Consider the following 57,671-nt stretch of genomic DNA (forward strand, 5'->3'; position numbering starts at 1 on the left):
AGCTTTAAAACTACTTGATAAACAAGAACAGGCAACAATTGAAAAAGTAGAAACAAAAATGATCAAAGAAGAGCCTCCTCTGCTTTTTGATTTGACTTCACTTCAGAAAAGAGCTAATGAGATTTTCGGGTTTTCAGCAGAGGAAACACTAAATATTGCTCAAAGCCTTTATGAGAAAAAGTTTATTACTTATCCCAGGACATCTAGTAAATACATCCCTAAGGATCTATGGACTGAGGTCCCGAATCTTTTAAAAGTTTTATCTGATAGCAGCAAATACAGAAACTATCTTTTAAAACTTAAACTAACAAGGCTAAAAAACACAATAGTTAATGATGTTAGAGTTACAGATCACCATGGATTATTAACTACAGACCGGTTACCATCAGCTTTACAGGTAAAAGAAGAAAGCATCTATCATCTTATTGCCCAAAGAGTAATTGAGTCAGTTTCTGAATCGTGTTTCAAAAAACAAACAGAAATTGAATTGACTATTTCAAATCTTGAGTTTACTTTCAAATCAAGTTCAATTATTGAACTTGGATGGAGAGAAGTACGAGCGGAACTATCCAATTTTGATCAAGAGATAATTATGGATTTGCCAGAGCTTAAAGAATCGGATACTATTACAATTTCAAAATCCAAAACTGTAGAAAAATCAACCAAACCAAAACCTCTTTACACAGAAAGTACACTTTTATCTGCGATGGAAAACTCATCTAGAGAACTTGATGATAAATCGCTTCAAAATGTATTAAAAGATATTGGAATAGGAACAGCAGCTACAAGAGCTTCTATAATTGAGACCCTACTTAAAAGAGGTTATATTGTAAGAAAACAGAAGTCTTTATGTCCCACAGAAAAAGGATTAAAAGTTTATGAAATAGTTAAAGACAAATTAATTTCAGATGTACTTCTAACAGCCAAGTGGGAATCTGCATTTAAGGATATTGAGGATGGACGCGTAGATATGGAGATTTTTCATAGGATGATAGAAGATTATACCACAGAGATTACCAGTGAACTCCTATCTATTAAAAGCAGTGATGAATCAAATGATTTATCGTGTCCAAAATGTAAAAGAAATACACTTCAAATAAGAGACAAAGTAGTGAAATGCCTAAACTCAGAATGCAATTGGCTTGTCTTTAGAAATGTTTGCGAGGTGACACTACAAATTAGAGATATTAATAATCTAATTGAAAACGGAAGAACTGAGCTTCTACAAGGACTCCAAAGTAAAACGGGGAAGAAGTTTGATGCTTACATCGTTCTAAAAGAAGATTTTACAACGCAATTTGAGTTTTAAAATATTAGCGATTAACAACTTAAGTAATCGCACAGCCTTTCTTTATATTTCAATTTCTGTTAATTATAAGAGCTTATTTACGTATCTATTAAAGAATATGTAAGTAAGCTCTTTTTCAGTAAAAGACTAAATTTGTATTGTTAGACAATTTAAACAATAATTGTGGACATATAAAAGTATTTTTATAAGTGTAAATGTTCTTTAATATGGGAGAACGAAACTAAATTTGTAATAGGAGGAAAATATTTTCCGATCATTATTTTGTTAAACTCAGCACATTGGAAAATTTCCTCACAGTAACTTCACATTGACAGATGGATCGCTTAATTGGACTATTATGACTTAGAATTAATATAAAATCTGGATAGGATTCTTTAATAGTAATTACTTATTCAAAATATTGAATATAATGTTTCAAGAAATAAACGGGGTAAAAAATTTATAGGTTTTTCTTAATTGTATTTATTCGTATAAATTTCCCAAATAATTTTAATAGTTGTTTATTTGGCTCTTGATTCAGTTGCCTTAAATAAAACTATTTTATTTAAGGCAACTGTTCTGAAAATTGTATAAGAAATTATTACATTTATATTCGTGCAATCTTTTAAATTAATAAAAATGGAGAGCAATAAATTAGATAATCCAACCTGGTATTCTTTGAATGAAACCCACAAAGATTTTGTGGTGGAATATGAGGGCATCAAGTTTTATCATCCCGATTATTGTCCTTTTGGAGGTTATCTATATTCAGACAAAATCGCAAAGGGTATTGAAACTTATGCTTCATTGACGAACAACTTTTTTGTAGTAGCCAACAAACCAAATAGTAACGATATAGTTCAGCTGAACAACGAATTGGTATGCAATCAGATGATACTTGATAAACAAATTAATTTGGAAATTAATGAGCACATCGTTGAACTTCAGACTGAAATTCACAAGGTTGAATTATTTAACTTGGTGAATTTGGTTCAACCCGGTTACTTCAAAAATAAAACGTCAGACTTGGGTAATTATTATGGTGTTTATAAAGATGGAAAGTTAGTTGCAGTAACTGGCGAACGAATGAAAATGAATGCATACACTGAGCTTAGTGCTATCGTTACACACCCAGATTTTACAGGTAAAGGCTACGCAAAACAGTTGATAAAGTTTGCAAGCGATAAAATTTTCAATGAACAAAAAATCCCCTATTTACATGTGGCTAACACTAATATTGGAGCCATAAAACTATATGAAAAACTAGGTTTTCAAACCAGAAGGGAAATCAGTTTTTGGAATTTAAGCATAAATGAGAAATGACACATCAAAACAATCATAACAATTAATACCAGGGTCTTAACCATTCAAAAGGCAACGCATTATCTATCGCCTTTTGTCCCAATCTGGCATTTTCCATCGTTGAGGAGGTTTTTTTTGGTGGTTTAACGAATTCAACAGCCATGATTGTTGACGCTTTGCAAGATTTAATGAATGCCGTATCGATCGGTCTTGCCTTACTCTTAGAAAAAGTGTCGGGTAAAAAGCGAAGTGCGAAATTTTCTAATGTCTATAAAAGATTTTAATTGTTATTCACATTGGGTCTGTACATTTTTTTGTTGGCAGATTAGTTAACAATGACTATTGCAGGTTATGTTTTTTTAAATATAAATCCCTGAAATTTGTAACACTTACTCTTTATTAAAGTAATGAAATTAGTTATTAGAAAAGTGCATAATAAAACATTAAAATTCCCTATGTTATTAGCCCTTTTTTTAGTTCGAGAATAAATGCAAAATATTATAGACTTCGTTATCCGTTGAGCAAATGAAAGTAATTTTCAAAGAAATTATAGCGTTTTATAAAAATCCAAAAGATCTACGCGCAGATGATTTATCGCTAAAAAATAATGTTCGTTATATTCTAGGAGTTATTCTAATTGACCTCATTTTTTTTGCTCTGATAGCTCCTATGTTACACTATATATTCACTTTAGAACTAATTGCTGAGGATATAAGTAATATAGTCTATAAGCAGAACACATTATTTTATAATATTATTATAAGTGCTGTTTTAGTTCCATTAATGGAAGAGCTAATATTTCGTTTTCCATTGAGATATAATAACTTTTATCGATACTTTGTATCTGAACAAAAATGGAATTATGTTTTTAAAATATTGGTTTATTTACTTCCACTAATTTTCGGGGTTGTTCATTTGTCTAATTATGAAAACATTAATATTTTTATATTAATTGCACTTTCGCCAGTGTTGATTGGCAGTCAATTAGTGGGTGGCTATCTATATACATTTCTTAGAGTGAAATTTAATTTCTTATCTGCAGTTTTTTGTCATATTTCGTGGAATTGTATTTTAATACTGATTTTTATTCCAATAAATTACTTAGAAAGTCCATACGAAGTTCAAAAAGGCAGTTATCAGTTATATATAAAACAGAGCGAATATAGTACGGGCGAAAAACAAGTATTTACAATTGATAGTAAAGATAATAAGATATATAATTTATCAATTAAAGAATATTCTATAAACCATGTTTTGGATTCTCTTTTTAATATTAAAAGAAATAAAGTGGATTATATTATCGATCTCAAATTCCAATGTAATGAGGGAATAAAAAAAGAAGAATTTATAAAAGTAATTGAAAGATATGAAAATTCTAAATAGGCAATTTTAAAATCTTTTTCATCAATATTTGAGTGGCTTTAGTCTATGAAATAACTAAGGAATAAAATATCAAAAAAATATAGTTTTTAAAACGCCAAATTCAGGAAAAACAATAAAATATTTTTCATGAGTAAATTGGGAAGCATATACTAACGTAGCAAGTAATTATAGCTTTTTTTGGAATGGAATATTTACAATTCGATTGGTTTTAATGATTATTATCTTATGTCAACTATTTTGTTAATGTATTATTTTAAGGTATTTAGAGAATATCTATTGTCTGCGATAAACTCTTTAAAGTAGTAACAATATAATTATTTAAATAAAGTAATTTAAGACGCCTACAAGGCGCCTTGATCTGCAAATGAATAATATCCTTCTAAGGTTATTATCAAGTGATCTAAAAGAGCTATATCAAGTATCTGACTAGCTTGTTTAATCTTTTGAGTAATTTGTTTATCAGCTTGGCTTGGGATAAGTTTTCCCGAAGGATGATTGTGCACTAATATAAATGCTGTGGCTTTTGCTTTTAAAAGAGCTGCAAATATCAATCTAATATCTACTACTGTTCCTGTAATACCACCTGATGATATCCCAAGTACACCAAGTGCTCTATTACTATTTGATAATATAAGAACTTTAAATTGTTCTAAGAGTTCAATTTTTCCCTGGTCCCATGCTTTTAAAGCTACTTCAAAAGCGGAGTAAGAAGATTCGATTTTAGGTCTTTCTGATGTTTTAACTTTAGATTTGTAGATTAGTTCTATCTCTGATGCCACTAACCAATTACTGTTTAAAATTACACTTTCCATAATATTATATTTTTAAATTAATTATGGAGCAGCGACTGGTAATGCTTAAGCAAGCGCAAAAAGCAACGCAATAAAGTGAAGACAAGGTCAAGCATTTATGGGGGAATTTTTTGAAAGCGAACCGCAGAGTGTTACCTAGCTTAGTGAGAAAATTAATAAAAAATAAACCCAAATTTTTTCGTTGTATTGATTAAATCAACCCAACCAAGACAGATGTTTATTTTGTTGTACTTTTGTGTATATACAATGTGTTAATTATGATTGCGTTAGAGAAAGGACAGTATTCAGGGAATAAGATACTAGAGATTATAGATGATCTATTTATGACTTCAGTGACTTCTTATTCTCCTACTGATTTTAATACTAAAAGACACAGTCATCCTAATACACATCTAAGTTTCGTTCTTAAAGGAGGTTGCGAGGAACAAAAGAAAGATAAGTATGACCGAAAACCATTGAGTACCACCTTTTATAATTCGTTCGAACCTCATCAAATTAATGCTTTGCCATGTAATGCATTACATTTAAATATTGATTTTAATCCTTTATTTTTAAAAGAGATAAATCAGGAATCTAATTTAGAATTAATCGTTAGAAAAGATTCTTCTTTACCTTTCGAAATGATTAAATTGTATAAAGAATTAAGCCATAATGATGATTTGAATGTCAGGGGAATCGAAGAAATTGTATTGGCTATGTTTAGTCAAGAAAAAAATATTCTTTTGTATAGCAAGACACCTCTTTGGGTAGAGCAGGTAAAAGACTATATTCAAGAATATTGGAATCGATCAGTTACTTTGGATGAGTTATCTATAGTGACGGGATTACATAAAATTAGTATCTCAAAACACTTTAGTAGATATACTGGGGATACAATTACCATCTATCAACGTAAGTTACGTCTATATAAAGCATTAGAGTTAATCAATTCAAAACAATATAATTTAACAGAAATAGCATTGAGTTGTGGATTTTCAGATCAAAGTCATTTTATTAGGTTGTTTAAGGAGTATACTGGTTTTTTACCTAAAAAGTTTCAGAAATTATAAGGATTAGATTCCGAGGCAAATTTCATTCTATTCCTTTACAAAGCCTTGTTTTAGTTTTGTCTATAAATCGTTAAGTTTTATGGAAATTATTAAGAGTCAAGAATTACCCCAATCTAATGGGCATTATAGTACTGCTATAATAAGTAATAATACCCTTTATTTATCAGGTCAATTGCCTATCGATAAAGAAGGTAATCACTATTATAAGCATTCATTCGAAGAACAGTTCAACATCATTTTTGAAAATATAGATCATATCCTTACAGTATCGGGTAGTTCTTTACAACAGGTAGTAAAGGTTACAGCATATATAACAGATGTAGCGTTGTGGTCTTTGTTTAATGAATTTTTTAAAAACTATTTTGGTACACATAAACCAGTAAGGACAGTAGTGCCTGTTGCTGCATTGCATTATGGATATAAATTAGAGGTAGAAGTAATCGCTGAAGTTAATTGATATGGATAAGTCAATTCAAAATGTGCAAAAACAAATAGCTCCGTTTATTCACCGTACACCAGTATTTACTTCCTCTAGTTTAGATGAAATGATTGGTTGTGAGCTGTATTTTAAATGTGAGAATTTTCAGCGTATGGGAGCCTTTAAATTTAGAGGAGCTATGCATGCACTTTTAAACCTTTCAGAGAAAGAGAAGCTAAAAGGTGTAATTACACATTCATCAGGCAATTTTGCACAAGCACTTTCCTTAGCTGCGAAATTATTAGGAATTCCTGCCTATATTGTGATGCCTGAAAATGCACCTAAAGTAAAGATTGAAGCAGTTAAAGGGTATGGAGGGATTATTACCTTTTGCCCTGCATCTAATAAAGCTAGAGAAGAATTTACCCTAGGTTTAGTTGCGGAAAAAGGACTGAGGTTTATTCATCCATCAAATGATTATAATGTAATTTTAGGGCAAGGAACTGTCGCATTTGAGTTAATCGAAGATGTTAAGGAATTGGATTATATCGTTGCACCAGTAGGGGGAGGTGGATTAATTGCAGGAACTATTTTAGCTAGTGAACCGGTAGATATAAAAGTAGTAGGAGCAGAGCCAATTGTGGTAAATGATGCTTATAGATCTTTACTATCAGGTCAAATAGAGTATCACACAAATGATTTTACCATTGCCGATGGGTTAAGAACACATTTAGGAGATGTAAATTTTCCAATTATAAAAAAGGGGATAGACTGTATTATTTGTGTGGAGGAAAGTGAGATTGTTAGTGCAATGAAGCTTATTTGGGAGCGAATGAATATAATTGTAGAGCCATCCAGCGCAGTTGCTTTGGCTGCTGTTATTAAAGAAAAAGATAAATTTAAAAACCATAGAGTAGGAATCATATTGTCAGGTGGAAATGTAGATTTAACAAAACTACCGTTTTAAGATAACACGCAAACTGGTTTTTCTAACCAGTTTGCGTGTCTTTTATATTACAAAGATTACTGATTCAACCATAATTTAAATAAAAAACTAAACCAACGATGAAACGATTTTATACTTTTGATTTTTCTTACACTTAGTATAATGATGGCAACTACTTTATTGCATGAAATTAAGTTTATTCAAGAGAGAATTATTAGACAAATAATAGTTCATCTCATCTCTATTTCTTCTTGTATCGTTTGAAACAATTCTTCCGGATCTAAAACAATCATCCCTCCTCCAAAAGTACCTGACTTCTTAGAATTATTAATTCTACTATCTAAATAAGTTATTATTAAATCTTTTACTTAATAATTCTTCATGTTTCTTTTTACTCAAATTTAAACTTCGGAAACAAAACTTCCACACTGACCTAAAATCCCTCAATAAGTTTGTTGGATAATCAAATAACAAGCAGATAAATATGTAAATCCTAGTTTAAATAAACTACTTTTAGAACGAATTAATTTAGGTGAAATACAAGTTCCGAACTTGCGGCTTTTCTCGTTTCATCAATTAGCTGGCGATATTATAACAGGCTAAATGTTAAAATTTTTGGACAATAAAGTTATTCGTCTATATTTGTAATTATGAATTACTTATTGTTTATTAAATAATACTAAGAAATGAATAAAATTAGAACTGCATTTTTAATATTTCCAATAATAACAACATTATTGATTTTCCTTAATTATGATGTCTTTAGTACTGATTCGCCTGCTCTTTTTGCTTTTGGACTGTTATCTATAATCATTAGTTTATACATCCTTTTTAGTTTGCTTAAAGAAGCTACTCTATTAAAGAAAAAGAAGCAATCTAAGAAGTTTTATTAAGTATTAAAGCCCCTACTTTGGGGCTTTTTTCGTTTCATAAATGTTAGTACACTAAGACAGAGTACCTATCAAGAACGGTAATTTTCTTTAAATAAATCCGCAATAGCTTTAGAGATGGCTTTTCATTTAAAACTCTACCAACTTTAAAACCTATACATCATACATTTTTTTAACAAAACATTAGTTAAAAACGCATTTAAATTACTTTTTAAATAAAAATAAATACATTTTTTTGTATGATATCACTAAAAAAACCTATTATTATTAACATAGTATTTATTATAAAATTAATTTATGAAAAAACTGACCCTCCCTACTTGCATGTTCATTACTGTTTTTTTCTTGTTCTTCAGAGGATAAAAATATTAAAGAAAGTAATCAAAAACAATCGACCTCAAATAATGAAAATAATATTTTGTTTGAGCAATACTATTATTCAAATGAAGTCGAAAAGAATGATTTCATAGAGGAAATAAGTATAAAATTCTTAGATAAAACATATGAAAGCGAATTTGATTCAAGATATCAAGTAGCAGGATATGTTATAGAAAATCATTTAGACCAAAGCAAACTAGTTATAAAGTCGAGTATAGTTAATATTGGTGGACTAAGTAATAGTGAACTTCCATATTTTGGGATGTTTAGTTCTATTGAGTATACTGAAGAAGCATTAGCTCCAAATTCAGAAAGAGCAATTCAAACTGAAAGATTAAAGTACAACTGTAACGGAGGCTCTAAAGGAGATTCTACAATTACTTTAAATCGCCTTAAAGGAGCTGCAAGTACTGCTAGGTATGGTAAACAAATTGCTCAATTTGCACAAGCTTGTTTAGACGGTAGGGGATGTGTAACCATTTGTAAAGCATTTGTCAGCGTAGGCCCGAACGATAAGTATATTAAATTTTCATCATCACAAGACCAATTAGAATACTTACACGCAATTGATAAATCTTATGAAATTCTACATGAACAGTTAAATAATTTAAATTAATAAAATTATCAACCTCTAAATTTTAGAGGTTGATATCATTTAATGAATTAACTATGGCTACTGTTAATATTCTAGCGAATTAAAAGTCATAATTAATTCTTCTTATTAAGCAAATGAACCAATTCAGGGTCGTTTTCAATACGTTTTAGCTCACATTCTATAATCAGTTCTATATCTTTTTTAACCTGCCTATAATTCGCTTGAATGGTTTGATTTAAAATATCATTTCCATCTGCGTCAATAAAAGAGGCTATCTGAGGTATTTGTTTATATCTTTTCATTTCTTGATTTACTTTATCATTATCCACGACTATTTCCGAGTGAAATATTTTTTGTTCAATACGCTGTTCGAAATTATCTGAGACAGCTCCCACAAACATTCCTTGTGTTAAAGTGGATATTTTAGATGCCGGAATCAAAGTATCGAGCTGGGTGGATATCGAGGTAGAACGATCATTTCTATTTATGGAGATACTTTGCCTTTTTTGCAGAATTTTGCCAAAACGCTCTGAGAGTGCTTTGGCTGTATCTCCGACTACTTGGCCTGAAAAGATATTGCCTACAGTGTTTTGAATTACCTTACTTTCTTTATCTCCATAATCCCGGTTTAGCTGAGAGAAATCCTGAAACCCTAAACAAACGGCTACTTTGTTGCTACGCGCTGTGGCTATAAGATTATCAAGGCCTCTAAAATAAATGGTAGGTAATTCATCAATGATTACCGAACTTTTAAGTTGTCCTTTTTTATTAATCAGTTTAACGATTCTAGAATTATAGAGACCCAGAGCAGCAGAGTAAATATTTTGCCTGTCCGGATTGTTTCCAACGCACAGTATTTTTGGCTCTTTTGGATTATTAATATCTAATGAAAAATCATCGCCTGTCATTACCCAATATAAAGAAGGAGATATCATACGAGAGAGTGGTATTTTTGCTGAGGCAATCTGTCCTTGCAATTGGTCTTGAGCACCTCCTTCCCAAGCATCCATAAAAGGGGATAGGTAGTTTTCAAGTTCAGAATAGGAGGTAAGTATTGTAAAAACATCTGAATACTTTTTATTTAAAAGTTCGACGGCATGAGGGAATGTGCAGTATTTACCATCTCGATAGATTTTTAAAAACCAGATAATTGCAGCTAGCAGTATAATAGGGGATTCGACAAAAAAATCTCCCTGCTTTTGGATCCAAGAGCGGTTTAAGTTGAGCATAATGGTGTAGGCCGATTCATAGGCATCGGATATATCAGTCATAAACATTGGATTAATGGGATTACAGCGATGACTGCGACGTGGGTCATCAAAGTTGATGACATAGAATTTAGGAGTTATTTGATACTTGTCACTATTTAAAAGTAAATGATTGTATGCGATAGTAGATAAATCATCAAACTTAAAGTCATAGATGTACATCGAAAACCCTTTTTCTATTTGCTGTTTGATAAAGTTATTAATTACCGCATATGATTTTCCAGAGCCTGGAGTACCAAGTACAATTGTGGCCCGAAAAGGATTAACAATATTAATCCAGCCTTTATTCCATTTACCATTATAGTAAAACTTTGAAGGCAAATTAACTGAGTATTCGTTTTCGATTAACTGAGTTTCTTGCATAAAACTCTCGTTTTCAAAATTGAACACATCCTGCATTAAGTTGACATTTAGTAATCTACTAATCCAAGCGCCAGATACTAATAGTAATATATAACCTAAGAAAGTACTTGCGATATACAAAACAGAACTCCAATAGGAAGTAAAATCAAGCAAAAAGTAGTTTAAAAAGAAAAGAACAAAGCCAATTAAAAATCCAGAAATTATTCTAGAGATTGTAATTTTTTCATGTTTTACTCCTTTGCTTCCCCATAGGCTTAAAGAGAGTAAAACTAAAGAAAACACTTTAGTATAAATCAAATGTGCGAACAGACCCGCTGTCTGATTAAAGTTAACAAGTATTTTATCTACTACAGCGTGGGTTATTCTAAAACTAAAGAAGAAAGAATAACAATACCAGTATAAATGCATAAGCATTATTATAATGCTTACAGCTCTTAAAAAGGCTAATATTTTCGCTAGAGCTCTTAGATCGTCTTCTGATTGCATAATAAGTATTTAAATTAAATACTTAAAATAGAGTAGTCTTAAAAAGAAATAATCCATTGGCAAACCATTTACCTTATTTGGCGTTGTTTTTAGTTTTAAAATATTTGTCGAATTTGTGTATATTTAATTCTTTGCTAACGATAGGATAAATAATAATTTAGTTTAGTGTCATGGTCTAAATTATTTTGAGTTTTATTTATCGGCTCATTAAAAACACAAGATTAGATATCCAGTTCTATTCTTATTATTTTTAGTCTTTAAAGACAAAAGAAATAATTAAATAGATAAAGGAAATGAAACATTTTTAATAAGGTTATTTGCTTCTTAAGTACATATTAATAAAATAGTAAAATGAAAAATAAAATACTAATTGTGCTGCTCTTAGCCCTCATATCTCTAAGTGGACAAGCCTCTATTAAATATAAGTTTACAAAACAAGAAAAGACTGTATGTGTAAAAAAAAGAAGCTTAGCCGATATTCCTAAGCAAGTCTATATCGCGAGTGATATTAGGAATCAGTCATTTTTTAGGTGTACTGATTTATTTTCTAAGCCTGTTGAAAACATCTATGAGAGTGAACTTTTTTTAAAAGAAAATAAAAAAAAGGAACAACGAGTACTTCAAGAAAAAAAGAAAGATAATAATTCATTTAAAGATCTTTGTGAAATAATTGATCAATATGCAGAGAACACCCTGAAAAAAGGAAATATTAATTCACTAGCAATCTCAGTGTATAGAGACGGGAAGATTTATCAGCAGTATTATGGGCAGATAGATAAAAAATCACAAAAGAAACCTGATGATAATACGCTTTATGAAATAGCTTCTATATCTAAAGTTTTTGCAGGTTCTTTGGCAGCCAAGGCAGTTATCGATAAAAAAATAGCCTTGAGTGACGATATTCGAATGTATCTAAAAGGAAACTATTCTAATCTAGAGTTTGAAGGAGTACCTATTACTATTGAAAATTTATTGACACATACCCTTGGATTTAAAGATAAAACTCCTAAAAAGCTAGAAAAAATAAATGAAAAAACCAAAGAAGGATACTACCAGAACAGACCTTTTAAGTATGATATGGCCGACCTTCTAAAGGAGTTAGAAACGGTTAAATTAGATAAAAAACCTGGAACAATATATAATTATAATTCTGTAGGTCCAGAGTTGGTTGCTTATATCTTAGAACAAGTGTATCATAAATCATATAAAGAATTATTGCAGAATTTTTTAAATGAGGTCGATTTAAAAAACACCTTCTTACAGGATTATGATAAGCATAAAAAGCAATTGTCCTTAAGTTTTGATCAAGAAGGGAAAGTAGCTCCATTAGACAAGAATCCTTTGTTAGGAGGTGCTTATGGTATGATTAGTAGCTTACCCGATTTAACTAAATTTATGGAGTATCAACTTAAAAACGATAATCCATCGATTAAGGAATCGACACGTTTACTGTTTAAAGATGAGCAAGACGATGATGACAAAGGATATTTATGGGATGTAGGGTACGGACAAAAAGAAGGGTTTTACTATGGGAAAACAGGCACGTCCAATGGTGTTCAAAGTGGCTTACTGATTTGTCCTGATTCTAACTATGGGATGATTTTAATTATGAACAATAAGTCTGATGCAGCATTAGAGGATTGGGCTAGTTTGTATAACAAAATAGAAACAGAGCTCATTATTTATCCCAAAATCAATTTAGTATCTTTATTATCAGCGGACTTTAAAAACAACTTCGATCATGCATCAAAGAAATATAAGGAATTACAGAAGGATACTGATAAGTATCTAGCAGGTTCTTTCTATTTAAATAATTTCGGTTATGAACTCATCAATGAAAATAAAATAGAGAAGGCAATTAAAATATTTGAATTAGCCATTTCGTATGATCTAAACAACGCCAATTTGTACGATAGCTTAGGAGAAGCTTATTTTATAAATAAAGATTATAAAAAAGCTCTAACTAATTACACTAAATCTTTAGAACTTAATACTCTTAATGAGAATGCTAAAAAAATGATAGAAAAGATTAATAATCTATAAATGTGGTTGGCTTTAGTTCCAATTGAAAATTTGTAAATCAATTGACTTTGTACTCTATTTAAATTTTGGCGCTTTGAATGCTATTAATTTTCTTTGAACAACATAGGAAGATGTTCCATCGTGTAAATCAATCTCAGTAAATACAATAATTGCAGTAGACTATTTAAGATAGGGGCGCCACAGGGTTACGTGACTTAAAGTGTATTTAATTAATATAATCAATAAACAATTATTTTGTCAATTATCTCCGATATGTTAATTACATAAATATTTACTGAATTATACTTGTCACGAATTTTGTAGTAATGTCATGTTTGCGTTTCGCAAGAATTTTTATCTTTAACAGAAATTAATAAGTTTTAAAAATTTGCAAATACGCGAAGAGACAGAACATTGTGAAAAATTTCAATCAATTATATATTATTAAAGTGATTAGAAATTTATTGAATAACTTAAAAACGACTTTTATTAAAAATTTGGATATGATAGTGATTCCAAAGTATGTTGTTTTCAATATTAATTCTTCTTCTATCTTCGAAGTAAGCGATTGGAATTTCTATAAAGACATCTATGAAATATTGGATAATATTATAGTAGAATATGATCTAACCTCAAATACTTATATCAGAACTTTCCAATCATTCAATTTTGATAATAAATGACTGAGTTTTGGACGAATGAAATGGAATTTAGAAAACAATAAAAAATGGACTCAAAAATACAAGACTGAAGAGTTTACTAATTTAAATCTTGAATTCTTTGGTACAGAAATTTGGAGTCCTGTTGTTTTGACTATGGCTTTAAACGATAAATAATCAATAAAAAAGGTTAAAAATCGTATCTTTATTGTATGGAACTAAGAGGAAAAAATAAAAACATTCCAAATCTTGACCCTGTCTTTTTTTGGGACTTCGACATTGATGCGATGGATTTTATCAAAGCGCATAAGACTATTATTGCCCGAATTATCGAACGTGGCGGTCAGGGAGAGATCGATGAAATTATCCGTTTTTATGGGTATAGTAAAGTAGTCACGGCTATTCGTGACGAAATCTACTTCCTGCCCAATTATGCTATTGACAAAGCGCTGAAATTCTTCCCCGAACTTAAAAAGGAAGAAATGTACTGCTACCTGAACCGTAAGGACAAGCCTTATCATTGGATATAAAAAGCGTTGTTCTTTTTACTTCTTTTTGTTGCTCTGCAAGTTTCTGCCAGAAAAAGAAGCTAGGAACCGTTGGATAATATCTTGTCGTTGTAGAAAATCATTAAATTTACCGTTCAAATAACAGTACAAATACGCAATCCTTGTATTTACTGGCTAGCATAGATCATATGAAAGTATTATTCACATTAATTTTTGTCATTATTACCAATTTGTGCCTATCACAATCCGTTTCAGAATACAAACGGTTTAAACATTTTGAAATATTAACAGGTAACGACACGATAAAATATCATATCTATTCACACAATGAAATTGCTGACAAAACAAAAATCTTATTGTATATTCAAGGTTCTGCTGCAATTCCGATGTTTGATGTCAGAAAGAAAAAGAATCCATTTCTGTTGTTTCAACTATTCCTTTTGATTTGAATAGCATCCCAAAAGACTACGCATTTATAATTGTATCAAAGAAATGTGTTCCTTTTGCAACAATAAATGAAACTTATAATCCTCCAAAATGCTATTACGAGAACGAATCTTTGGATTATAGAGTTTGGCAATACAATAATGTTATCAACCACATAACAAAAACAGTAATCAAAAATTCCGAAAAAATTGTTGCATTAGGACATTCAGAAGGAAGTGATGTTGTCGCGAAACTTGGTACAGTGAATAAAAAAATCACGCACATTGGATTTTGGTCCGGCAGTGGGAATACGCAGTACAATGACTTTGCACTATTGATTAGAAAAGAAACAAGTGAAGGTAAGACTGATGAGGCTACTTCATTAAAAAAATTAGACAGTCTACATACACAGATTGAAGATATTGAAAAAAATCCAACCTCGATCGATAAATTTTGGTTGGATAATACATATAAACGTTGGCACGAATTTTCAGAGCCGGCGGTTGAAAATTTGCTTAAAATAAACATTCCAATATTTGTAGCGATCGGAACTAAAGACCAGGCAGTTCCTCTCGAATCGTCTTTAATTATAAAAACAGAATTCATACGGCACCATAAAGACAACCTTACGTTTAGAATCTATCCGGATCTTGACCACGGATTTGAAACTGTACCAAATACGAAGAATGAGGAACCAAAAGATAAGTGGATGGATATTTTTTCGGAATTTATGGAATGGGCAAATAAAGTATAAAAACTCTTGCTATCGCATTGCCAAAATCTATGCATTTGGATGCCGGCTACCTTCTGAGCTTCTATAAGGTTTTGTGAAGGCATAAGACCTTGAATTTTTTCAAAAATTGTTTCCAAAAGAAAAAAACAAGAAAAAAAGAAAGCAGATAAACGGGAAGGGCAATGGAGAGACAAAAGGAAACGGAATAAGTCCCAAATGGTGAAAAAGAAAAAAATATTTTGCGGAGCTTTTTTTCTTTTTCATTATGCCGTAAGCTTTTGGCTGGCCGGTGTGTGGGATGCCCTTCCCAACTTAGCTGTCTTTTTATCTGTTTATTTGGAAACCTATCTTGCCTAACCGTTCCGCTTATGAAAAGCGGAATAGATTCCATTTATAAATGATCTGGCTTTGAAAGCCACAGAAAGGATAGCGGAAAATACTTTTGGGTATGTGGATTGGGTATTTTTTGTTTTGCTTTCTACAACATCCGTACAAATCTTTTTAATTTGCCGAGGAGGAAGCGTCGGTAAATTAAAGTATTTTGAGGATAAAAATCTGGTTATAAAACTCTTATCTGGTAATTGCACGCCAAATACTACCTCTGGATGCAAGATTATAACGACTGATATGAGTAACCTATATTTTTGAAGTTTAAATGGCAAAAATATGGACGTAGCGGTTTTATATATTCAGATTTTAAAAGCACTGCATAGGGAAGTAAAGGAAGTTTCCAATTTGATTGCGGAAATTACCGCACTCCTAAAGGGACAAATATCGAACAATTTTATAAAAGGTATAGAACGATTTCACGAATTATTTTACAAATAAGTTTTTTTATAACGAACACCTTTTGTCTATTGATTGAAGGTTGTTTATTTAAAATTTATTGCAAAGAAAGAGGGTTAGCCTCTTTTATCTCGTATGCTTTATAAATAGGAAGGTTCACTTTTTTTAATTGTGGTGAGCACCTTATTACGAAAGTTTTATACTATGATTTTGTAAAAGATTTAATTGCAATCTCTAATTATTAAGAACTTTTATTTTTTGGATATATCTGAGATAATAGTTTTTAATTGTTAAATAACTATTATCTCAGCTTGAATATCTAGACGGATACCATGTTTTCTAAAAAAAGCCAAGTTTGTTTCATTATCAATTTCTTGGAAGTTTTTATGTTTTTTATTACAAGCAAATGCTTTTTTATGTTTAAAAACATTAATGTCATGTGATTCTTTAAAGAAAAGTATAGTAGATTCAAGCTGTTGAATCGCATCTGTAGTCCAGTTTCTCATTTGATTTTTCAGTTCAACAAAATATAATTGTTCTTCAGTTAATAAAATACCATCGCATCTCCCTCTTCTAGGTTCATCAGCATCTTGTAAAATACATTTATCAACAGCTATAAAAGTAACACTTTTACTTGAAGCATTTACAACATTTGCAATCCATTCTTCAGGACTTACATTAGATGTATATGCTTTTGTTCCATCTTCATTATCACATATGCCAAATTTGGTATCAGTTCTAGTAGCTTCTTGACAATGAGTGTTTAAAAAAATCCAACTCATAATAATTCTTCTTCAATTTCTAATAATGAGTCAAAAACTACATTTCCTAATCTTAATTGTTGATTTAGAAAATTTTGATCACTAGGGATGCCATAAGGCATTTCTAAATCTAAGATACTTCCATTAGATTCTATTTGATAAATTACTACATCATTAGTATCTACCAAAGACTTTATAGGAACTAAATTATTAACTCTTTTAGTAAGGTGTTCTTTTTTTTGAGAATTCTCATTTTTACTAATCTTATTCATTAAATAAGAAGCTTGTATTGATATACTCATAAAATTTAACAAGTAAGGGCTATGCGTAGTAATGATTAAAATATTTTCCCTAATAGCATTATTAAACTCTAATAAACTATTTAATATATTATGTTGTGAATTAGGGTATAAATTTTGCTCTGGTTCTTCTACTATGTTTATAAAATTAGAATAATATAAGAAATTATTAGTTATATGGTTGTCTTGTTTTAATTTTAGATTCTTTAATGAATTAAGTTCAGTTTTTATTAAATCTAATTCTTCATATAATTTGTTACCTCTAACATATTCTGGGAATAATTCATTTTCACGCCCAAGATCTGAAAGTTTTTCTATATTTATTCTAAGCTGCTCTAACTCAATATTAAGTAAATTTAGTTTATTCACTTTTTGTGTTATAGATTTGTTTATACTTTCTTCATAATCAATATTGATTCTTTCTTTATCATTAATACTAAGGAAATCTTTTGTGTTAAACTGAGATATATATCTTTTATTTTTAGTCTTTTGAACTAAACTAGTTAAGTAAGAAGAAACTAAAAATGTAGGTACAGTGGATTGAAAACCACTTGATGCTTCAGTTAAATTTAATGTATATTCTTTACCTACAAGATAAGATGTATTATCTTTTATATTGTAACGATATTTCACATCATTAATAGGTAAAGTGACATCTTTTTTCAATTCTTTAACAGCTTTAAAAAACTCATCTGCAAACGTATATAAAGTTCCTGGTAATCCTACTAAATCTCTTACATTAGTGACTGCACTAATAAGATTTCTATCGGAAGGAACGTACATAATTTTAGGAATTTCAATTTCAACATCATTATTTAATCTTATTGAAATAATATTATTAACTAAATGGAAATATAAAAAATCACCTATAAACTCTAGCTCTGTAATTAGTTTATTATTCTTTTTATTATAGACAAAATAGTTAGATATATTTTGATATTCAAAATATTCTATAAAGTCATCAAGAATATACTTTTCTTTGTATTTTATTTGTTTTTTTTTAAAAGCCTTTTCTAACCAATAGAAAATAGATATTAATTTGGCTGCTGTACTTTTTCCTGATCCTTGGTCACCAATAAAAACTGTTACTTTTTTAATTTCAATAAATCCATCATTTTTATCAAATCCGTTTTTTATAGGTCCAAAGTTTTTTATTTTTAATTTAGCCATATCATTAATTTAATTTAGGTAAAAATACATATAATCTAAATACTATTACAGTATTGGTAATATTGTTTTTTTTTTACAAAAATTACACACATGAAAAATTTACAGAACTATAGCTATAACTCTATTTCTTACAACATTCTACTAATGTAATAAGTTTTGTAAATTAAATATTTAGTAAACTTATTTGTTATGATTAGTGAAATTAAGCAAAGTTGTTTTCGTGAAATTTTAGTTGGCTATTAGGGGGCAAAATTATACATGGATATTCCACTCTATACTGCACCTCGAATCCGTTAAAGTGCTCCACTTATTCCATCAAAGTATACCATTAATTCCGACAAAGTGAACCAGTAGAGTTAGTTTTTTTCATCAATAAACAACTTGAAGAAATACTTACATTTTATTATGAAAGTAATTAAGGATTTAGTTCAAGTTTTACTCTTAAAACAAGGAGAACACCACACTTTTTAGTACTTGAAAAGCAATTGTTACAGCATGTTGTTTTTTACTTTTTTGAGTAAACATTAAAAAGAAACCTCGTTTTAAAAGGCTTAAAACGAGGTTATATATTTTAGTCCTTATGTCAAAAATGGAGTTATGGAACAGTTTCCTATGTTATGTGTAATTTTTATATTTGATCTATTTCTAATATTTCTGTTGCTTGATAAGGTTTACCTTCAAATCTAGGATTTGTATATTTTATAGCTAAGAGATTTCCCTCTTTAATATATCCCCATCTATTCCATCCTTCTTCTAAAAAGTTTACATATAGATAAAATTGTTTACCTTCTCTATTTTCAGCGAACATGAAACTTGATAGACCATATCCTCTATCTTCAGGAATATGATACACTTTTACTATTTCATATCCATCATCTTTTAATTCTTTAATATGCTCACGATCATATGCAAATTTATCTTGCGTTTGTTTTTTGAACCAAGAAACAGTTTTTATTGGATTATGTTCAGTTTCAAATTCAAATAATGATTTTATAAAATCCTGGTTTTCAGAATTATTAATATTTTCATTTTTAAGTTTTGAAATTATATTAAAGAAGTGAGTAGCAATAAAATTTAAATATTTAATTTGTAATTCTTCGGAATAGTTATAAGCAGGATTTAATATAAAATCAATGTCTTTAACAATTTTATTAGCTTCAACACATGCTATCTCAAAATAATTTTCAACTTCAAATATGTAATAAAATATATCTAAAATTTCTTCAATTAAAGGAGTAATAGATACCGTTTCAGAATGATTGAATTCAATTTTTCTTTTAAGGGCAGTAGCTCTTGAAACACCAATTATTCCACACCAATTGATGTGAGATTGCCAATCTTTTGATTTATTTAAAATTTCATCATATTCTCCTAAATATATTAAACTTAAATAGTAAAGTTTAGTTGTCGAAAAACTAAATTTTTTATTGGATTTACTAACATCATCATATCCTTCAGCTATCAAATATTCGAAATAAGTAAGAGCGTCTTGATAATCATTATTATAAAAATATCTTAATGCAGTCGCTAATTTAATTCTTGGAGATGTTTTATTAAGACTTTGAGCTTTTAACAAATATATCAATTCATTACTAGTGTCTTTTAAAGCTCTAAATATTCTGGAAAAATGGAAAAATAGCAACCAATCATCATTTTTATATTTTAAAATGTCATTAAATTTATCTTTGATGCTTATTAGGTCTGTATGATTAAAGCTTTTACCCAAACATTTATTAAGATCCGCAACAAGACTATACACGGTAGGATCGATATTATCTGGTATAAATTCATCATCAAATTCGGTAAGACCTAATTGTTTAATTCTAGCTGACTGTTCAAGTATTTTGGCTTTTTTCTTTTTAATTTCTTCAGTAATACTGTTTCTTACTTCTATGTTTTTAGGGTTTGTTAAAAGTAAGTCTTTAATTGAGTCACTTAGTTCATAAATATCATTTCCATACTCATCAATAGTACGTGTTATAAGACTAGTTTTTGCTAATTCATTAATTGATTCAACTATATCATCTTTGCTTAGGTTCAAAAAGTCCATTAACTCAGATCTATTCGGATTACCTATAGCATAAATCGCTTCAAGAATAGTTATTGAATTCTCTCTCAAAGCTTCAATTAAATTCTTATAAGAAAATGACGCTATGTCTTTTTGAGATTGTGATATTGATGAAATAATATCACCTCCTTTCAAATACAAATCTATGGTTAATCTTATAGCAAGTGGGTTATTATTAGCCGTTTCTGCAATCTTTTCTAGATCTTCTTGTTTAAAGTCTAATACACCTCTTTTCTTAAGATAATTTCTACTTAAATTTACAGCATGTCTTTTAACTAATGGTTCTAAAGGAACTGTTGTTGCTGAATCAATTGAAATTCGACTAGTGACTAGTAATTTCCATTTAATAGGTAATGATTCATTAAATTCAACAAATTCTTTTTGAGAATCAACTAAAAGAGTTTCTAAATTATCAATGCATATTAAAATATTTTCATCTTCTAATGATTCCATAGCATCATCAAAATTTGCAAATTCTTTGTTATTGTAAATTTTTTGAAGATCTAATAATATAGAATTTTTAATTTGTTCCAAACCTACAATAGCATCAATTTGTTGAAGACCGTCACTTGTTAATTTTTCATTTTTAAGTGTGCAGAAGATTATTGAGCTTAATTTTGTTGTCCAAATCGGATTCAGAGAAATATCTTTAAGATATTGCAGTACTAACGCAGTCTTTCCAATACCTCCTGGAGCAACAATTGCTATTAAATTATTTCTCTTTTTTGATAATACATTTTCTAAATCTTTGAATTCTCTTTCTCTTCCTAATAATCCTGTGATTTCATGATCAAAATTTGAAGGGAGTGTATTGGGAATAGCCCAATTAACATTATATAACCATTCATCTGGTGGTGTATTTAGATTTTCCTCCATTGCAGAATTAAGTGCTGTACGAATGTTAGTTAAGTTAAGCTTTTCGATTAAAGGATCGCTAGCTATAGTTGCTGCTCTAAACCAATAACAATCAGGAAAAGGTCTATTAGGATGACTAACAGCATTTCTTATATCAAAAATCCCCAACAATGAGCACAGGTTTTTTAATTCAATCATGTATGGATTTAAATTAGTGCCAGAGGTAATATTGATTGCAAAATTAAAAATTTCATCAAGATAACTCGATTCGATTATTAAATTCAAATTATCTTTAGATATACTATTTCCTCTATTCTTTTCTCTTTCAATAATTGATTCAATACTAGATTCAGGGATTGTATGTATAGATTCATTTTCAATTACATAATTACCTAATGATGATTCTAGCTCATAAACAATCATAGCTGTTTTTATTCTTAATTTTTGAATATGGTCCATTAAAATATTAATTATGGTTATTAATAAAATTACACATAAAAGAGTTTTTCACGAAACAATATAAAGTTTAAGTTTGTGATAACACACCTATATCTTTATTTCATTAATTTGTTACTAATATGATTAGTTTTTCCAATTAAGTATTTAACGTGCCAATCTATTATAGATAGTAAAATAATTAAACAACATTTCTTTCTTTTCAAACATAACATAATTTCACTAATCTTTATTACGGAAATCCGTAAACCTCTCATTTTTTTGAGTTAATACTCTATTTTCAACAAAAAACTAGAGACTTCGGAGTAGTTTTCCAGCTCTCTGCAAGAGCAAGTCGTTTCGAAAGCTCGAATCTCAATTTCGAGTGCCTCAAAACATAACTTGCTGTTACATTTTCGGTAACTTTTATTAGTAAACTAAAGTATACTAATAAAAGTGTGAAACCTTGTAAATTTGAAGTCTTTTATCTAAAAGTATAATGAAGGTATACTCAAATCCTTTGCAACGTCAGTAAAAAGCCAAGCGACTAGGGCTATGTCAAATGAACAAGAAAACAAAGACTTAAAGAGTACTATTTTTAACTTACAAATTAGTGATGTAGAAAATTATACCCTAAATATACCAGTAATGTATCATTTTAAATTAGGTAAACTTTTTACAATACGAGAGCTAAGTGACTTTAGATAATAGTTCCATTGCCTTGAATTTAATTTATTAATACGGAAGAAGTAATAAGCTGTTCATTACTCAGGAGTTATTAGGTGATGAAGAAAGGATTACCTGCGCTTCGCTGCGGTGTTCCCTGCAGGGGAGAGCCGTTCAATGACAAGGGCACTCCGCTGCCGCACGAATGTTTTAAATAATTACAGCGATAGTATAACCATGTTTACTACTCTAATTTTGAATTTTGCACAATCTTTTCGACCTTATAAAAAATCCGTTAAGAAATCACTGCAACGCAGCCGAAAAAAAATTTTGTGTTTGACCGAAGGGAGTTAAAATCTTTTAGGCGAAGTCAAGTGATTTTAGGAGTTTTTTATAGAGTCTTGACTCTTTGCTTCGTTTTGTGTCTAGACAAAATGAAGAGAATAGGTTGTTAGCAGCATCAAACTTTAAACGCAAAATTTTGCTTGAGCTCTAGCTACCGCGCGAGTCCTCTCCCTCGCTGCCGCACGAATGTTTTAAATAATTACAGCGATAGTATAACCATGTTTACTACTCTAATTTTGAATTTTGCACAATCTTTTCGACCTTATAAAAAATCCGTTAAGAAATCACTGCAACGCAGCCGAAAAAAGATTTTGTGTTTGACCGAAGGGAGTTAAAATCTTTTAGGCGAAGTCAAGTGATTTTAGGAGTTTTTATAGAGTCTTGACTTTTTGCTTCGTTTTGTGTCAAGACAAAATGAAGAGAATAGGTTGTTAGCAGCATCAAACTTTGAACGCAAAATTTTGCTTGAGCTCTAACTACCGCGCGAGACCTCTCACGTTATATATTAAATAAAGGAACTCTCAATCATGTAGTGGGGTTTATGTTAACATAGACAGTTTACCTTTAAAAGTAGGTCTTCTGACTTTGGCAAGATAGAATTGGGTTTCTTTGTATATTTAGATGCATTTTATGAGAGAAACATTAGTGCGCAGAATTTATCACACGAAAGGATTGACGCCGGCGGATTTTATTTTGAGCAGCGGCGAGTTTTTTAATTACCACACGAAAGGATTGACTTCGTCGAATTACATTTCGTGCGGTAGCGGGGAAAGACAGGATTAACTCCGCTTCGCTGCGGTGTTCCCTGTAGGGGAGAGCGGTTCATAAAAACGAAACCCGACCAAGGTCGGGTTTCGTTTTTATGGCGGAGAAAGAGGGATTAATTCTTGAACCCTGGAGGGGGAGTGAGTTCAAAGAAAAACCACGGTCTTTGCCCTTGGTGTTTTTTGTTTTCAGTACGCTTTTGAAAGTAAAACTTTCAACGCTTCCTTAAAACAAAAAAACCGATAGTAAAATTATCGGTTTTTCTTTGCGGAGAAAGAGGGTTAGTCTCTTTTATGCCGTATGCTTTATAAATAGGGAGGTTCACTTTTTTGAATTGTAGTGAGCACCTTATAACGAAAGTTTTTAACTATGATTGGGATTGTTTGATTCTTAATTAAATATACTATTAATAATTGATTTTAGGACAAAACAGTAAATTAATAAAATTTTATTTTATTAAATCTAATTCCTGTTTATCTGCTCTTAAATAAATTCTTCCTATTTCTTTTTGACAAACCTTTACGCGCTTTGCAATAAAAACACTTCCCAAAGAATAGTTATTTGGATTTCTAAAAACTTTAGAACTTTCAATTACTAAATCTGTTGGTATGTTTTGACCTGAAAGCGGTCTAATTCTTATTCTATTTGTTTTTGGGTCTTTAAAACTTTCACATTTTACATTATCAATGTAATTACCAACATACTAATTCTTTTTTGTTAAATAATATTTTTAATTAATTCAAGTCCCATTAACTGTCGACTTTGTAGGCTTCCCCATGTTAGGTAACCTTTAAATAGAAATATTTTTAAATACTGATTTTTTATATCTTGTTCTACACTCCTTATATAATTTTTAATGTTCGTAGAAAAACGAAAATAGATATCTAGAAGTAAGTGCAGAAAGTTTATTAATATATCAAAAAAACTAACATAACTGGCTTTTTCGGGTTATAAAATTAAGTTTAGATCTTAAGAGAAATCAGACATTTTACAAAACGCATATTTTGCATAATTAATTTACATTCCGTAATACTTTTGGACTATTTCAGCTAAGATAGAACCAGCAGCTCCTATACTAACATTCCAACTACCATCAACTGCTTTGTTTCTCATTTTCCCAATCCACTTGTTTACATTAAGTCCAAATTTATTATTTGCGATATCTGGAATTTCGTCATCTATAATTTCTGCTAATTCATTTATGTCTTCGGTTTCAAGTCCAACTTTCTTTAATTCTGTAGATAATTGTTCTTTAGTCATTTTTTTTATTTTTGGTGAGTTTTTTATTTGAGCTTTGTCTCCACTATTTAACACATTTCCATCACCATTTATAATTATATGATTCACTATTGAGGAAACTTCTTCTTTTTTCATTCTCAAGTCTTTTATTTCAGTTATATCTCCAAATTTACTATCAATTTCTAACATAAAATCTAATAATTTATTTCTAACATTATTCACAATCTCAATAATTGAATTTTTCGAAATTACCCTATAAACTGATATAACTCGTAAATAAGGGTTTCCCATATTTTGAAAGTTCTCTTCAATCAAAGCAGTAGTTTCTGCACGAATTGGTGAAGTTAAAGTTGATGATTCTTCTGATTTTATAAGTTTTTCTAAACCATTAATACTCTCCATAAACTCTATACTCCTTAAACTATTTTCAAATTCTTTATCTAATCCAGCAGTAGGAATTTGAATATTCGAATACTTCATACTACCATTTATATAAATTCCTTTCAAATCATTAAATATATTCTTTCGATAAATTGGTAAATCTGCATAATTTTTATAACCTGATAATTCACTATTTACCCAATCTAGAAGTTCTACATTCTGTATTCTGCTTGCAAGAACTTTTGTTTTTAATAAAGCTGAATTTAATGATTTTTGATCATCAACTAAATCATTTATTATTTGACTTACTAATTCCATTCTAAGTAGTTTTTTAATTGTGCATAACGTGCCTACACTTTACGAAGTGGCGAAAATTGAAAGTAAAAGTTTTAATTTAGTGTAGCCTTGAGCAAAAACTAAAACTTTAATTTTAGTCTAAATTAGTCATTTTGCCAAAATCTATGTTAGTCACAGTTTTTTATTCATTTTTTAAAACATCTCTAAATTTATCAATAAATAATTCCGTTGGTAAATTATAAGGAATATAGCGGTATGCTATAGGTGTGATTTTGTCGGTCAATCGTTTATTTGCTATTTCCATACCATATTGATAATTCGATGTATTAATCTTAACCTTTGAGTTTAGTTTATTTAGATGACTGTCTATAATATCTTTGAACCTTTTATCCTTTTCTTTTATATAAGGTGACCAAAGGATAATTGTATCAATATCTATTATCGTTAAACTCTTTATATTTGATAAATTAAATTTACGACTTAGTCTTTCTTCTAAACTTTCCAGATACCAACTATTTAATCTGTAGTTAATTCCCAAAGTCTGAAATATTCTATCATGAACTAATAGGATAGGATAAATCTTTAAATTGTTCTTTAAATTAACATAAGAATCAAAACGGAATTTCTTTTCTAAAATTTCCTCAATTGTATTAATTAATTGCCCTATTCCAACTTTATGGTTTTCGTCCCCTAAAAATTTAATTTTTAGAGTTTCATTTATTTTTTCAATATCAGCAGATGCTTTTACATCTTTTGCTATTAAAACGTCTTTATTCTCGAATACAAATATGTTATTATTATGTCTTAAGTAATAATCAGGTTCACCAGAAAGTTCTTTATCCGATTCTGTTTTTTTGATAAAATAAGGTTTGTCGAATATTCCATCCAAGACTTTTTTCATTAGAAAATTTTCAGAAAACTCTTTATTAAAAAAACTAAAGAAGTTGCCATATTTGGATTTTAAAGAAGAATAAGCTTCGTAAAATTCTTTTATTTGAAATTTTGAACTACGGTAGAATTTATCTATAACATAGAAATAATTTACAATAGAGTATGTGTGGTCTTCTATTTTATATAAAGGATGGATTTTGATATATGTGAAATCTTCGTCAAGTAATATATCATCAGATATCATTGAGGTCAAAAACTTTTCTGAATTTGCATCTTCTACTATAAATATGTAATTGTTACTTGTTTTTAATTCTAATAATTTACCAAAAAGATATTTCATTTCTCTGAAAAAATCTTCTTCATTATTGGTATTAAAAGATGCAATCAAGTGTTTTTTTACACTTTCAAATTCAGGCTTTGAGCTTAAAAATTCAAATAAATATTCTACTTTAACTATTGTTGTATAGATAAGTTTTAAAAACTATAAATCATCATTTTCAAATATTGCCAAATCTGATAAAGGAAAGCTAAAAATCATACTCAAATCAACTAATTTTTCAAAATCAGAATCCGATATACTTCCCAAATTTTGATTTTTGTTGATTTCTCTATTTATAATCAAGAATACCTTAAATAGATTTTTTTCATCTTCATCTATTGAAGAGTTTTCATTGTCTTCTAAAAGTTCTTTTCTATTCGATAATATTAGTTCAGATAGTTTTAAACTTGCATGTTTAGAAACCGTTTCTGGTTTGTTTTTAATGCCATTTTTTTTACTATAAACAACAACTCTATCGTGAATATCTTTTGCAATCTCTTGGTTAGAGAAAAAATTATCAAAATTTGGTAAGTTATTAGTATTGAAAAATCCAATACTTTTTAGAAGTGTTTCTCTGGAAATCTTTTTTAGGTAAAATAGAATTTCTTTTTCTTCTTCTTCAGGAAACACATCTTCAAATTCGAGTCTTTGGATAATATTTATCATAGATTTTTCGGTTTGCTTGGAAACTTGCACCTAATGTACCCAAGCTTTTGCTAAATTTAAGACAAAAGCCAATATAATTGGCTTTTCTGAGTTATAAAATTAAGTTTCAATCTTAGCAGAAATCAACCATTTTGTCAAAACCCATGTTAGGCGTAGTTTTTTAAAAATCCATATTTGCTGCATTATCAAACATATTGTGTAGATAATGACAAAATTTCTCCATAGTTTCTACGTCTTGCATCGCAGATTCGTAAAAACCGTTACTAGCGTGTGGAAGTATCGTTATTAAATTATTTTCTTGTGTATAAATTAATGCTGGTTTAAGATTACTGGTAAATAAATCATTTATAAATAATTCTATTAAGTTGATTACTTCTTCATCATTGAAGCTTAATTTACCACTAAATGAAAATCTATTCTTATTTCTATTAAAGTCCATAATAACTGGGACAGCACCAGCACCAGAATGGAAATAAAATGCGTTTCCATCTTTACCGAAAGCTCCGTGAGCAACAAAATTTCTAACTTGATTTCTGATCAGTAATAAATCATTAAAATATTTTTCTAAGGTATGATCTGAAATTGCCATCCTAAACTTATCTTTCCATTCAGCATCAATTAGTCTTGAAACTTCTCCACCAGTTTTAATCTTTTGTGTTATTACAGAAAGATGTATGAAAAGATGTTCAGTCCAACTAAAAAAAGCCTCAATTACTGAAATTGCTAACCACTTTGTAGAGTTTCTTAAATGTATATAGTCAGAAGAACCAAATACAAATTTATTTTCAAATGTTATTTGCTCTTTATTTTTGTTTTCTTTTTCTTCAAATTCAGATTTATACAATTTTAAAAAATAATTATATCGATTAAATAAATCTTCATTGTTATTAACGATATTAATTTTTGAACTTTTTACAGCTTCATTTGCTAAATAATTGAAGTACGGCCTTGAAGATTTTATAGCTCCATTTATTTTTTTAGTAATTATTTTAGCTTCTTCTTCATCATCTTTATTTTGTATAAAAATACCTACTCCAAATTTTCTATGTTCTATTAGAAAAGCTTTTCCATTATAATCTATAGGAACTGACCATGCTATTTTTTCAAATTGACCGAGATTTTTGAAGCCTAAAAGCTTGACAAAAAGAAAATATACTAAGTAATAGTCCTGAATTTCTCTACCTGCATCACTTCTGATGGCACTAAATAAAAAATCTTTTTCTGCTTTAGTTTCGTTATCAGCAGGTTTAATTGGAGAGAGTATTTTTAATGCGTCTTGTTTATATTTTTCTATGTCTACACTCATTCTATTAAAATTACGCCTAACATCTTATCTCATGAAATATAACTATCCGTTTCGTGAAAAACGTTTATAGTAGTATTTCATAAAATCAGCATGCTAAGTTGCTTGTTTTTTATTTAAATAAGATGCCTAAAAAGATTATTTTGGTATATAACAAAGTAATTTTATTCACATCTGACTTGTGTAAATAAGGATAGCGATATAAAATCAGCATGTCCTTACTTGTTGTATGTACAACTTATCGTATTCCAAAATATTCAATTAGCATCTTATAATTCGGACTCAAACATATTAAAACTTATCTAAACATTATTACAAAATCACGTAAACCCCTCAATATTTTGAGTCTATCTACTATTTCAACAAAAAACTATCGACTTCGGAGTAGTTTTCCTGCCCTCTGCAAGAGCAAGTCGTTTTGAAAGCTCGAATCTTAATTTCGAGTGCCTCAAAACATAACTTGCTGTTATCATCACGGTAACTTTTATTAGTATATTTCAAAGTATACTTTTCCTAGTGCAAAACCTTGTAATTATCAAGTCTTTTATCTAAAAGTATACCGCTAGTATACTCAAATCCTTTGCAACGTCAGTAAAAAGGCAAGCGACTAGGGCTCTGCCCAAGTCCCGCTTGCTTTTTTCAAAACCATCTATCATTCTTAAAAATGGTAGGAGGTAAGTTGTTTCCTAAATATTTGTTGATGTTTTTAAATGTATACTTACAGTCATACAAATTTGAAATTTTAGTGTTTTGCATACGGTAGCTTTTATTTCTATCCCTATAAATGTAAATTTTTAAAAATGTAAAAGCATTTTTATATTTTTAAAAATTTAGAGAAGGAAATATATAGGTAAATCTATTCTGGAATGCTTATTGAAACTGCATACAAAATAAATTTTGTATGCTATTCCAGAATGCCCCGAAGGTTGTACAATTCAAAAATACTTTGGAAAGGATTTGACTTAAAGTTTCAAGGATATTTGTTGACATGTTTTTCTTAAAATGTTACTAGATTCAAAGCAACCTCTTTCTTTTTCGTTTAAAGATTTGGTTTTTATTCTCTTCGTATCGGTCTTGTTTCGATGATAAAAGTCCATCTAAAATCCCTAAACTTTCAAAACTAAAAATCTCTACAATATCCTTGAAAAGGGGAATATTCTCTAGAGAGGCATTCTCTAGAATTTTAAAATATTTTTCAGACTCAAACTCTTTTAAATTTTCTCCAATCTGATTCAATAATTCCAAGGATTTTTTATCATCTACTTTATCATTTTTCATTGTTAGAGAATACAGGATTGTGTCTTTTAATTCTCTTTGATATTCAAACATTTGATCAAACATTTTTTCGCTATTTTCTTTAAAAGCAAGATTATCAAATTGCCCAAATTTCGCTGAATGTTCGGCGTTTTTGCCTCTGGAATTATTCTTAGGACTGAGTTTTATTTTGTTGGTAATATCTTTCCGACTAACTATTAATTGGATATGCATTTGTTTACCTTGTTTTATCTCACCTTTTTTACTTTCTCCATTTTTTACTTTTTCATCTGTATTGGAGTAATATCTGAAATGTTCGAGTTTTCCATACCAAAGTAGATCGCTACTTGTTTTAACGCTTTCTTTTTTAAAGTTTTGAGCATATATATCCATAACTGAAATGGCGTACTCTTTTAGCTTTTCTTCGAGTAAATCTTGAGTGTATTTTTCTTTTAAAAAGATTATTTCTTTTTCACTAGGGCTTATATTTACAAGGAAAAATTTATCATCATTGTGACATAATTTTGCGATGTTATCATCAATTTTCACCCGTACTTCTTGGTGAGAAACATCAAATCTACCAGTAGTGAACCAAAGCTCCTTTTGCTTATTATCCGCTTTTAATTTGTTTTCCTTTTCCAAGTATTCAACTAATCTAGCAGAACTGGATTTGTTATTTCCGGTTTCTGAATCTGTGATATTAATAAACAAAGCTTATATGTTTTTTAAGGATTCTCTAGTGTAACTTATTAGTTCCTCTTTTTTAGTATTTGAAGAGCTCCAGCCCATTTCCTCACGTTCTTTTATGTAGTACTCTAATAGGTTACTAAACTGCTGCTTTAGCTGTTCTTTTTTCTTTTGTAATGAAAGAAGTGCTTTTACATCGTTTAGTATAGTTTGATTATTCTTTGTTAGAGTTGAAAATTTATCAGCTTCAGAAATTAAATGTGTTATTATGGCTTCCAGTAATTTCTTATTATTTCCAGATACATTTTTGACAAAACCCATATCGGTTAACACCGGAAGTAAGAAGTCTTTCTCTTGTTGTTTAATAAAAGAGAGTATTCTGTTTATACCCGCGGATAAATCTTTTTTTAAAATTTCATCCCCAACATCTGATGGGTCTTTTTTACATCGATAAAAATAATCAACCATTTGATTAAAAAGTTCTTTTTTACTCCGTTTAAAGCTTAAAGCAAGTTTATCTAATTTTTCATTTATCACTTTTGAAAAACGAATGCTGCAAGTGTCTTTTTGTATCATAGTAATTATTTTTTCATGAAATAATTTGAATAAAATAGGTAGTTAATGCCTGCTTTAATTCCTTTATTTTCAAAGTAAAATAAATTAAATCACAAATTTATAAGACATTCGCCGCCAAATAACTCCTGCAATCTGAGTCAATATAGAAAATCATTAGATAAATGAAAAAGTTGGCGGTAAGTACCTTTATTTGCTAAAGATTAAGATTTTAATTCTGGATTAGATTTCAGACTAGAACAAACCTGTAATCTATAGAAATAAATTATTGTTGGGAATAATTGCCAGCATTTTGGTAGGATACAAAAAGAATTTCCAAAAGAATCATTGAAAGCCTACTCACTACGGTCATAAAATTTATTGTTTAGGCTAGAGTTCTTAAAACGTATTCTTCTTACATTTTTAATTATGGTGTGGTGTAAAATAAAAGATTCTACATTTGATAGTAAAATTGAAGAAGCAGTAAAGAGGAAGCTTAGGGCTTTTCTTTTAACTGCTTCTATAAATTGTAAATAGTAAAATTATTTTTTATTGAACATTTTAGAAAGGATCCAAATAATTAGTCCAACGACTATAAATACTAAAATAAATGCCCACCACATACCAGCTTTAAAAATGGTTTCTACAGCACTACAGCTTGTAAAAAGAAATGATGACAATATCAAACAGCTAATAAAATATTTTCTCATAGTCCTAATTTTTAAATATTCATTTTAAATTTAATTATAATATTTGAGAAATAAAACTTACTAGGTAGTTTTATGGTCAATTTTTTTAAACTTAAAAAAATAAATCAATAGTAAACTGTTTACTAAAACCGAAAAAACGTTGGGTATAATAATTGGCATTCATTTTTTATGATTCCATAAGCAACCCAAAGAATTACGCCAATAAGTAATACTGATATCATCACGCCAGATAGATTCTCAACATCTTTCTCTCTTATTACCTTAACAAGTTGAGGCAACATAGATATGGAGGTGAGAATACCAGCTGCTATTCCTATAATTATTTCCATATCATTATATTATATCAAATTATTTAAATATATAGCTAATTTTCTATACAAGTGTAAGTTTTTTTACAAGCCATAAATTTTCCATTAGATTTCCCATATTTTTTTAGTCATAGCATAAATCTATCTTGATTTAAAATTATAAACCATTTGTAAAAACAACAACAACTTTGGAGTGTGTTTTCTTTCCCTGTGTAAGAGTAAGTAGCTTTGTACGTGCGAAGTTAATTTCAAGTGCCTTATAATCTAAATTGCTCTAATCTTTCGATTAGCATATTCCATAGTTTTAATCCATACAACCTAAAGTAATTTTACAATAATAAATGATTGGCACATCAACATTTAAAGCCAATAACTTCCTGAAACGCTCTATCAAAATTTTAAAACATGGCATATACTTTCTTTGTATTAAGGTAGTAAAGTAAGTTTTACAATTGACTTTAAAGTAATAAGGTATAACAGGTTTAAAAACGCTTAGTTTCAAACAACAAAAACAACAAAAATTTAAAACTGTAAATATTTAAAAGCATTTTTAAAGTTGAGTATTTTTAAATAAGCTAGTTTTTAAATAAATATAACTTATAAAATACTAGCAAAACCATAGCTAAAACTGTAAACGAATTTTTAAAAACTGTAAAATTTACCACTATCCATTCCGCATCATGTAAACCTTTAAATCTGTATACTATGGAAACAGTAAAACAACCTTTAAATATTAGCTTTTATACCCAAAAGGGTGGAGTAGGTAAATCTACCATGACCACTTTACTTGCTAGTTTATTACATTATAGCTTTGGTTATAATGTTCTTGTTATGGACTGTGATTTCCCCCAGCATAGTTTGGCTAATATGAGAGAACGTGATAAAGAAAACATTATGCAAAATGAAATTTTTAAACAATTAGCGATTAAACAGTTTCAAACCTTAAAAAAGAAGGCCTATTTGATAATCAAATGCAAAGCGGAAGAAGCTTTGGAAAAGGCAACTGCTTTAATGAATGATTTAGATTATAAAATTAATGTGGTTTTTTTCGATTTACCTGGTACAGTTAATACCAAAGGAGTGTTATCGACTTTAAATAGTATGGATTTTATCTTCAGCCCCTTAATAGCAGATCGGCTTGTGGTGGAGAGTACCCTTAGTTTTACTAAAGCATTTATGGGACTGCCTAAGGATTCAAACAATTCTTCTAAACAAGAGCTTTGGCTATTCTGGAACCAAGTAGATGGTAGAGAAAAAACCGAGCTTTACGATAGCTATCATAGGATTATTAAAGAGTTAGAATTTCCCTTAATGCAATCCCGGATTAAGGATAGTAAGCGATTTAGAAAAGAAACAGAAACTGCAAGTAAATATGTGTTTAGATCAAGTTTGCTTGCTGCAAATCCACGACTTTTGAAAGTAAGTAATCTTACTGATTTTGTCCAAGAGTTTTTAACCATCACTAAACTTAAACTTTCTTAATTATGAAAGACCCAAACAAAATTGCTCCGGATTTAAATAAGGCTTCATTGGATGAGGACTATCTAATGAATGTTATGAGTGGCGATGCAAAAACGACATCTATTAAGAAGATTGAAACATCGAATGAAAAACTACAAGCTCAGTCTAAAAACAAAAAGAAAAACAACACCATTTCAACCATTAACTACCAAGAACTTTTCCTGTTAAATTCTTTACCTTCTTCAGGAGCATCAAAAGTAGTTTATATACGTCCTGACTATCATGAGGTGTTAATTCGCATTACTCAATTAGCTAAAGAAGAAAAGACGACTCTTTATTCTTATCTAGACAATATTTTAAAACAACACTTAAAAGAGTATAGTCAAGAAATTACCGAGTATTTTAATATGCGTTTTAAACCAATCTTGTAGCTATGGAAACAGTAATTGTAATTTGTTTGATAATCATTATAATTCTTTTATTATCTGATAAAATGTCTATGGGGGTAGGCACACAAAATGCAGAAGCGCCCATTTTCAAAAAACAGAATAAATCAAATATCATGGGACCAAGTAAACCAGTAGGTTTAAACCAATTCCTTATAAATGAAACAACAACTATAAAAGAATATGAACTTGATTTCGAAAAGGAAGAAAATCTTTGGAGTAGTACAGTAAGACCTGACGATGATGAATTTAATCAAAAAGTTAATTATGATGAGATTAATGCCTTTGTAAAGGCTATTGAAAAAGATTCGATAGACGAGATAACTTTAAATACCGCTAAGAAACTAGAAGGCACTTACTTAATAGAATTATTAGAAAGTTCTATGAAAGGAGCCTCAGGGGTCATTTCTAAACTACTTGACCAAAAATCAGAAATACAAATTTCAAGAGTAGAAGACTCTAAAAATAGTAAAGAATTCGATATTACTGATTTTGTTTAGATAGAGAATTGTTTCTAACAAGTATATAAGTTAGAGTATACTATTGATTTAACATAAAAAACCTTCGTTTCAAACAAAAAAGCGTTTAGTAATGCTACTTAACGCTTTTTGTATTACTACATAATCGTTATCTACTTCCAATAATATACTCTCTATATGCCAACTAACTCCACAAACTACCATAATTAATTTACATACAGTTTTCAAAAGATATTTACCCCAGTATTAAGCAAAGAGCATGATACGTAACCTTAAAATATCTTATTTATGACAACAAAAACAATTCTAAAAGGAAGTTTTTTTCTCTTCACCGTGCTAGCAAGTCTTACTGTCCTAGCCCAAGGTAATGGGACTGCTGGTATTACCGAGGCAACCCAAATGGTCACCTCGTACTTTGATCCTGCTACTAAACTAATTTATGCTATCGGGGCAGTGGTTGGTCTTATAGGAGGAGTGAAGGTTTATAATAAATTTTCAAGTGGAGATCCCGACACCAGTAAGACAGCAGCTAGTTGGTTTGGAGCTTGTATTTTTCTAATTGTAGCAGCTACGATTCTAAGATCTTTTTTCCTTTAAAGTATCTAGGATGAAAAAGTATCGTATTAATAAAGGAATTGGAAGCAATGTTGAGTTTAAGGGACTTCAAGCACAGTACCTGTTTTATTTTGCAGCAGGTCTTTTGGCTATTCTTATTGTTGTAATGGTTTTATATATGACAGGAGTGACTAGCTATGTTTGTCTTTCTTTAGGGTTGTTTTTCTCTGGATATCTTATTTACAAGGTGTTTACACTGAATAAAAAATATGGTCCCTATGGCCTTATGAAATTACAAGCTAGAAAATATTTCCCAAAATACATCATTTCCAGAAAGGACATCAGATTGTATTTCAATAGTAATTTAAAACTAAAGATGTATGAGAAATTCAGCTAAAGCAAATACCCTTGAGAGTATGTTTCCAATATTGGCTGTAGAGCATAATTGTATTGTCTCTAAGCAAGCGGATGTAACGGTATGTTACAAAGTAAATTTACCGGAGATATTTACGGTGTCAGATAAGGAGTATGAGGCAATTCATAATACTTGGTACAAGGCAGTAAAGACGCTTCCTGAGTTTACCATAGTCCATAAGCAAGATTGGTTTATAAAAGAGAATTATGCGGCTGATTTTGAAAATGGTCAACAAAGTTTTCTAAGTAGAAGTTTTGAAAAGCACTTTAATGAGCGCCCATTTTTAAATCATGAGTGTTATCTCTTTATCACAAAAACTACCAAACAAAGAATCCAGAGTCAAAGTAATTTCTCATCCCTTACCAAAGGTGAGTTAATACCAAAAGAAATTAGAGACACGGAGGTAATTCAAAATTTTATAGAAGCCACTAATCAGTTTGAGAAAATTGTAAACGACAGTGGACTTGTAAGCTTAACTAGATTAGTTGAACGCGATATCACTGGTAGTGAAGAGCAAATTGGACTCTTAGAAAAGTATCTGACTTTAAATACTCAAGGAATCGAAAGTATGGAGGATATTGCTTTTGATTCCGATTGCGTAAGAGTAGGAGACAGTGAAATTTCAGTACATACTTTATCAAGCGTTAACGATCTTCCTAGTGAAGTTTCATTGGCTAGCACCTATGAAAAGCTATCAACGGATAAAAGTAGCTGCACACTTTCTTTTGCCTCGCCGGTCGGACTTCTATTAAACTGCAATCATATTTATAATCAATACTTGTTTTTAGAAGATAGTGCAGAGAATTTGCGAAAATTCGAAAAGTCAGCTAAAAACATGCATTCACTTGCTAGATATAGTAGAGCCAATCAAATAAACAAACAATGGATTGAAGAGTATTTAAATACAGCTCATAGTAAAGGATTCACCTCAATGCGAGCACATTTTAATGTAATGGCTTGGTCAGAGAATAGTAATGAACTAAAACAGATTAAAAATGACTGTGGAAGCGCACTATCTTCCATGGATTGTAAGCCAAGGCATAATACCGTTGATGCTCCAACGCTTTACTGGGCGGCAATACCAGGTAATAGTGGTGATTTCCCGAGCGAAGAAAGTTTTTACACATTTATTGAACCAGCGCTTTGCTTTTTCTCAGGTGAAACTAATTACCAAAACTCGTTATCTCCATTTGGAATCAAGATGGCGGACCGGTTAACAGGAAAACCCATACATCTTGATATATCAGATCTTCCAATGAAAAAAGGAATTATCACCAATCGTAACAAGTTTATATTGGGACCATCTGGAAGTGGTAAGTCTTTTTTTACCAATCATATGGTCAGGCAGTATTATGAACAGGATGCCCATGTACTGTTGGTAGATACCGGCAATTCATATCAAGGGCTTTGTGAGTTGATTAAAGGAAAAACAAAGGGCGAAGACGGGGTTTATTTTACTTATACAGAAGAAAACCCCATTGCTTTTAATCCTTTTTATACCGATGATGGTGTTTTTGATATTGAAAAAAGAGAAAGTATTAAAACCCTTATACTAACGCTTTGGAAGCGTGATGATCAGCCGCCCTCGCGAGCGGAGGAAGTCGCACTTTCCAATGGTGTTAGCGGCTATATTGAAAAACTAAAAAACAAAAGTATCTATCCTAGTTTTAATAGTTTTTATGAGTATATCAAAACCGATTATCAAAATGAATTAGAGCTTAAAAAGGTTAGAGAAAAAGATTTTGATATAGCTAATTTCTTAAATGTACTTGAGCCTTACTATCAAGGTGGAGAATACGATTATTTACTAAATTCAGAAAGCGAACTTGATCTTCTAAACAAACGTTTTATCGTCTTTGAAATTGATGCCATTAAAGACCACAAAATACTTTTTCCTATTGTTACGATCATTATCATGGAAGTATTTATAAATAAGATGAGAAGACTTAAAGGACAACGAAAACTCATTTTGATTGAAGAGGCGTGGAAGGCCATCGCAAAAGAAGGAATGGCGGATTATTTAAAATATCTATTTAAAACCGTTCGAAAGTTCTTCGGTGAGGCTATAGTGGTCACACAAGAGGTTGATGATATTATTCAATCAGCAATTGTTAAAGAAAGTATTATCAATAATTCCGATTGTAAGATACTCCTTGACCAGCGTAAATACATGAATAAATTCGATGATATACAGGCCATGCTAGGGCTTACCGACAAAGAGAAGTCTCAAATCTTATCTATTAATCTTAATAATAATCCTAATAGGCTTTATAAAGAAGTATGGATAGGTCTTGGCGGTACACACTCGGGAGTATATGGGACAGAGGTAAGTTACTGTGAGTACTTAGCCTACACTACGGAAGAGACAGAGAAACTCGAAGTGCTAAGCCTAGCAAAAGATTTTGATGGGGATGTTGAACGGGCAATCAAATATCTTTCAAAAAAAAAGTAAGATGAAAAACACGGATAAAAAACAATTAACCAATTTAAATATTTCAATTATGAAAAAATTATTTGGGGTAGCTGCCTTAGTTCTTCTATTTATGCTACCAATAAAACTGAGCGCACAATGGGTGGTAACGGATCCAACAAATCTAGCCTCAGGCATATTAAACAGTGCCAATGAGATTATACAAACATCAGCAACAGTAAATAATGTCATTAAGAACTTCAAGGAAGTCGAAAAGGTCTATAAACAGGGGAAAGAGTATTACGATAAACTTCAAGCCGTAAATAACCTTGTTAAAGATGCTCGCAAGGTGCAACAGACTGTGCTTTTGGTTGGAGATGTATCAGAGATATATGTCAAGAACTTCGGTAAGATGCTGCATGATCCAAACTTCTCATCTGCGGAATTAGTAGCCATATCCAACGGCTATTCTATACTTTTAAATGAAAGCACACAGCTTTTAAAAGAACTAAAGCAGATTGTAACGGCAACTAGTTTGTCTTTAAATGACAAAGAGCGTATGGATATAATTGACAAAGTTTATAATGATATCAAGGACTACCATAGCCTTGTGAGCTATTATACAAAAAAGAATATCACAGTAAGTATTTTAAGAGCTAAGAAAAAAAACAACACCAAAAGAGTTCTTGATTTATATGGTAGTTCTAATCAAAAATATTGGTAGTGATGGAACAGAGTAACTTACATGAGGTCTTACAAAACCTTTATTATGAGATGTTGCCTTTATCTTCGGATATGGCATCGATTGCCAAAGGAGTAGCTGGCTTGGGAGCACTTTTTTATATTGCTTTACAAGTGTGGCAAGCCTTAGCAAGAGCAGAACCTATTGATGTGTATCCAATGCTTAGACCCTTTGCCATTGGACTTTGTATTATGTTTTTTCCAAGTATTGTATTGGGAACCATAAACGCAGTGTTAAGTCCTGTTGTTAAGGGAACACATCAGATATTGGAACATCAAGTTGTCGATTTAAAAGCATTACAAGAGCAAAAAGATGTTTTAGAAAAGCAAGCTATGCTACGTAATCCCGAGACGGCTTATTTAGTGTCAGATGAAATTTTTGATAAAAAGCTTGATGAACTTGGTTGGTCAGCTACTGATTTGGCTAGTATCAGCGGTATGTATATAGAAAAAGGTCTTTATGAGTTGCAAAAAAGTATACGAGATGGATTTAGAGAGTTCTTAGAAATGCTTTTCCAAGCCGCAGCGCTTGTTATAGATACTATACGAACCTTCTTTTTAATTGTCCTTTCCATATTGGGGCCGCTTGCTTTTGCCATATCAATATGGAGTGGTTTTGAGTCTACACTTTCCCAATGGTTCACTCGGTATATAAGTGTGTATTTATGGCTTCCAGTAGCAGACTTATTTAGTACTATGCTTGCTAAGATTCAGTCATTAATCATCGAGAGAGATATGTTACTACTTACTGATCCAGATTTTATACCGGATACTTCTAGTACAGTTTATGTGATTTTTATGATTATTGGTATTGTGGGATATTTTACTATTCCAACGGTAACTGGATGGATTATTCAGGCAGCAGGGGCAGGGAACTTTATGCGTAATATTAATCAAACCGTGATGAAGGCAGGAAATGTTGCTACAGCCGGATCCGGAGCTACAGTTGGAAACATGGCAGGACAACTTATCAAATAAGCAAATCAATTAAAATTATGGAATTTAAATCACTTAGAAATATAGAAAATAGCTTTAAACAAATAAGACTTTATGCCATTTTATTTGCAGGCTTGTGCTTAATAATTGTAGGCTTTTCTATTTATAAAAGCTATGATTTTGCAAGTATTCAAAGACAAAAGATTTATGTCCTTGATAAAGGTAAATCACTAATGGTTGCGCTTTCTCAAGATGCAAGTATTAATAGACCAGTAGAGGCTAAAGAGCATATAAGACGTTTCCACGAGCTATTTTTCACACTCTCACCAGATAAATCTGCCATAGAGAGTAATATGCAGAGAGCTTTTAATCTGTCTGATAAAAGCGCCTTTGATTACTATAAAGATTTACTTGAAAAGGGCTTTTACAGCCGTATAATCTCCGGTAATATTCAGCAAAGGGTTGAGGTGGATAGCATAAAAATCGACTTTAATACTTACCCTTATAAGGCAACTACCTATGCAGCTCAATATATCATAAGAGCAAGTAGTATCACAAAGAGATCTCTTATAACAAACAGCCAACTTATAAATGCTGTGAGGTCAGATAATAATCCCCAAGGATTTGTTATGGAGAAGTTTATTGTTTTAGAAAACAAAGATTTAGAGGTTGTTAAACGTTAAAAGTATATCAAATGAAAAGATTAAAACTTCTTAGGCATAGCTATTCAAGTAAACTCCATAATTATTGGAGTAGCCTTTCTTTATTAAAACAACGGGTTTTGTTACTAGCCGTATTTACTCTTTACGTTCTAATGAGTCTGTTTGTTTTAAAAGTATCCTTTGATGGTAACAATTCTTTTATTACAAAAAGTACTTATCAAACGAGATTGAAGCCTATTAACTATTTACTAGACAAGGAGAAAGATAAACTGATTTCGAACTATTTAAATCAAGATTATGAAAAATGACCAATCAACTTACAAAAATCAGATAGAAAAAGGAAGTACAACACATACTACAGGTAATAAAATATTAAATAAATATAAAAAGCAAGCTGTGTTTACTTTAATGGGAGTTGTATTTCTTGGAGTATTGTATCTGATATTTAAACCGATAGAGGATGAGCTAATAATAAATAATGATTTGGTTCCAGAGGCTATAACAAGTGCCTTGCCTAGTGATAAAGTAAAGGCATATGAGCAAGAGCTTTGGGAGCAAAAGAAAGAGCAAGACGATAAGCAGGCGCGCTCTTTAGCAGATTATTGGGATGAAAACGAAGATTCAAATCAAACAATTGAAAATTCAAATTATTCTCAGGAGTCTTCAGTTTATAAACCTTACCATAGCGCGTATCAAAACTACCGGCAAAATCAAGAGCAGATAAATAGTTTTTACCAAAATAGGGATACTAAAGAAACAGAAGAATTAAAAAAACAAATAGAGGATTTAAAACTAGAGTTATCAGATAAAGACACGCAAGTACCCATAACTATAGATAATCAATTAGAGCTTATGGAAAAGTCTTTTCAGATGGCAGCTAAATACTTGCCTAATAATACGTTTCCAAATCAAACGGAAATGCCTGATATAGAAAACTCAAAAATACTTTCTTCTAAAAAACAAACCATAACCAAGGTTCAGTCGACTAATAAAAATGTTGTTTCATCACTATCGCGGCCTACTGTGATCAAACATTATGTTGCCGATAGTGAAATGATTCAATCAACTTTTTATACCCCTGAAGGGCGAACTAATAAACAAATAGGAGATAACAGTATAAGAGTTGCTATCAAAGAAGATCAGATTATTATAAACGAAGGTTTTATTAAATTAAAACTTTTAGAAAGTATTACTGTCAACGGATTGTTATTACCTAAATCGAGCACTCTTATCGCTAAGGTTAGAGTCGCAAGTGGAAGGCTAGATTTCCACGTTAGCTCCATTAAGATAGCTCAGAGCATTATAGAAACCAATCTTGTAGGCTATGATAATTATGGTCAGCATGGTCTTGAGGTTTTGGATCTTCAGGAGATAAATGCTACCAAAGAGATTATTGCCAACATGGGGCAAACAGCAGGAACAAGTATATCCATGACTAAAACGGCATCGGATCAAATTGCAGCAGACTTATCTAAGGGACTCATTGGAGGAGTTTCTGGATACTTCTCCAAGAAAGTAAAGGCCCAAAGAGTAACTCTTAAGCAAGGACAAGAACTTTTCCTTATGCCTAAAGAATAAAAAACAACTTATAAATATCAAATATCATGAAGATCATAGTAAAATTTATAACTGTGTTTTTACTAACAATACAGTCACTAAATGCTCAAAACAACTTAATAAATGCTGAGGTATTACCGTATAAAATTGAGTTAACTCAAAATAAAACCACTCATATTTTATTTCCTAGTAGTATAGTATACGTTGATTTAGGTAGTAACGAAATCATGGCAAGTAAGGTAGAATACGCGCGTAATGTTCTACGGGTAAAGACAGTTCAACAAGATATTAAGTCAACAAACTTTACCGTAATTACAACAAACGGGCAGTATTATAATTTCAATGCAGATTATAAGAAAGAACCGGCCTCTTTAAGTTATGATTTAACAAAGGTTGAGAATCATAACGAAAAAACGAAAAGCGAAGTTTTTTTAAATGATTTAGGAGGTAGTAGCTCAAGTCTCACCCACCTTAATATGAGCGCAATTATTAAAAATGACAAGAAGGATTTAAATATTTCACATAAGAGTTATAAAATAAAAACTCTATTGAAGAGTATATCTACTAAGGATGGTAAATTATACATTCATTTATCCTTGAAAAATAATAGTAATTTACCCTATGAAGTTGATGATATAACTTTTAAAATTAAAGACAGAAGAACTTCCAAACGTACAACCATTCAAGAAACCGAAATCTCACCTATAACAAGCCATAAAGACTTCACAAAGATTGAAAGTCAGATGAGTCAAGATAATGTATTTATGCTAGATCAGTTTACACTATCAAATAAGCAAATACTTTTGATTGAAATCCAAGAAAAAAACGGTGTTCGAAACCAAGTTTTGAAAGTTAAAAGTTCCGATATTTTAAGAGTAAAGAAATTATTTTAGAGTTTATAAATAAATAATCAAATGCTTCCTTCTTTTCCATTTAGAAGGGAGCATTTTTCTTGCCGAGATACTAAACTACAAGATCATTATATTATATTGGAAAACGGTCATTCGGTTAGTTTTATCGTTAATCATATTTACGGATGTTAGGACCTTATTGCGATTAAAAAAAACAGGTATTTCAAACCGTTTAATTAAAATTTAGTGTTACAAATCAAAAACAAAGTAGGTGTTATAATAATGATGCTCGTAATAACATTTTTAGGAGGAATACTGTGTAAGTATTTTAAAGTTTAAAGTATTTCGAGATTTTGGACACTTCCCGCAATAATGATTTTGGTCATTCCATGCTATGGAAAATGGATATCTTATTTTTACTAAAGGAACAATACGAATGCATAAATATGTTTTAAATGAGGTAATTCAGTACAAGTTTTGTGAAGTTGAAAAATTTGCTTTTTAAATAAATATTTTGAAAATTAAAATAATTATATATTAATATAATTCAGTGTAATGTCTTAATTTTAGAATTAAATCATTTATTTAGGGTTGTTATTTGTGAAAAGTGTTTTATAATATTATTTTTGCATTTAATTCTATTGCCTATGGAGTATTTATCATCCATATATGAAAAAGCCTTAAAAAGTAAAAAAAGGATACAGATATTTCTATTAATTTTAGCAATTTTTAGCTCTGTGTTACTTATTTGTAAGTTTGTGCTATAAATTAATTTTATAAACTTACCGGGCTACATTTATATATCAATTATTGTTATTTCCGTTGGATTATTTATTTTTTTTCATATAAAAAGTAAAGCAGTAGTTGATGGAGCTTTGTCAGAAGTATTGAGTGAAATTCCAAGCGAAATTCCAAGCGAAATTCCAAGCGAAATTCCAAGCGAAATTCCAAGCGAAATTCCAAGCGAAATTCCAAGCGAAATTAGAACTCAAATCGAATTGTATTTTCAAAAGAACATGTCTTTTTTAGATACTGGTTTTTCTTTTGATAATTTCGTTACAGATTTAAAATTACCAAAGAATCGTGTCTCAAAAACGATAAATCATGAAATGGATAATAATTTTTATAATTTGTTGGCAGAAAAACGTATTGAGGTAGCCAAAAAATTACTTAGAGAGAATAAAGAAAAATTAAAAATTGAGGCTTTATGTCGCCAATGTGGTTTTGTATCAAAATCATCATTTAATATACACTTTAAAAAACATGTAGGTATGACACCATCTCAATTTCAACGGCGAAGTATTAAATAAAATAAAGATCTGTAGGCGATATGGTGTTTTAATATTGATGGTTTTTGTTTAGATTCACTTTTTATTATAACTTCTACATAAAGGTAACTAATACTATGTTTTTTTTGATAAATTTATAGTTGAATATACTGAATTAGGATTATTATCCTCTTTACATTATTCTAATTTTCTCATAGATTTGGTCTCGGTAACTTAGGCCAATTGGAATACTTTTTTTATTTGTCAATATAATCATATGCTGTTCTACATATTTAATTTTATTGAAGTTAATAAAATAAGATTTATGTACCCTGCAAATATAATTTAAGTGTTTTAAGTTTTCTTCAATTGTAAGGAGTGTACCGTGCACCACTATTTTTTCTACTTCAGTATAAAGGCAAATATAATTGCGCATTCCTTCTATGTAAATCAATTCGGCTGGGTCGATTTTTATAATACGTTTGTCACTTTTTTTGTCCAAAAAGATTAATAAAAAGCAAAAGTAAGCAAAACGGTTAAAACCGTTTATATACAATGCTTTATGAAACAGTAGTCTTAGTTTGGAACTCAGTGTCTGATAGGTTTTAGTCGTGAAAGCACAAAGTTAGGTTACTAATTCGTTACCGATTGATAAAGGTAATCAAAAAACTAACTATTTATATTTCAGTGTTTTGCGTTCTTTTTCATATTCCCTTGTAACTCAATATAATTTAATTTTAACATTAAACATTTGAGTTATGGAGCAGACAAAAAAATCCACGTTCAAACTACTTTTCTACCTGAAAAAGAATGAGCCAAAAAAGAACGGTAACGCCCCTGTTATGGCACGCATTACCATTGATGGAACAGCTAAAACTTTAGGAACAAAGTTAGAAATCAACCCGAATAATTGGGATTTAAAGCATGGAAGAGTTGAAGGCAAGAGTGCCAAAGCATTGAGTATTAATCAAAAATTGGATAATATACGGGGACGTATCGACACTATTTATGAAGATATGCTAAAACACGAGGGGTTTGTGACAGCACAAAAGCTAAAGCTTGAATTTCTCGGTATTGGTGTTATGGAAGATTCCTTGCTGAAAGTATTTAAAAAGAACAATGAGGACTTTGGAAAAATGGTGGCAAAAGGAGAACGAGCCAACAGTACATACTACAAATACAAAATTGTCTATAATCACGTTGAAGAATTTATAAAAAGCAGATACCATCGCGATGATATGGCTTTTCGGGAATTGACTTGTGATTTTATCAGAGAATTTGATTTCTTCCTTAGAATAGACAAAGAATGCTCACACAATACTGTTTGGGTATATACGATGCCACTTTATCGTGTTGCGGAAATAGCTGTCAAAAGTAGTCTTATCAGGAAAAACCCCTTTGAAGATTATGAAATCTCGATGAAGGAAAATGACCGTAGCTATTTACTTAAAGAACACGTTGAATCCTTTTTATTACACAATCCTTCACAACAAAAGTATGAACTTGTAAAGGATCTTTTTGTATTCAGCTGCTTTACGGGGTTATCTTATATAGATATTAAACAACTTAAAAGGACTAACATCCAATCCTTTTTTGATGGTCACGATTGGATTATAAGCCGAAGACAAAAATCTGATGTTGCGTCTAATGTAAGACTTATGGAAATACCCAAGCGAATTATTGAAAAATACAAAGGTACCACCCGAAATGATTTTATTTTTCCCGTTCCCACAAACAGTATTTGCAATAGTCACATAGACAAACTTATCAAGGAATTAGAAATTGTTACCGAACAAAAAGTAACCTTTCACACGGCAAGGCACACCTTTGGGACAATGTTTTTAACAGAGGGTGTTCCATTGGAAAGCCTTAGCAAAATGATGGGACATAAAAACATTTCAACGACACAGATCTACGCCAAAATTACTAGCCAAAAAATAAGTAAGGATATGGATTTGGTGTCTCATAAATTTGCTGGAATGGAAGCAGCATTTACAGAAATGGAGAAAGAGGTTCACGTTTAGAATTATTACTTACTAAACAAAGCAGGATGATGTCCTGCTTTGTTTGTTTCGAGAAGCTGGGTAGTTTAATTCTTTTTTCTAAATTTACTTACAACAATTCTTTAAACAATAAAACTATGTCTTTATGTAAATTGTGTCTTGAACGCGAAGCAAACAAAAAGAATACTCACTATCTTACTGATGCAATTATCCGTACCTGTCTTAACTTAGAAGGTAGTAATGAACGCGAGAAAGGATTATATTTTGCTCTGGATAATACCAATCCATTTATAGACTTTAATTTCCAACGTCTTGATGAACTGACCCTTGAAACTACAATTGGAAGAAAACCAACGGAGGAAGAAATTGAAAATGCGAAATCCATTCCGTTTTCAGTTGATTACGTATTTTGTAGTGATTGCGAAAACCTGTTTACCGATATTGAAACACCGTTTATTCAAAACATATTGCCACGCTTCCGACAGGCAGATCTTTCAGGTCTCGAAATAGTGAGCGAAGCCGATGTGGTTACAATTCGCAATTTCTTTCACATACAGTTGTACCGAAGTGCAGTCTGTGAAGATATTTTGGCGTTTTCACCTGAGTTTACGGAGAAGTTACGTCACAGTATCCTACAAAAAAACGGTGATACATCCATCCCCCTTTCAGTAACATATCTCCAAACTCTTGGAGGAAACGCGATATATACAGAAAACTACATTGGATTTACTGATGATAGAAACCCTTTTATTGTCTTCATGAATGATTTTGTTATACAGATTTACGAGAATGAAGACGCAATAAAATTTCTACCTTTCCATGGACTAAATGTACAAGAAACCTTTGTCACTGCTATAAATATCAATGAAAAATCTTTTGATTTCAAAATATTTAATAATGCAGAAAGAAAGGCTTTTCTCAATACGGTGATCGTAAATGAAAAGGTTAAGAAAACAATACAATACTACCGAGACATGTTCGATATGTTCTGGAGAAAGCTATTTGGTGTCGACGCTCCGGTGCTTCAAAAAGAAAGGTATATTCAGAGCCTTATTAATGGTGATGACAATAACTTAATTAAATACTCAAAACAGCAGGTTTTCGAATTTACCGTAGCTTATATGGCTAAACTTTTCAATGTTACCAAATAATTGCATATAACACTATATAGATAGCCGAGGTGAATAATCCTCGGTTTTTTTATGCCCATATTTTTTCATCCTCAAAGCACATTTATTTTTCCTCTGCAAATTCCAAGGCTCATAAAAGAGCTTTGATTGGATGCTTTAATCAAGAATATTGAAGAAAATGCCTCTCACAGCCTATTTCAATATTTTCTTCAATACTCTTTCCGTGGCTTCCTTAGCCACTTATTTACACAAGAGATAAGTAGGTACCTGCAAGGGTGCAGGTTTTGTAATCACATAGACCATTTACACAAAGTCATTTCCATTGGCTTCCACATAGGTTTTTATTCAAGAGCCAGTATGCTGATTTGTCCCATTTCAAGAGCAAAGGTATTTCCGTGTTCTTAACACAGCAAAAAGGTCATGCCCTCCGGGTTTGCAAAATAATCTCCACCCATTCGGGTCGTATTTTTTTGTCAAAACCTTGTTGCTGCTAAACCCGAACCTTTTATGCTCGTGAAACGAAACAAAGCATACTCCGGCTCTTTAGACGAATAAAAAAAATGTCAGAAATGAAAAATATAAACATTGGAAATCGTAAAAAAGAGAAACGAAACTTCAGCACCACCTCTCATTACCGAATAAATTTTAAAAAATCAAAATCAGAACAAATTTAAGAACGCAAAAAAGTAGAAATCATGAACATCACAGGAAGACTGACAAGGGATGCGGAAGTACGCACAACGTCACAGGACAAACAAGTAGTAAACTTTTCGGTAGCAATAAACGACAGCTACCGTAACAAGCAAGGCGAACGCATCGAGCAAACAACCTATTTCGACTGCTCTTATTGGATAAGTCCAAAGGTAGCCAAGCTACTCACAAAAGGCACTTTGGTAGAACTATCGGGAAGAGTAAGCACAAGAGCGTGGGCAGGCAATGACGGAGAATTAAGAGCAGGACTGAATTTCCATACCTCACAAATCAAACTGCACGGAGGTAGCAGAAAAACTGAAACCGTACAGGCTACTGCACAAACTGAAAATAACAAGGTTACAGCACAGGAAACAGCGGACGACCTCCCATTTTAACAACGAATATTTAATCATTTTTCAAACTATAAATTTTAAGCATTATGGCACATAATATCAATTTCAACGAGAGAACAGGACGTTATTCATTCTTTAGCGTACAACAAAAAGCGTGGCACGGTTTGGGGCAAATCGTGGAGCAATACCCAACAAGCGAAGAAGCTATCAGACACGCAGGTTTAGACTACGAAGTCGTAAAATCCCCACTATTTACCAAAGGTTCGGGCATTATCGAAACAGCTAACGGCATAGAGATAGGCAGTAGTGAATTGGAAGTACCTAACTATTTCGCCAACATACGCACCGATAACAATGCAGTATTGGGGGTAGTCGGTAAGGATTACCACATTGTACAAAACCGTGAAGCCTTCAATTTCTTTGATGCTATTGTAGGTGGTGGAGATGGTATTCTGTACGAAACCGCAGGAGCATTAGGCAACGGAGAACGTATATTTATCACAGCCAAATTACCCGACTATATCCGTGTAGGTAAGGGCGATGATGTAACAGAAAAGTACATTTTTTTGACCACTTCGCACGATGGTAGCGGAAGTATCACAGCCGCATTTACACCTATCCGTATCGTGTGCCAAAACACCCTTAACGCTTCATTGCGGAGTATGACCAATGTAGTTCGTATCAAACATACTTCGGGAGCAAAACAGCGTATAGAGAATGCTCACAAGATTATGGGACTTGCCGACACATTGAGCAATCAATTAGAGGAGATTTTCAATGAGTGGGCAAAGGTAAAGGTAACAGACCAAGAGGTCAAAAAGTTAATTCAATTGGCACTTTGCCCGAATAAAGAAACATTGGATTTACTTAAAAAAGGTGCGGAAGATGAAATTTCAACCGTGTTTAAAAACACAGTTGAAGATGCTTTTGCCTATGCGATGATAAGTGATACACAGCAAATGGACACCACAAAAGGTACTTTGTTTGGCGCATACAATGCTGTTACAGGCTACTATCAGAATGTAAGAAATTACAAGGATAATGAAGCCAAGTTGCAGAGTATTGTATTGGGTGGTACTGCCCAACTCAAATCACAGAAAGCATTTGAATTGTGTACTGCCTTTGCAATGGACGGTGCGGAAATCCTAAACCTTAACTAAATAACCACAGGCTACCGCCTTAATCGGTGGTAGCCTTAAATTGAATATAGGATGAAAGTAACAGATTTAAACGGTTACCAAATTGAAGTTACCGACCTAAAGGAAGCAATCCGTATAACCAAGCGGTACACCAAATATAGGCACGAGGATAAAAACTACACCGATTTTGATAAAAGGCAGAACGCTTATTGGACGGATATGTACGAAAAGCTAACAGCAATAAAAGCACGAGTAAACAACCATTAAAATTTTAGAACGATGAACGCAAATTTTTTCAATCAGATAACGCAGTTGAATTTTACAGGTAATCTTCAACTTACCATAGCAAAAGGAGTAGAAAACAATCTTATTGTTTCCTTAATGATACAGAATGAGCAATGCGGAGATAACGCAAAACAACTAATACCCCCACTTAATTTAAGAGGAACAGCCGAAGAATTGGACGAGGGATTTTTTCAACAGATAACCGCACCCATTCAGACCGCTTCGGGTTTAATGGTCAATATGGAAGCTTTTATGAAGCAATTGGAGCAGGCTAAAAAGCAGTCGGCAATGGAGAAAGAAAAAATCGACAAACAGAAGAAAGAGCAGGAAGCCAAAGACAAGAAATTCAAAGACGCAATGGCAAAGGCGGACGAATTGGAGAAAGATGGTAAATTCCGTGAAGCGTGGATGAAAGTTCCCGAGATAACCGAGTTTCCCGAAAAGACGGACGAGATACGCAAACGCAAAACAGCATTGTCCGACAAGTTTGCCACACCAAGCCTTTTTGGAGCAGAGGAAGAAAAAACCGAACCATTACAAGAGGAAACTTTGTCCGATTATCCGATAGTTGAAGCGGAAGAAGAACAAGAATATTAATCTGAAAAATTAGAAATTATGTTATTAGCAACGCAGTTAGAGCGAGTATTTATACTCAAAGATAAAGGACAAGAAATCCGATTGACCGACCCCGAACCACGTTGGAGAGTGGAAGCCGTATTGAATTTTTACGCCAATACATACCCCATATTGACCACCGCCAAAATATCTGTACCGCAAATTAAAGACGATGCAGTAGAGTACAAATTTGAGAGCGTAATGGGTACAAAAGGTTAAACCAAATTTTTAAAGCGATGAATTATGCACAAACATATCATATCGGGGACAATCAGACCGCCCGAACAAAAACAACAAAAGCAGTTGTTCCAACAGTTGAACGAGTTCGCCAATTGGATGCAAAAACCAAAGGACGCAAACGAAATTCGAAAAGACAAACGGAAATCAGTACCAACGAAAATGTTGCCAATGGTTTTCTAAAAAATTCTTTCCTGCCTAAACTGAAAGAAACCAAAACGGTACAGGCTTGTAAGAAAACGGCAAAAATGGAGAACGATTTTTACAAGTCCCTTTCTCAACTTGCCGAGCATTACAAAATAGAACTAATGCAGACCAATCAATTCGAATATCCCTACAATATGGCATTGGCTATATGGGATATAGAAAAAAAGCTAAAGCAACGTGTTCTGAATTGGGAAGAAATACGTTTGGTACAGGATAGTAAGAAAACCTATTTTATCAGCGAGGAAAAGTACAATACAGGTACAACGCTTTATTATATTCCGATTGAACCACTTTATCAAATGTTACACGACCCCAAACGGAAAAGGAATGCGCAATTGCTTATTTCGGTTTGCTCTTATCTGTACCACATTGCGGATATTCCCTATTTCAGACAGGAAGAAAGCTATTTGTTTTGGATGTACGAAATGCACAAGGATTGGGTTGAACAGGACGATGAAACGGAAGAAACCGAAGTGTATAAACGGGAGTTTATAAAAGTGGAATTGATTGGCGACAGCATAGAAAAAAAACTTTTTAACCGTGTCAATTTACAGGTATTTGAACAGCGTTTAAATGCTTTCAAAAGCCGTGATACATTTGACCACGATTGTTGGCAGATGGCTTGTAATGCCTTTGCTTTATATACAGAATATCCACACGCAAGTATTTTCCAAAATGCACCAATAAATGAAGACCCCGAAAGTGAGGAAGAAGAAAACGAAATCATTGGTATGGAAAAGTACATTTCTTTTATAGCACATACAAAAGGATGGTTATACGAGAGCATTGCCGACAGCATCAATAATGAGTTTAACGAATACGGAGTAATGCAAGAACCGACCATTCGCAAACGCTTTGACGGAAAAGATGTAAATAATACGAACCTCGATTTTGAGAACAGATTGTTTGCCCTTTTGAACGATATATGTAACCTATTGTACAACTATGAAACGACAAGAAAATGAATAATACAAACGACATAACCGCAAGTTTCGGAACATTATACCACCCGAAATCCGCTTTAGTGTTCTATGAAACCAAAGGAGCGACTACAGATGTGTATGTGGAGCATTTTGATATGGATAAAAACGGTACTCCCATTAATGCGCATCCTTTAACAGTAAAGGAAGCAAAGGTATTGGCAAGAGCATTACAGACCGAAAAGGACAAGGATAATGCCTTTTTAAAATCCAATGGGATTTTGCCGACTAACATTCTGCATATCAATCCGAATACCGATAAAGGTGCGGTTCTTTGGTACACCAAAGCACAAAGGCGACAACTTTATTTTGTGAGTGGTTTGGACATCCCCAACGGATTGGCGTATGTACCGCCAATGATTTGGTTTGCTAATAAAAACAGTCTTTCGGTATTTGCATTGGCAAGTGATAGAAGACCGACAGAGAAAACACCTTTATATTTCGCCCCATTTTTAAATATCTATGAAGATGGCAAAGTGTGTATGGGTTCAGTTAATATCAACATTAAAAACTCCGCTTCGGTCGAAGATTTTATAAAGGCTTGGGAAGACTATTTTTTCAACAGCTATTTCAGTCACTTATTGGGAAGTAACAGCCCGATAAAAGGCAATTGTGTAACCCTTTGGAAAGACCTAATCCAAACAGGCAAACCCTTTCCTAAAGAGGTATTGAAAAAGAATAACAAAACACTTAAAAATCTATTGTGATGAATACCGAAAAAACAAAAATACATTTTACAGATAACTATCTGATAAATCCAACAAACCCCATTACTGTAAACCTCATCGGTGCAGGTGGCACAGGCTCAAAAGTATTGACCGCCTTAATGGAAATGAATCACAGTCTAATAGAATTGGAACATGCAGGTTTACAAATCCGTCTTTGGGATGATGATATTATCACAGAAGCTAATTTAGGCAGACAGCGTTTTGCAGAAAGTGAAATAAGATTGTACAAATCCGTTGCACTCATAAACCGAGCAAACCGTTTTTCGGGTACAAATTGGAAAGCGGAAACCATTAAATTTGAGAAAGACGGTTTAGGAAGATTGCCCGAATATGCACAAGCAACCATTTACATTACTTGTGTGGATAACGTAAAAGCGAGGTTTGGCGTTGCCGAAATACTAAAAGAATTAAGCAATCGCAGACATCATCGGGACGAACCCAAATATTGGTTAGACTTTGGAAACAGCCAACACACAGGACAAGTACTACTATCTACTATCGGAGCGATAAAACAACCCAATTCGGAGAAATACGAAACCGTGGCAAGCTTGCCATTTGTTACCGACGAATTTGGTGATTTATTAAAACAATCCGAGCAAGAAGACGATACTCCAAGTTGCAGTTTAGCTGAAGCATTGGACAAACAAGATTTATACATCAATTCCTCTTTGACACAAATGGGATGCTCACTGTTATGGAGCTTGTTTCGCAATGGAATGACTCCGTACAGGGGATTTTTTCACAACCTAAAAGATTTTAGTACCCACCCGATAAAAGTCGCCTGAGCTAAAAATCGGACGGCAAAAATGCAATTCCTCGCTTCGGTCAGAAACGCATTTTTGCGATTAAAAGGTGCAACCCCTTTGCTAAAATGCACCGCTTCACAACTCCCTTCTTACATTTTATCAAACAGGTTAGGTGCGATTTTCGTGGGATATTCAGTATCCCATTTATTGTTTTAGATCGACTTCTTTTCTTTCCAGATCTGCGACCAAAGAAAAGATTCTGTGTTGTAAAACAAATTTTTTTAGTTTTATTTCGTGTTAAATTGTGTACAATAACTATAAATTGTACTTTTGCACCACTCAATGAAAAGAACAGTACAAATATCATCCCAAGTTACTCCGCCTTGATCTTAGGCTAACTGTTATATTTCCCAATTTTAATTTATTGGTTTCTCTGTCGTACCCGAAGGTTTTACTTGCGTGTACCTACTTTTCTATTTACATTTTACAACTTTAAACATAAATCTTTATGCAGAAAATTATCAATTTGTTTGATTTCAAACAGAAAATTAATTACAAAAATGAAATTCTTGCGGGTCTTGCAGTGGCTATGACCATGATACCTGAGTCTTTATCCTTTGCTATTCTGGCAGGGCTTTCGCCTTTGACAGGGCTTTATGCAGCGTTTTTAATGGGCATTGTTACTGCAATCTTGGGAGGCAGACCCGGAATGGCTTCCGGAGGTGCTGGAGCAACGGTAGTCGTACTTATTGCACTGGCTGCATCACATGGTGTGGAATATCTTTTTGCTGCGGTTATATTAGCAGGTCTACTGCAATTTTCAGTAGGAATTTTTAAGCTGGGTAAATTTGTCCGCTTGATTCCACAACCGGTAATGTATGGTTTCTTAAACGGTCTTGCAGTAATCATTTTTATGGCACAGGTAGCTCAATTTAAAGTTGTTGAAAACGGGATAGAAGGTTGGATGCAGGGACCGGCGCTTTATCTAATGGCTGGATTGACATTATTAACTATAGCTATCGTATTTATATTGCCAAAATTTACAAAGGCGGTTCCAGCATCTTTAGTAGCAATAATAGTTGTCTTTGGTATTGTATATTTTTTCGGCATTGATACTAAAAAAGTAATTGATATCGCCTCTGTAGGAGGTTCTTTACCTTCATTTCATATCCCTGCTATTCCTTTTAGTCTGGAAACATTGAAAATTATTTTCCCTTATGCCTTGGTAATGGCAGGAGTTGGATTGATTGAAAGTCTGTTAACGCTTAATATGGTTGATGAAATAACCAGCACAAAAGGACAATCTAACCGTGAGGCTGCCGCACAGGGCATAGCCAATATCACCAACGGTTTCTTCGGAGGAATGGGTGGATGTGCAATGGTTGCTCAGACTTTAGTGAATATCGGAGCTGGAGGAAGAGCCAGACTTTCTGCAATAGTTGCCGCTATAGCAATCTTATTGATCATTCTGGTTGCAGGTCCTGTAATCGAGCAAATTCCAATGGCGGCATTAGTCGGGGTAATGATGATGGTAGCTATAGGCACATTTGAGTGGGTCAGCTTTCGAATTATTAATAAAATGCCTCGACACGACATTTTTATTGGTATGCTGGTAGCAGTTATAACTGTACTATTACACAACTTAGCTTTAGCCGTTTTGATAGGTGTAGTTATTTCAGCTCTTGTATTTGCCTGGGAAAGTGCCAAACGAATACGTGCAAGAAAGTATGTAGATGAAGATGGTGTAAAGCATTACGAAATTTTTGGCCCGCTGTTCTTTGGCTCAGCTATGGCATTTACAGAAAAATTTGATGTTGTAAACGATCCCGATGAGGTGATAATAGATTTCAAGGAAAGCAAAGTTGTAGATATGTCCGCAATTGAAGCCTTGAATAAAATTACAGAGAAGTATCACAAGGAAGGTAAAAAATTACATTTACGTCATTTAAGCCAAGATTGCAGACAGTTACTGAAAAATGCTGAAACAGTTATAGATGTGAATATTATAGAAGATCCTACCTACAAAGTAATGACTAATAAGTAACATTGGTATAATTAAGTCTACATCGAAAGCTATCAGATTTTTTTCTATAGTTTTCGATGTTTTTTTATGAATTTAAGCCTTTTACTTTTATACTGAGGTTAAATACTAGATTTGAATAAACGCAAAAATGGTTCGGAGGTTATAAGCTAAAGCTAGCCTCTAAAATAAATTATCGGTAAAGAATTAAGCTTCCCCTTGTTTATTCCGTTACTTCCTGAAACGGAATGATTTGATACAGGTGTTCTGACTTATAATAAGAATTGTTTTTCCATAAGATAAAAGTCAATTCTAGCAGTTTTCTTTGGATGGCAACTATAGCCTTCATTTTGATACCATGTTTTGAAACCAATCTTAAGAAAATATCTCTGAACCTTTCATCAGTCCTAATTGCAGCTAATGCTGGAAAGTGCATTACCTTTCTTAAATTCCTATTACCCCGCTTGGAGATTCGAGGTTTGGATTTCACTGAGGTTCCAGATATCTTTTCTCTTACATCTAAGCCTGCATAACTAACCAACTGTCTTTTATTCTTTATTAACTCGAATCCATTTGTTTCGGCTATAATCGTTACAGCAGTTAGATTTCCAATTCCGGGAATAGAAGATACCATTTTCATCTTTTCCACTAGAGTTTGATCTTCTTTGATAAGTATAGCAATTTCTTCTCTTATCTCTTTTTCCTGCAAATCAATAAGTGCTATTCTTTTTTTAGTTCGTTGCACTGAGTTTTTACTTGATGTTGCGGAAGTACGTTCTGCATGCAGTTGATTTTTTAACATTGTTCGCTCCTGTACTAACTGCTCACGTTCCCGACAAAGCTGTCTCAGATCATTAAATATTTTTAAAGGAGGTAGCCAAACTTCCAACTTCCTTTCCAAACCGAATCTCGCAATGGCTTGTGAAGCACTCTTGTCAGTTATAGTTTTTATGTCAAGTGTTCGGGCATAATTACTGATCTTGTTTGGCAAAACGATACTTACTTGTTTTTTAATATTGCAAAGATAGTAGGCTAAGGATTCATGGTAGACTCCTGTAGCTTCCATTACGTAACGTACTTCAGTTGTAATTGACGTCTGCTTATTTACCCATGATACAAGACTTGAAAACCCTTTTTTAGTATTGGGAAATACTTTGTAGGCATAGACTTCTATGCTAATCTGCTCATCCATTCTACCAAGCGATACAACTAATTCATTTTGTGCAACATCAATTCCTACTGTCTGCTTTAATAATACCTTCATCTTATCTGGTTTAGGTAAGTGATAACCTTTCTTCATCTTTTCTCCTGACTGGATATACTGGCTATAAGACTCATTATAATGAGCAAATTCCTTACATTCTGTTCAGATTCTAAAAGGTTAAAGAAGAGGAGGCAGTCTCTTTTCTTGAATATACCATAAGGCTATTTAAAGCAAAATCTGCTCTCGCCCTTCTTCACTTAGATTATATTATACAAACATAGGAGAAGCAAAAGAACGTCGCTTGGTTAGATTAGCTTTTAATATTTTAGTAAGTTTGCTATTTAAAATTTACAAAGAATTTTAGTAAACGTATGTTAATAAGGAAATTCTATGACTGAAATAACAATACCTAAAAATATCACTCCAAATAAAATGGAGGATTTGTATAAAAAATATATAAATAACCAGGATGTGAGCAATATACATCTTAAAATTCCAGTTTCATTAAACAAATATACCTTTGGATTATTGGGAGATTTGTTGAAGTTTATTATAACGTTAAATAGTAAATCAAAAATCCAGACATTAATATTAGATGTAGATAATGAAAATCTAATCAATTTTTATGATCAAGAATATGCTTATCCTATAATTTCATTATTGTGGAATACATCAAATTTCACTGATAAAAATAATGTAAATATTAAAGATAGCTTAAGAGAAAAGCAAAATGAATTTTTCATAAAAATGAATTCGTTAGCTAGGATAAAGGGCAATAAATATATTTTGACTAATACGGATCATCTTTCAAAAAATAAGGGTTTAATCAGATTACTTGAAAATCCTGATGGCTTCAATGATGACGAGGATCAAATTAAATATAGTGTCAAGAAAATTTTCAATGAATATGTTTTGACCTTTAATAAAAATAATAAAATTGAGCTTGAGAACCTTATCGAAGATATTGCTGCAATAGTTTATGAGTTAACAAAAAACACTTACGAATGGGGCAAAACAGACCAAAATTTAATTGAGCTTCCAGCGAGTATACGTGGAGTTTATTTTAGATTTCATATAAATAATAGTAAAAAAATATTGGAAGAATTTGAGGAAACACCTATCCAATCTTTTTTTCAACACCCATTTATTTTAGAAAACTGTATAAATGATCAAAATCAAATTTATTATTTAGAAATTCTTGTATTTGATTCTGGAGTAGGATTTATCGATAAATTTATTCAAAAAGAAGGTTTAACTGATTTAGAG

General features: G+C 31.6%; 52 protein-coding genes (2 of these 52 running past the window's edge). 38 read left to right on the top strand and 14 right to left on the bottom strand.

What is annotated here, in order from left to right; genetic code table 11:
- The 4 genes from L1275_RS00480 to L1275_RS00490 form a co-directional block, all read left to right on the top strand.
- A protein-coding gene (locus L1275_RS00480; RefSeq protein ID WP_253468615.1) for a type IA DNA topoisomerase crosses the window boundary here: on the top strand, positions 1-1,309 show its 3' portion. The gene continues 749 nt to the left of window position 1, outside the view; only the last 1,309 of its 2,058 coding nucleotides appear in the window; its start codon lies off the left edge, out of view; the stop codon is at positions 1,307-1,309.
- 618 nt (positions 1,310-1,927) lie between these two features.
- Positions 1,928-2,611, top strand: coding sequence for a GNAT family N-acetyltransferase (locus L1275_RS00485; RefSeq protein WP_253468617.1), 684 nt, complete (start codon positions 1,928-1,930; stop codon positions 2,609-2,611).
- 95 nt (positions 2,612-2,706) lie between these two features.
- Positions 2,707-2,874, top strand: a complete 168-nt coding sequence (locus tag L1275_RS16550) for a cation transporter (protein ID WP_371923413.1) — start codon at positions 2,707-2,709, stop codon at positions 2,872-2,874.
- Positions 2,875-3,115: 241 nt separating this feature from the next.
- The gene (locus L1275_RS00490; protein ID WP_253468619.1) at positions 3,116-3,973 is read left to right on the top strand and encodes a CPBP family intramembrane glutamic endopeptidase; all 858 of its coding nucleotides are present in this window, start codon (positions 3,116-3,118) and stop codon (positions 3,971-3,973) included.
- Positions 3,974-4,314: 341 nt separating this feature from the next.
- Here the strand turns inward: L1275_RS00490 and L1275_RS00495 are convergent, their stop codons facing one another.
- Positions 4,315-4,785 carry a JAB domain-containing protein gene (locus L1275_RS00495; RefSeq protein WP_253468621.1) on the bottom strand — a complete coding sequence of 157 codons (471 nt, stop codon included), beginning with the start codon at positions 4,783-4,785 and terminating at the stop codon, positions 4,315-4,317.
- Between the two features lie 257 nt (positions 4,786-5,042).
- Here L1275_RS00495 and L1275_RS00500 point away from each other — a divergent pair, with 257 nt between their 5' ends.
- The 4 genes from L1275_RS00500 to L1275_RS00515 all read left to right on the top strand — a co-directional run bounded on the left by L1275_RS00500 (position 5,043) and on the right by L1275_RS00515 (position 9,082).
- Positions 5,043-5,834 (top strand): AraC family transcriptional regulator, encoded by a 792-nt coding sequence (locus L1275_RS00500; protein WP_253468623.1) that lies wholly within the window; start codon positions 5,043-5,045, stop codon positions 5,832-5,834.
- 79 nt (positions 5,835-5,913) lie between these two features.
- Positions 5,914-6,291, top strand: a complete 378-nt coding sequence (locus L1275_RS00505; protein WP_253468625.1) for a RidA family protein — start codon at positions 5,914-5,916, stop codon at positions 6,289-6,291.
- A 1-nt stretch (position 6,292) separates the two neighbouring features.
- On the top strand, positions 6,293-7,219 hold the full coding sequence (locus L1275_RS00510; RefSeq protein WP_253468627.1) for a pyridoxal-phosphate dependent enzyme: 927 nt from the start codon (positions 6,293-6,295) through the stop codon (positions 7,217-7,219).
- A 1,287-nt stretch (positions 7,220-8,506) separates the two neighbouring features.
- The gene (locus tag L1275_RS00515; protein WP_253468629.1) at positions 8,507-9,082 is read left to right on the top strand and encodes a hypothetical protein; all 576 of its coding nucleotides are present in this window, start codon (positions 8,507-8,509) and stop codon (positions 9,080-9,082) included.
- A 92-nt stretch (positions 9,083-9,174) separates the two neighbouring features.
- On the opposite strand, the gene mobC is transcribed toward L1275_RS00515, so the two are convergent.
- Positions 9,175-11,178, bottom strand: coding sequence for a conjugal transfer protein MobC (mobC, locus tag L1275_RS00520; protein WP_253468631.1), 2,004 nt, complete (start codon positions 11,176-11,178; stop codon positions 9,175-9,177).
- A 351-nt stretch (positions 11,179-11,529) separates the two neighbouring features.
- Between mobC and L1275_RS00525 the strand changes: the two genes are divergently transcribed.
- The 6 genes from L1275_RS00525 (at position 11,530) to L1275_RS00550 (ending at position 15,548) form a co-directional block, all read left to right on the top strand.
- Entirely contained in the window at positions 11,530-13,221 is a 1,692-nt protein-coding gene (locus L1275_RS00525) for a beta-lactamase family protein (RefSeq protein WP_253468633.1), read from the top strand.
- A 482-nt stretch (positions 13,222-13,703) separates the two neighbouring features.
- Positions 13,704-13,883, top strand: a complete 180-nt coding sequence (locus L1275_RS00530; RefSeq protein ID WP_253468635.1) for a hypothetical protein — start codon at positions 13,704-13,706, stop codon at positions 13,881-13,883.
- Positions 13,884-13,898: 15 nt separating this feature from the next.
- The gene (locus L1275_RS00535; protein WP_253468637.1) at positions 13,899-14,036 is read left to right on the top strand and encodes a hypothetical protein; all 138 of its coding nucleotides are present in this window, start codon (positions 13,899-13,901) and stop codon (positions 14,034-14,036) included.
- A gap of 35 nt (positions 14,037-14,071) precedes the next feature.
- Complete coding sequence (locus tag L1275_RS00540; protein WP_253468639.1) at positions 14,072-14,389, top strand: hypothetical protein; 318 nt, start codon at positions 14,072-14,074, stop codon at positions 14,387-14,389.
- A gap of 167 nt (positions 14,390-14,556) precedes the next feature.
- On the top strand, positions 14,557-14,817 hold the full coding sequence (locus L1275_RS00545; protein ID WP_253468642.1) for a hypothetical protein: 261 nt from the start codon (positions 14,557-14,559) through the stop codon (positions 14,815-14,817).
- Complete coding sequence (locus L1275_RS00550; protein WP_253468644.1) at positions 14,814-15,548, top strand: prolyl oligopeptidase family serine peptidase; 735 nt, start codon at positions 14,814-14,816, stop codon at positions 15,546-15,548. The genes L1275_RS00545 and L1275_RS00550 overlap by 4 nt, the downstream gene beginning before the upstream one ends.
- 1,055 nt (positions 15,549-16,603) lie before the next feature.
- Here the strand turns inward: L1275_RS00550 and L1275_RS00555 are convergent.
- The 10 genes from L1275_RS00555 to L1275_RS00600 form a co-directional block, all read right to left on the bottom strand.
- Positions 16,604-17,095 carry a hypothetical protein gene (locus L1275_RS00555; RefSeq protein ID WP_253468646.1) on the bottom strand — a complete coding sequence of 164 codons (492 nt, stop codon included), beginning with the start codon at positions 17,093-17,095 and terminating at the stop codon, positions 16,604-16,606.
- Positions 17,092-18,543 carry an ATP-binding protein gene (locus L1275_RS00560; RefSeq protein WP_253468648.1) on the bottom strand — a complete coding sequence of 484 codons (1,452 nt, stop codon included), beginning with the start codon at positions 18,541-18,543 and terminating at the stop codon, positions 17,092-17,094. Before L1275_RS00560 ends, L1275_RS00555 begins: the two co-directional genes overlap by 4 nt.
- A gap of 628 nt (positions 18,544-19,171) precedes the next feature.
- Entirely contained in the window at positions 19,172-21,925 is a 2,754-nt protein-coding gene (locus L1275_RS00565; RefSeq protein ID WP_253468649.1) for an ATP-binding protein, read from the bottom strand.
- A gap of 2,769 nt (positions 21,926-24,694) precedes the next feature.
- Positions 24,695-25,615 carry a hypothetical protein gene (locus L1275_RS00570; protein WP_253468651.1) on the bottom strand — a complete coding sequence of 307 codons (921 nt, stop codon included), beginning with the start codon at positions 25,613-25,615 and terminating at the stop codon, positions 24,695-24,697.
- Between the two features lie 160 nt (positions 25,616-25,775).
- Positions 25,776-26,873 (bottom strand): hypothetical protein, encoded by a 1,098-nt coding sequence (locus tag L1275_RS00575; RefSeq protein WP_253468652.1) that lies wholly within the window; start codon positions 26,871-26,873, stop codon positions 25,776-25,778.
- A 93-nt stretch (positions 26,874-26,966) separates the two neighbouring features.
- Positions 26,967-27,470 (bottom strand): hypothetical protein, encoded by a 504-nt coding sequence (locus L1275_RS00580; RefSeq protein WP_253468654.1) that lies wholly within the window; start codon positions 27,468-27,470, stop codon positions 26,967-26,969.
- A 160-nt stretch (positions 27,471-27,630) separates the two neighbouring features.
- Positions 27,631-28,776, bottom strand: a complete 1,146-nt coding sequence (locus L1275_RS00585; RefSeq protein WP_253468656.1) for a hypothetical protein — start codon at positions 28,774-28,776, stop codon at positions 27,631-27,633.
- 1,011 nt (positions 28,777-29,787) lie between these two features.
- Positions 29,788-30,738, bottom strand: coding sequence for a DUF5712 family protein (locus L1275_RS00590; RefSeq protein WP_253468658.1), 951 nt, complete (start codon positions 30,736-30,738; stop codon positions 29,788-29,790).
- Between the two features lie 3 nt (positions 30,739-30,741).
- Positions 30,742-31,290 (bottom strand): BfmA/BtgA family mobilization protein, encoded by a 549-nt coding sequence (locus L1275_RS00595; protein WP_253468660.1) that lies wholly within the window; start codon positions 31,288-31,290, stop codon positions 30,742-30,744.
- Positions 31,291-32,098: 808 nt separating this feature from the next.
- On the bottom strand, positions 32,099-32,305 hold the full coding sequence (locus L1275_RS00600; RefSeq protein WP_253468662.1) for a SemiSWEET family transporter: 207 nt from the start codon (positions 32,303-32,305) through the stop codon (positions 32,099-32,101).
- Between the two features lie 684 nt (positions 32,306-32,989).
- Between L1275_RS00600 and L1275_RS00605 the strand changes: the two genes are divergently transcribed.
- The 12 genes from L1275_RS00605 to L1275_RS00660 all read left to right on the top strand — a co-directional run bounded on the left by L1275_RS00605 (position 32,990) and on the right by L1275_RS00660 (position 44,107).
- A complete protein-coding gene (locus L1275_RS00605; protein ID WP_253468664.1) occupies positions 32,990-33,766 on the top strand; it encodes a ParA family protein in 777 nt (258 codons plus the stop codon).
- A 2-nt stretch (positions 33,767-33,768) separates the two neighbouring features.
- Positions 33,769-34,176 (top strand): DUF3408 domain-containing protein, encoded by a 408-nt coding sequence (locus tag L1275_RS00610; RefSeq protein ID WP_253468666.1) that lies wholly within the window; start codon positions 33,769-33,771, stop codon positions 34,174-34,176.
- A 2-nt stretch (positions 34,177-34,178) separates the two neighbouring features.
- On the top strand, positions 34,179-34,691 hold the full coding sequence (locus L1275_RS00615) for a hypothetical protein (RefSeq protein WP_253468667.1): 513 nt from the start codon (positions 34,179-34,181) through the stop codon (positions 34,689-34,691).
- A 267-nt stretch (positions 34,692-34,958) separates the two neighbouring features.
- A complete protein-coding gene (locus L1275_RS00620; protein WP_253468669.1) occupies positions 34,959-35,267 on the top strand; it encodes a DUF4134 domain-containing protein in 309 nt (102 codons plus the stop codon).
- Positions 35,268-35,277: 10 nt separating this feature from the next.
- On the top strand, positions 35,278-35,622 hold the full coding sequence (locus L1275_RS00625; RefSeq protein ID WP_253468671.1) for a DUF4133 domain-containing protein: 345 nt from the start codon (positions 35,278-35,280) through the stop codon (positions 35,620-35,622).
- Positions 35,606-38,092 carry a TraG family conjugative transposon ATPase gene (locus L1275_RS00630; RefSeq protein ID WP_253468673.1) on the top strand — a complete coding sequence of 829 codons (2,487 nt, stop codon included), beginning with the start codon at positions 35,606-35,608 and terminating at the stop codon, positions 38,090-38,092. Before L1275_RS00625 ends, L1275_RS00630 begins: the two co-directional genes overlap by 17 nt.
- Before the next feature lie 49 nt (positions 38,093-38,141).
- On the top strand, positions 38,142-38,774 hold the full coding sequence (locus tag L1275_RS00635) for a DUF4141 domain-containing protein (protein WP_256499768.1): 633 nt from the start codon (positions 38,142-38,144) through the stop codon (positions 38,772-38,774).
- 2 nt (positions 38,775-38,776) lie between these two features.
- The gene (gene traJ / locus L1275_RS00640) at positions 38,777-39,769 is read left to right on the top strand and encodes a conjugative transposon protein TraJ (RefSeq protein WP_253468675.1); all 993 of its coding nucleotides are present in this window, start codon (positions 38,777-38,779) and stop codon (positions 39,767-39,769) included.
- A 17-nt stretch (positions 39,770-39,786) separates the two neighbouring features.
- The gene (gene traK, locus L1275_RS00645; protein WP_253468680.1) at positions 39,787-40,410 is read left to right on the top strand and encodes a conjugative transposon protein TraK; all 624 of its coding nucleotides are present in this window, start codon (positions 39,787-39,789) and stop codon (positions 40,408-40,410) included.
- A gap of 276 nt (positions 40,411-40,686) precedes the next feature.
- Positions 40,687-41,967 (top strand): conjugative transposon protein TraM, encoded by a 1,281-nt coding sequence (traM, locus tag L1275_RS00650; protein ID WP_253468682.1) that lies wholly within the window; start codon positions 40,687-40,689, stop codon positions 41,965-41,967.
- A gap of 26 nt (positions 41,968-41,993) precedes the next feature.
- Complete coding sequence (gene traN, locus L1275_RS00655) at positions 41,994-42,839, top strand: conjugative transposon protein TraN (protein ID WP_253468684.1); 846 nt, start codon at positions 41,994-41,996, stop codon at positions 42,837-42,839.
- 833 nt (positions 42,840-43,672) lie between these two features.
- The gene (locus L1275_RS00660; RefSeq protein WP_253468686.1) at positions 43,673-44,107 is read left to right on the top strand and encodes an AraC family transcriptional regulator; all 435 of its coding nucleotides are present in this window, start codon (positions 43,673-43,675) and stop codon (positions 44,105-44,107) included.
- Positions 44,108-44,258: 151 nt separating this feature from the next.
- Here L1275_RS00660 and L1275_RS16555 read toward each other — a convergent pair whose 3' ends face one another.
- Positions 44,259-44,621, bottom strand: a complete 363-nt coding sequence (locus L1275_RS16555) for a LytR/AlgR family response regulator transcription factor (protein WP_371923409.1) — start codon at positions 44,619-44,621, stop codon at positions 44,259-44,261.
- A gap of 202 nt (positions 44,622-44,823) precedes the next feature.
- Here L1275_RS16555 and L1275_RS00665 point away from each other — a divergent pair, with 202 nt between their 5' ends.
- From L1275_RS00665 to L1275_RS00715, 11 genes are all read left to right on the top strand, one after another.
- Positions 44,824-46,089, top strand: a complete 1,266-nt coding sequence (locus tag L1275_RS00665; protein ID WP_253468688.1) for a site-specific integrase — start codon at positions 44,824-44,826, stop codon at positions 46,087-46,089.
- 116 nt (positions 46,090-46,205) lie between these two features.
- Positions 46,206-47,219, top strand: coding sequence for a hypothetical protein (locus tag L1275_RS00670; RefSeq protein ID WP_253468690.1), 1,014 nt, complete (start codon positions 46,206-46,208; stop codon positions 47,217-47,219).
- A gap of 674 nt (positions 47,220-47,893) precedes the next feature.
- The gene (locus tag L1275_RS00675) at positions 47,894-48,286 is read left to right on the top strand and encodes a single-stranded DNA-binding protein (RefSeq protein WP_253468692.1); all 393 of its coding nucleotides are present in this window, start codon (positions 47,894-47,896) and stop codon (positions 48,284-48,286) included.
- Positions 48,287-48,330: 44 nt separating this feature from the next.
- Positions 48,331-49,404, top strand: coding sequence for a DUF932 domain-containing protein (locus L1275_RS00680; RefSeq protein WP_253468693.1), 1,074 nt, complete (start codon positions 48,331-48,333; stop codon positions 49,402-49,404).
- Positions 49,405-49,455: 51 nt separating this feature from the next.
- Positions 49,456-49,650, top strand: a complete 195-nt coding sequence (locus tag L1275_RS00685; protein WP_253468695.1) for a hypothetical protein — start codon at positions 49,456-49,458, stop codon at positions 49,648-49,650.
- A gap of 12 nt (positions 49,651-49,662) precedes the next feature.
- A complete protein-coding gene (locus L1275_RS00690; protein WP_253468697.1) occupies positions 49,663-50,265 on the top strand; it encodes a PRTRC system protein E in 603 nt (200 codons plus the stop codon).
- Positions 50,266-50,283: 18 nt separating this feature from the next.
- On the top strand, positions 50,284-50,502 hold the full coding sequence (locus L1275_RS00695; RefSeq protein WP_253468699.1) for a PRTRC system protein C: 219 nt from the start codon (positions 50,284-50,286) through the stop codon (positions 50,500-50,502).
- A gap of 17 nt (positions 50,503-50,519) precedes the next feature.
- Complete coding sequence (locus tag L1275_RS00700) at positions 50,520-51,692, top strand: hypothetical protein (RefSeq protein WP_253468701.1); 1,173 nt, start codon at positions 50,520-50,522, stop codon at positions 51,690-51,692.
- On the top strand, positions 51,689-52,414 hold the full coding sequence (locus tag L1275_RS00705; protein WP_253468703.1) for a PRTRC system protein B: 726 nt from the start codon (positions 51,689-51,691) through the stop codon (positions 52,412-52,414). The genes L1275_RS00700 and L1275_RS00705 overlap by 4 nt, the downstream gene beginning before the upstream one ends.
- A complete protein-coding gene (locus L1275_RS00710) occupies positions 52,414-53,220 on the top strand; it encodes a PRTRC system ThiF family protein (RefSeq protein WP_253468705.1) in 807 nt (268 codons plus the stop codon). Before L1275_RS00705 ends, L1275_RS00710 begins: the two co-directional genes overlap by 1 nt.
- Positions 53,221-53,689: 469 nt before the next feature.
- Positions 53,690-55,225, top strand: coding sequence for a SulP family inorganic anion transporter (locus tag L1275_RS00715; protein ID WP_253468707.1), 1,536 nt, complete (start codon positions 53,690-53,692; stop codon positions 55,223-55,225).
- Between the two features lie 199 nt (positions 55,226-55,424).
- On the opposite strand, the gene L1275_RS00720 is transcribed toward L1275_RS00715, so the two are convergent.
- Positions 55,425-56,501, bottom strand: coding sequence for an IS110 family transposase (locus L1275_RS00720; RefSeq protein ID WP_253468709.1), 1,077 nt, complete (start codon positions 56,499-56,501; stop codon positions 55,425-55,427).
- Between the two features lie 294 nt (positions 56,502-56,795).
- On the opposite strand from L1275_RS00720, the gene L1275_RS00725 reads away from it, so the two are divergent.
- Positions 56,796-57,671: the 5' portion of a hypothetical protein gene (locus L1275_RS00725; RefSeq protein WP_253468711.1), read on the top strand. It continues 303 nt past the right edge of the window; only the first 876 of its 1,179 coding nucleotides appear in the window; its start codon is at positions 56,796-56,798; the stop codon falls past the right edge of the window.

The organism is Flavobacterium sp. HSC-61S13 (genome assembly GCF_024171535.1).
In the GTDB taxonomy this organism is placed as follows: domain Bacteria; phylum Bacteroidota; class Bacteroidia; order Flavobacteriales; family Flavobacteriaceae; genus Flavobacterium.

What these genes read in the sequence shown, in the direction of transcription:
- L1275_RS00580 (WP_253468654.1), bottom strand. Translation starts at nt 27,470, where the DNA reads ATGATAAATATTATCCAAAGACTCGAATTTGAAGATGTGTTTCCTGAA.
- L1275_RS00685 (WP_253468695.1), top strand. Translation starts at nt 49,456, where the DNA reads ATGAAAGTAACAGATTTAAACGGTTACCAAATTGAAGTTACCGACCTA.
- traJ (WP_253468675.1), top strand. Translation starts at nt 38,777, where the DNA reads ATGGAACAGAGTAACTTACATGAGGTCTTACAAAACCTTTATTATGAG.
- L1275_RS00715 (WP_253468707.1), top strand. Translation starts at nt 53,690, where the DNA reads ATGCAGAAAATTATCAATTTGTTTGATTTCAAACAGAAAATTAATTAC.
- L1275_RS00710 (WP_253468705.1), top strand. Translation starts at nt 52,414, where the DNA reads ATGAATACCGAAAAAACAAAAATACATTTTACAGATAACTATCTGATA.
- L1275_RS00485 (WP_253468617.1), top strand. Translation starts at nt 1,928, where the DNA reads ATGGAGAGCAATAAATTAGATAATCCAACCTGGTATTCTTTGAATGAA.
- L1275_RS00675 (WP_253468692.1), top strand. Translation starts at nt 47,894, where the DNA reads ATGAACATCACAGGAAGACTGACAAGGGATGCGGAAGTACGCACAACG.
- L1275_RS00630 (WP_253468673.1), top strand. Translation starts at nt 35,606, where the DNA reads ATGAGAAATTCAGCTAAAGCAAATACCCTTGAGAGTATGTTTCCAATA.
- traN (WP_253468684.1), top strand. Translation starts at nt 41,994, where the DNA reads ATGAAGATCATAGTAAAATTTATAACTGTGTTTTTACTAACAATACAG.
- L1275_RS00560 (WP_253468648.1), bottom strand. Translation starts at nt 18,543, where the DNA reads ATGGCTAAATTAAAAATAAAAAACTTTGGACCTATAAAAAACGGATTT.
- L1275_RS00585 (WP_253468656.1), bottom strand. Translation starts at nt 28,776, where the DNA reads ATGAGTGTAGACATAGAAAAATATAAACAAGACGCATTAAAAATACTC.
- L1275_RS00665 (WP_253468688.1), top strand. Translation starts at nt 44,824, where the DNA reads ATGGAGCAGACAAAAAAATCCACGTTCAAACTACTTTTCTACCTGAAA.
- traK (WP_253468680.1), top strand. Translation starts at nt 39,787, where the DNA reads ATGGAATTTAAATCACTTAGAAATATAGAAAATAGCTTTAAACAAATA.
- L1275_RS00490 (WP_253468619.1), top strand. Translation starts at nt 3,116, where the DNA reads ATGAAAGTAATTTTCAAAGAAATTATAGCGTTTTATAAAAATCCAAAA.
- L1275_RS00500 (WP_253468623.1), top strand. Translation starts at nt 5,043, where the DNA reads ATGATTGCGTTAGAGAAAGGACAGTATTCAGGGAATAAGATACTAGAG.
- L1275_RS00705 (WP_253468703.1), top strand. Translation starts at nt 51,689, where the DNA reads ATGAATAATACAAACGACATAACCGCAAGTTTCGGAACATTATACCAC.
- L1275_RS00720 (WP_253468709.1), bottom strand. Translation starts at nt 56,501, where the DNA reads ATGAAGAAAGGTTATCACTTACCTAAACCAGATAAGATGAAGGTATTA.
- L1275_RS00700 (WP_253468701.1), top strand. Translation starts at nt 50,520, where the DNA reads ATGAATTATGCACAAACATATCATATCGGGGACAATCAGACCGCCCGA.
- L1275_RS00525 (WP_253468633.1), top strand. Translation starts at nt 11,530, where the DNA reads ATGAAAAATAAAATACTAATTGTGCTGCTCTTAGCCCTCATATCTCTA.
- L1275_RS00625 (WP_253468671.1), top strand. Translation starts at nt 35,278, where the DNA reads ATGAAAAAGTATCGTATTAATAAAGGAATTGGAAGCAATGTTGAGTTT.
- L1275_RS00510 (WP_253468627.1), top strand. Translation starts at nt 6,293, where the DNA reads ATGGATAAGTCAATTCAAAATGTGCAAAAACAAATAGCTCCGTTTATT.
- L1275_RS00545 (WP_253468642.1), top strand. Translation starts at nt 14,557, where the DNA reads ATGAAAGTATTATTCACATTAATTTTTGTCATTATTACCAATTTGTGC.
- L1275_RS00680 (WP_253468693.1), top strand. Translation starts at nt 48,331, where the DNA reads ATGGCACATAATATCAATTTCAACGAGAGAACAGGACGTTATTCATTC.
- L1275_RS00555 (WP_253468646.1), bottom strand. Translation starts at nt 17,095, where the DNA reads ATGAGTTGGATTTTTTTAAACACTCATTGTCAAGAAGCTACTAGAACT.
- L1275_RS00600 (WP_253468662.1), bottom strand. Translation starts at nt 32,305, where the DNA reads ATGGAAATAATTATAGGAATAGCAGCTGGTATTCTCACCTCCATATCT.
- mobC (WP_253468631.1), bottom strand. Translation starts at nt 11,178, where the DNA reads ATGCAATCAGAAGACGATCTAAGAGCTCTAGCGAAAATATTAGCCTTT.
- L1275_RS00530 (WP_253468635.1), top strand. Translation starts at nt 13,704, where the DNA reads ATGATAGTGATTCCAAAGTATGTTGTTTTCAATATTAATTCTTCTTCT.
- L1275_RS00635 (WP_256499768.1), top strand. Translation starts at nt 38,142, where the DNA reads ATGAAAAAATTATTTGGGGTAGCTGCCTTAGTTCTTCTATTTATGCTA.
- L1275_RS00570 (WP_253468651.1), bottom strand. Translation starts at nt 25,615, where the DNA reads ATGGAATTAGTAAGTCAAATAATAAATGATTTAGTTGATGATCAAAAA.
- L1275_RS00495 (WP_253468621.1), bottom strand. Translation starts at nt 4,785, where the DNA reads ATGGAAAGTGTAATTTTAAACAGTAATTGGTTAGTGGCATCAGAGATA.
- L1275_RS00540 (WP_253468639.1), top strand. Translation starts at nt 14,072, where the DNA reads ATGGAACTAAGAGGAAAAAATAAAAACATTCCAAATCTTGACCCTGTC.
- L1275_RS00670 (WP_253468690.1), top strand. Translation starts at nt 46,206, where the DNA reads ATGTCTTTATGTAAATTGTGTCTTGAACGCGAAGCAAACAAAAAGAAT.
- L1275_RS00565 (WP_253468649.1), bottom strand. Translation starts at nt 21,925, where the DNA reads ATGGACCATATTCAAAAATTAAGAATAAAAACAGCTATGATTGTTTAT.
- L1275_RS00610 (WP_253468666.1), top strand. Translation starts at nt 33,769, where the DNA reads ATGAAAGACCCAAACAAAATTGCTCCGGATTTAAATAAGGCTTCATTG.
- L1275_RS00615 (WP_253468667.1), top strand. Translation starts at nt 34,179, where the DNA reads ATGGAAACAGTAATTGTAATTTGTTTGATAATCATTATAATTCTTTTA.
- L1275_RS00620 (WP_253468669.1), top strand. Translation starts at nt 34,959, where the DNA reads ATGACAACAAAAACAATTCTAAAAGGAAGTTTTTTTCTCTTCACCGTG.
- L1275_RS00690 (WP_253468697.1), top strand. Translation starts at nt 49,663, where the DNA reads ATGAACGCAAATTTTTTCAATCAGATAACGCAGTTGAATTTTACAGGT.
- L1275_RS00595 (WP_253468660.1), bottom strand. Translation starts at nt 31,290, where the DNA reads ATGATACAAAAAGACACTTGCAGCATTCGTTTTTCAAAAGTGATAAAT.
- L1275_RS00535 (WP_253468637.1), top strand. Translation starts at nt 13,899, where the DNA reads ATGAAATGGAATTTAGAAAACAATAAAAAATGGACTCAAAAATACAAG.
- L1275_RS00505 (WP_253468625.1), top strand. Translation starts at nt 5,914, where the DNA reads ATGGAAATTATTAAGAGTCAAGAATTACCCCAATCTAATGGGCATTAT.
- L1275_RS00605 (WP_253468664.1), top strand. Translation starts at nt 32,990, where the DNA reads ATGGAAACAGTAAAACAACCTTTAAATATTAGCTTTTATACCCAAAAG.
- L1275_RS00695 (WP_253468699.1), top strand. Translation starts at nt 50,284, where the DNA reads ATGTTATTAGCAACGCAGTTAGAGCGAGTATTTATACTCAAAGATAAA.
- traM (WP_253468682.1), top strand. Translation starts at nt 40,687, where the DNA reads ATGAAAAATGACCAATCAACTTACAAAAATCAGATAGAAAAAGGAAGT.